Here is a 57,671-nt window from a genome sequence, read left to right as displayed (position 1 = left end):
GCTCGATACGGTATAATTTCCCTTGTTTTTGCGAGGGATAACATGCCCATTTACGAATACAAGTGCACCAGTTGCGGACACAAGAAGGAACTCCTGCAGAAGTTGTCGGATGCGCCGTTGAGGGAATGTCCTGCTTGCGGGAAGTCCACGTTGAGCAAGCTCATCAGTGCAGCGGGCTTTCAATTGAAGGGCAGCGGCTGGTATGCGACCGATTTCAAGGGCGGATCGAAATCCGCCAAGCCAGACAAGGAAAAAGAAGACGGCCAAGCCAAGGGCGAAAGCAAGAGCGAGAGCAAGGCTTCGGACGACAACAAGGCCAAGGGCGACAACAAGCCCAAGGAAGAAGTGAAGTCCGATGTGCCTGCCAGCAGTGCGGGAGCAAGTCCCGCGGGCCAGTAATGCGGTTCGTGGACCGCACAGGACACGAGTGCCGCTTCAACACGCCTCGTGAGGATTCGGGCGGGCCGCGCACCACCCTGCGTCGGGACGGGAAGTTTCAGGGTTTCAATTGAAAAAATATCTCATCACGGGATTGTTGATCTGGGTCCCACTGGTCATCACGGCCTGGGTACTGAGTTTCCTGGTCGGTACGCTGGACCAGACACTGCTGCTGCTGCCCGACGACTGGCAGCCGCGTGCGTGGCTGGGCTTCAACATTCCGGGATTGGGCGTGCTGTTGACGCTGGTCGTGGTACTCCTGACAGGCATGTTTGGCGCCAATATCATCGGCCAGCGCCTAGTGAAGGTCTGGGAAGCTTTGTTGAACCGGATTCCGGTCGTCAAGTCGCTTTATTCCAGCGTCAAGCAGGTTTCCGATACATTGTTCTCCTCTTCCGGCCAGGCCTTCCGCAAGGCGCTGCTGGTGCAATACCCGCGTCAGGGATCGTGGACCATCGCCTTCCTGACCGGGCAGCCGGGCGGGGACGTAGCCAATTATCTGACCGGTGAATATGTCAGCGTCTATGTTCCCACCACGCCGAATCCGACGTCCGGATTTTTTCTGATGATGCCGAAAGCCGACGTGATCGAGCTCGACATGAACGTGGACGAGGCATTGAAGTACATCATCTCGATGGGTGTGGTGCCTCCGGAAAACCGATCCGCCGACGTTCATCGGCCGTAGTCTGCGCGCTGCGCCACGATGGCGCTTCTTCTCAACAATAAACGTCATCCTCGATTTTCAAGTCTATGCGCACCGAATACAGCGGCCTTGTTTCCTCTCGCCACCTCGACCGGACCGTCACCCTTTACGGATGGGTGCATCGTCGCCGCGATCATGGCGGCGTGATTTTCATCGACCTGCGCGATCGCGAAGGCCTGGTCCAGGTGGTGTGCGATCCCGACAACGCCGCCACGTTCACTACCGCAGAAAAGATCCGCAACGAATTCGTCGTGAAAGTCATCGGGCTGGTGCGTGGCCGTCCCGCCGGCACGGTGAACCCGAACCTGGTGTCTGGCGAGATCGAGGTGCTGGCCCGTTCGATCGAAATCCTGAACACGTCGGTCACCCCGCCGTTCCAGATGGACGACGAGAATCTCTCTGAAATGGTGCGACTGGAATACCGCTATCTCGACCTGCGCCGGCCGCAAATGCAGAAGAACCTGCGGCTGCGCTACAAAGTGGCGATGGCGGTGCGGCGTTTTCTCGATGCGCAGGGTTTCATCGACATCGAGACGCCGATGCTCACCAAGTCCACGCCCGAAGGCGCACGCGACTATCTCGTGCCCAGCCGGGTGCATTCCGGTGAGTTCTTCGCGCTGCCGCAGTCGCCGCAGCTGTTCAAGCAGTTGCTGATGGTTGCCGGATTCGACCGCTATTACCAGATCACGAAATGTTTCCGCGACGAAGATCTGCGCGCCGACCGCCAGCCGGAATTCACGCAGATCGACATCGAAACGTCTTTTCTCGGCGTGGCCGAGATCACGGCGCTGATGGAGGCGATGATCCGCGGCCTGTTCAAGGAAGTGCTGCAGATCGATCTGCCGGATCCGTTTCCGCGCATCACGTTTGCCGAAGCGATGCTCAAGTATGGATCGGACAAACCGGACCTGCGCGTGCCGCTGCAGCTCACAGAACTCACCGACGTCATGAAGACGGTGGACTTCAAGGTGTTTTCAGCTGCGGCCAATGCGCCGAACGGTCGGGTGGCCGGCCTGCTGATTCCCGGTGGCGGCACGCTCACTCGCGGCGAGATCGACAGCTATACCGAATTTGTGGGCATTTACGGCGCCAAGGGCCTTGCTTACATCAAGATCAACGAAGCAGCCAGAGGGCGCGAGGGCCTGCAGTCGCCTATCGTCAAGAACCTGTCGGACGAAGCGCTCAAGAAGATCGTCGAGCGTTCGAGCGCCAAGGACGGCGACCTGATTTTCTTCGGCGCGGACAAGGCCAAGGTGGTCAACGATGCGCTGGGCGCGCTGCGCGAGAAGATCGGACACGAGAAAGGCCATGCCGAAAAGGCCTGGCGGCCGCTTTGGGTGGTCGACTTTCCCATGTTCGACTGGAACGAGGAAGAGAAGCGCTGGGACGCGCTGCATCACCCCTTCACCAGTCCGGTAGATGGCCACGAGACCTACCTCGACAGCGATCCCGGCAAGGCGCTGGCCAAGGCCTACGACATGGTGCTCAATGGCTGGGAAATCGGCGGCGGTTCGGTGCGTATTCATCGCCAGGACATCCAGTCCAAGGTGTTCGGTGCGCTGAACATCGGACCGGAAGAGGCAAAACAGAAATTCGGTTTCCTGCTCGACGCGCTCCAGTTCGGAGCGCCGCCGCACGGCGGTCTGGCCTTCGGCCTTGACCGTATCGTAACCATGATGGCCGGTGCCGATTCGATACGCGATGTGATCGCCTTCCCGAAGACCCAGCGCGCGCAGGATCTGATGTGCAAGGCGCCCAGTCCGGTGGACGAGAAGCAGTTGCGCGAACTGCACATCCGTTTGCGCAACGTCGAACAACCGAAGGCCGGCTAGCGGCGCGCAAGCCGTTTGCGGATTGAATTGAAGTACAAGATCCCGATCTCCGTGCTGGTGGTGATTCACACGCCCGACTTGCAGGTGCTGCTGATCGAACGCGCGGATCGCCCCGGATTCTGGCAGTCGGTTACCGGCAGTCAGGACGAAGGCGAGACCTTGCGCCAGACCGCGGTCCGGGAGGTCGTGGAGGAGACAGGGCTCGATGCGCGCGCCGGCATGCTCGCCGACTGGAACATGCAGAACGAGTTCGAGATCTATCCGGAATGGCGCTGGCGCTACGCACCCGGCGTTACGCGCAATACCGAGCACGTGTTCGGATTGTGCGTACCGGAGCCGGTCCCGGTCAGGTTGTCACCGCGCGAGCATCTTGCTTACGTCTGGATGCCGCACGACCGAGCCGCCGAGAAGGTTTTTTCTTGGAGCAACGCCAAAGTGCTGCGCGCGCTGCCGGAATTTGCGCGCACCGCGGCCTGATGCAACATTTGGCGCTCCGGCTTGTCACAGTATGGTAAGGTTTTTGTGCGCTGATTTCAGCCAATGGGGAGCATGACGATATGTCCGCAACTGCGATTGCTTTCGACCGCTACAGTCAGCTACAGGATGACGACTGCGAGGCGCGCATTCTCGCGGCGAAGAAGAAACTCGGTAGCCGCGTGGTCATTCTCGGACACCACTACCAGCGCGCAGACGTCTACAAGCACGCCGATCTGACCGGCGACTCGCTCAGGCTGTCCAAACTCTCGGGGAATACGGACGCAGAGTACGTCGTGTTTTGCGGTGTGCACTTCATGGCCGAAGTCGCCGACATTCTGGGCAAGCCGGGCCAGGCCGTCGTTCTTCCCGACATGGCGGCGGGTTGTTCGATGGCCGACATGGCCAGCCTGCCGAAAGTCGAACGCGCATGGCGTGAGCTGTCCGAAGTGCTCGATCCGGATCAGAAAGTCACGCCGGTGACTTACATCAATTCTGCCGCCGATCTCAAGGCGTTCTGCGGTGAACACGGCGGTATCGTCTGCACATCGTCCAATGCCGGCAAGATCCTCGACTGGTCGTTCGCGCGCCGCGAGAAAGTGCTGTTCTTCCCGGACCAGCATCTGGGCCGCTGGAGCGGGCACCAGATGGGCATTGGCCTGGAGCAGATGCAGGTATGGGATCCCGATGAGCCGATGGGTGGCCTGACGGCGGAGCAGATCAGAGACGCCAAGATACTGTTGTGGAAGGGGCATTGTTCGGTGCACCAGATGTTCCAGCCCCAGCACATTCTGAAGTTCCGCAACCAGCACCCGGACGGAATCGTGATTTCACACCCGGAGTGCAAGTTCGAAGTGTGCAAGCTTTCGGACCACGTCGGGTCGACAGAAACCATCATCAAGACCATAGCCGCAGCGCCGGCGAACACCCGCTGGCTGGTCGGCACCGAGCTGAACCTGGTCAATCGGATCGCCGAGGAATTCAAGCCGCAGGGCAAGCAGATTCAGTTCATGGCGCCGCTTGTGTGCATGTGTTCCACCATGGCCCGCATCGACCCGCAGCACCTCGCTTGGACGCTCGAGAATCTGGCGCAAGGCAAGGTCGTCAACCGGATCAAGGTCCCGCAGCGCGACGCGGATCAGGCGCGCGTTGCGCTGGAACGCATGCTCGCGGTGTCCTGACGGAGACGGCCGGATATTGCCGGCAGCGAGTTGGCCTCAACTGACCGCCGCCGGACGCTGTTTCTCGCACTCTGCCTGTTGCTGCTGGTATTGCCGGCAACGGGGCAAACCGCAGACATCAGCGTTCAGACCACGCGTCACGGCGACAGCTTCGAAGTCGAGGCCGTTGCCGAGATCGAAGCCGATGTGGCCGATGCATGGAAAGTACTCACCGACTACGACCGGCTCGCGGAATTCGTTCCTGGCATGCGGGAAAGCCGGGTGGTATCGCGCGACGGTTCCAACGTCGTGGTCGATCAGCGCGGCGAAGCCAGCCTGCTGTTCTTTACCTTCCCGATGCGCGTCCGACTGGCAATCGAGGAATATCCCCATGACCGGATCGTATCGAACGCGATCTCCGGCAACTTCAAGGAACTGTATGGCGTTTATCATCTGGAAGCCCGGGGCGCCAGGCTGCGATTGCGTTATGAGGGCAAATTCACGCCGGATTTTGGCGTCCCACCCTTGATTGGCACGCTGTTGGTGCGAAGCACGGTGGAACGACGCTTCAGCGCGATGGTTCGCGAAATCGAGAAAACGCGGCGGCACGATCCCGCGCCGGCCGGCAAGTAAGGCGGCGGTTGGGCACTGCTGTAACATGAAATTTCTTCGTGTGGGGATGGCTCTCGGCGAAACAAGAGACAAAAAAATGGAAAAACTCCAGGTCGTTACCTACAACATCCACAAAGGGTTCTCGCAGTTCAAACGGCGCATGTCCGTCCATGACCTGCGGGAGAGGCTGCGCGGCATCGGAGCCGACGTGGTCTTCCTGCAGGAAGTGCAGGGTCTGCACCAGAAGCATTCCGAGCGCCATCACAACTGGCCGGCGGCGCCGCAATATGAATTCCTGGCCGATGCCATCTGGAACGATTTTGCCTACGGAAAGAACGCAATCTACGATGGCGGGCATCATGGTAACGCCATCCTCAGCAAGTATCCGATCGCCCGATGGGACAATGAAGACATATCCATGCACGACAGCGAACGCCGCGGATTGCTGCATTGTGAAATCGCGGTGCCGGGTTGGCCGCATACGCTCCATTGCATCAATGTGCACCTGGGACTGCTTGGCCATTGGCGAAGGAAGCAGATCACACTGATGAAGGATCGCATCGAGAAGCTGGTGCCGGCCAATGCCCCGTTGGTCATCGCCGGTGATTTCAACGATTGGCGCCGGCATGCCAGTGACGCGCTCGTGGAATCGTTGAACGTTTCCGAGGTGTTCGAGACCACCTCTGGTCGTCCCGCCCGCAGTTACCCGGCCATTCTCCCGGTGCTGCATCTCGACCGCATTTATGTTCGAGGATTTTCGATCGAACTGGCTCGCGCCCATCACGGCCGCGCCTGGTCAAGGGTGTCCGACCACATCGCGCTGTCGGCGCGACTCATCAGGAAGGTATGAGGTTTCGCGACGGCAACAGCCTCGATCTGCTGAGCAACGGCGAACAATATTTTCCGGCACTCGAACGCGAAATCGACGCGGCGGCAAGCGAAATCTATCTCGAGACTTACATATTCGAAGCGGATGCGACGGGCGACAGGATTGCGCAGGCGCTCATTCGCGCCGCACTTCGCGGCGTGGCGGTTTGCCTGCTGGTCGACGGGTTCGGTTCCCGCCTGTTTGCGCAAAACCTGCAACCCCGGTTGCTGGAAGCGGGCGTGCAATCGCTGGTGTTTCGTCCCGAGAGTTCGTTGTTCAAATTCAGGCGCACGCGATTGCGGCGTCTGCACCGCAAACTTGTGGTGATCGATGGGAAGGTCGGATTCTGCGGCGGCATCAACGTCATCGACGATGTTCATGCCGGAGGGCCGGTTCATCCGCGTTTCGACTACGCGGTGCGCGTGCAGGGTCCGCTGCTGGCGGACATGCACGCAGCGGTGCGCGCCGTGTGGATGCGTGCGGCCTGGACCAATATGCGCCGGCGCTGGGCTCCGCCGATCGGTCCGCGGCCGGACGCGCCGCCGGCCGGCGACCGGCGGGCGGCCTTTCTGGCGCGCGACAATTTCCGGCATCGCCACGATATCGAACGAGCCTACCTCGCGGCGATCAGAAGTGCGAAATTCGAAGTGGTGATCGCCAATGCCTACTTCCTGCCGGGCAAGCGTTTTCGCCGCGCATTGCTCGCAGCGACACATCGTGGAGTGCGCGTGGTCCTGCTATTGCAGGGACGCGTTGAGTATCTTCTGGTGCACTATGCTACGCGCGCCCTCTATCATCAGTTGCTCGACGCCGGAGTGGAGATTCACGAGTATCAGCGCAGTTTCCTGCATGCGAAGGTCGCGGTCATCGATGGACGCTGGGCGACGGTCGGGTCGTCCAACATCGATCCGGTCAGCCTGTTGCTGGCGCGTGAAGCCAACGTCGTGGTGGAAAACCAAGCCTTCGCGAGCGATCTGCGCGACAGCTTGCAGTCAGCCATCGCGTCCGGTGCGAAGCCGGTTGCGCGAGAGTACGCGGTGAAGATGGGCGTGGTGACGCGTCTGATGACGTGGATCGCTTATGGCCTGTTGCGCATTCTCACCGGCATTTCGAGTTACGGACGGGCACGCGATTTCCTTTGAATGCGACTATCGCGGTTTACAATTTTTAACAATATCGCAGGCGCAGGCGGGCAATAATCTTCGTGCAGACCAAGGATCGGACTTCATGGGTTCGGTCCCCTGCAGTTCCTAGCCATGTTCTTACGCATTTTGCGTACGGGCGCAGCCCATGCGCCCGTTTTCTTTTCCGGCTTCAGGCGGCGAACAGAAAACCGTCTAGGCGGCGCACTGCACCACCGCGTTCCAGATCGCCGACGATCAGATCCGCAAGTGCTGTCCGATCCAGGTTCAGATACTGCCGGTTGAAATCCGCGTAGAGCGGCACCGAATCCAGGTAGTCCGCAAGATCATCGACTGGCAAGCGGCGGCGATCCATCAGCGAAAATACGAACATGACTTTGAGCACGTGGCGAACCATGCGCAATTCGTCCTGTTCGAAAGCCGCCAGACGCTGCGAGCTGCGCGCCAGCGCCGCGCCCACATTGGTGAACGGCTGTCCATGACCCGGGATCACGGTGCGCACCGGCAGGCGTGCGATGTTTTCCAGGGTCGCGCGCGTCGCCGCCAATCGCGCAGTCCGATCGGGTCCGGGCAGTAATATTCCGAAGCCATTCTCCCAAAGCGCATCGCCGGAAATCAGCACACCGGCCTCTTCACAGAAAAACATCAGCGCCGCCATGTCGTGACCGGGCGCGGCGATCGCACGCCAATGCAAGTCTCCCCAGTCGAATTCGTCGCCCGGGGCGACGGTGTCGTCGAAGGAAAAACGTTCGCAACGCTGGTCGGCGTAGGACAGCCACAAGGCATGTTCATCCCAGGCATCGATCAGGGGTGCTTCATCCCGCGGAATGCTGACTCGGCAACGATGCGCACCGCGTACCGCTGCGTTGCCGCCCATGTGGTCGGAATGACAATGGGTATTGACCAGCCAGTCCAGGGGTCTGCCAGCCAGGATCTCGGAAACTTTGGACAGCGTATGCGCCGCATCGCGGCCGTAGCCGCTGTCGATCAGCACCGCGCGCTGGCGGCCGATCAGCACGATGTGATTGGCGTTCAGCCAGTCGCGGACGATGACGCGGATGGAAGACGGCAGCATCGTGAATGCGTTTTCTACTGCTTCGCAGGCGCGGGCGATGATTGCGGTGGGGGTGGCTGCACCGGCACGGGAGATAGCGGGGCCGGTTCCTCGATGATCTTGACGCCGGTGATGTAGTGGCCGGTTTCGCCGAAGCAGCTCGACGGCACGCCGATATGCTCTTCGTAGTCTAGAGAGACGCGGCGCCCTATGGAGCGGTTGATCTGTTCCGCAGTCGCTTCATTGCGCACGCTGAAGAAAAACTTTTCCGCCACCGTTCCTGGCATGGTCACCAGCGCGAGTTCGCCTTCCCAGGTCTTGCAGATCCAGCCTTTCTTCGACAATTTCTGCACGTAGCCTGCGCGCTCGCCGACCGAATAGCTCCAGCTCAGCACCAACCAAGTGTACGCGGCGAACAACAAGACGAAGACGACCAGCAAACCGAACAACCAGCGAGCAACGGCAGCCATGATCGAGTATTCACTCCCGGCATGCGAATTAGAGGCGGATTTGAGCCGGCAGAACCACGCAAGCAGTGCAGCCGCGGTGCCGCGCCACAGGCGAATCAATATACAGTATCAATGGGTAGAGTTTGAACTGTCCATGCCGCATACTGTCATGTCAACAAAAATCCCGGCCGTATTACATTTCCCATATCGAAGCCGCTTCGGTTTCGGCATTTCCCTGACTTGAACAAACCTGCTCCCGCTCCGCGGTCTCCTGAAGCTGCCGTCTGGCGTCGTAACGACTGGCAAACCATACGCACTTTGCTGCCCTTCCTCATGGAATTCAAAGGGCGGGTGGCAGCGGCATTGCTTTGCCTTACGGCCGCGAAGCTGGCCAATGTGGGTGTGCCGCTGGTCATGAAGGAAATCATCGACTCGATGGATGCGAAGCAGGCTGTGCTGGTGCTGCCGTTCGCGTTTCTGGCTATCTACGGCTTGTTGCGGCTTTCCACGACGCTGTTCGCCGAATTGCGCGACATCGTATTCGTGCGCGTGGCGAAGCGCGCCATCCGCCGTGTCGCGCTGCAGGTGTTCCGGCACCTGCACAGCCTGAGCCTGCGTTTCCATCTCGAACGCCAGACCGGCGGGGTGTCTCGCGACATCGAACGCGGCACGCGCGGGATCTCGACGCTGCTGAGCTACATGCTGTTTTCGATCATCCCGGTAATCATCGAATTCAGTCTGGTCGCGTTCGTTCTGCTTGCCAAATTCGACTGGCGCTTCATGGCGATCACCATAGCCGCGGTCGTGATCTACCTGGGCTTCACCATCTCGGTAACCGAGTGGCGCATGGACATCCGCCGGCGCGCCAATGAACTCGATGCCAAGGCCAACACCCGCGCGATCGACAGTCTGCTGAACTACGAGACGGTGAAGTACTTCAACAACGAGGAATTCGAGGCGCGCCGCTACGACGAAAGCCTGCAGAAATACGAATCCGCAGACGTAAAGAACGAGGCCTCGCTCGGCGCGCTCAACATCGGCCAGAGCCTGGTTATCGCCATCGCAGTCACGGCGCTGATGATTTTGGCGGCACAGGGCGTGGTGGGCCAGAAGCTGACGCTCGGCGATCTGGTGCTGGTCAACGGCCTGCTGATCCAGCTGTACATTCCGCTCAATTTTCTGGGCATGGTGTACCGGGAAATCAAGCAGTCGCTGGTCGACATGGACAAGATGTTCCGGCTGCTTTCGGAGAACCGCGAAGTGCAGGATTCCGCGCATGCGACCGATCTCGCGCCTGATCTGCCGACCGTGAGATTCGAGAAGGTGGATTTCAGTTACGAGCCGCGCCGGACGATTCTGCACGGAGTCAGCTTCGAGATTCCCGCCGGGCACACGGTTGCCGTGGTGGGTGCGAGCGGATCGGGCAAATCCACCCTGGCGCGACTGTTGTTTCGTTTCTACGACGTGAGCGGCGGGCGGATTACGATCAACGGCATCGAAATCCGGGACGTGACGCAGAGGAGCCTGCGCGCGGTGATCGGGATCGTTCCGCAGGACACCGTGCTGTTCAACGATACGATCTACTACAATATCGCCTACGGCGATCCGCTGGCGACGCGCGATCAGGTCATGGATGCAGCGCGTTCAGCGCATATTCATGATTTGATCGAATCCCTGCCCGACAATTACGAGACCATGGTGGGCGAGCGCGGCCTGAAGCTCTCGGGCGGTGAAAAGCAGCGTGTCGCCATTGCCCGCGCCCTGCTCAAGAATCCGAAGATCCTGATTTTCGATGAGGCGACCTCTGCCCTCGATTCGAAGTCGGAGAAGGCCATCCAGGCCGAACTGAAGCGCATCTCCGCCAGTCGCACCACGCTGACCATTGCCCATCGCCTGTCGACCATCATCGATGCCGACCAGATCCTCGTCATGGAGTCGGGGCGCATCGTTGAACGCGGAAGTCATCGTGATCTTCTCGGGCAGGCCGGCACCTATGCCCACATGTGGGCCTTGCAGCAGGAGGAAGAAAGGGTTGGAGAATTGGTGGCGCTGACTGTGGGCGTCGCCTGAGGCGCATACCTCAAGATTTGCGTGTACTCGCCGTTGGTTGCATGATATTTCTATAGGAAATATGCAGAGAATGAATGCGCCAGGCATTAAAGTTCAAGGACTTATTGAAAGTCTTCCCTTACTCCTTGATTTTTGAATTTATTTTTGATATGTTGCTTACTGTTTTGACCGTGGACACCGCAGTTTGGCCATGGCCGCAGGAAATCTCGCCGGGGCTGTATCGTACGTCGGGATTTATTATCTGAAAAACATCATAGATTATAAGTTTCGGGGCGGATTTCGAATGAAAGCGATCCTTGGCTTCCTGTGTCTTTACCTCTCTGCCTGCGGCTTGCCGGCCCTTGCGGCTGGCGGCATTGTTCAGACGGGGGTCAAGCAATCCCATTTCTCCGCCAAACCGGTGGCCTTACGGCTCCGATCCGGCGCGGTTCTGGTGCTTGCCCAGGATTCCGGGGAGCCGCTGTTCGCCAAGAATGTCGACCAGATCATGCCAATCGCATCGATTACCAAGCTGATGACGGCGATGGTGGTACTCGATTCCGGCTTGCCGCTGCTGGAATCCATCGACATCGACAAGACCGATGTCGATCGCAAGAAAGGTTCACGTTCCAAGTTGCAGGTCGGAACGACGCTGATGCGCGCCGAGATGCTGAAACTGGCACTGATGGCTTCGGAGAATCGTGCTGCCGCAGCGCTCGCGCGCAGCTTCCCCGGCGGCACCGAGGCATTTGTCATTGCGATGAATCAGAAAGCCGCCCAGCTGGGGATGGTCAACAGCCATTTCGAGGATCCGACCGGACTGACTCCTGATAACGTCTCGACCGCCGAAGATCTCGCCAAAATGGTGGCGGCCGCGCACACCTATCCGCTTATTCGCGAGTATACGACGTCCGATTCGTTCAAGATCGAATCCGAGGACAGACGCCGTCACCGCCTGTTGTCGTATGTCAATTCCAACCGGCTCATCAAGAGCCGCCAGTGGGACATCGGCCTGTCCAAGACCGGTTACATCAGCGAGGCAGGACGTTGTCTGGTGATGCAGGCAATGATCGCCGACAAGCCCGTGATTATCGTATTGCTCGATTCCTGGGGCAAACTTTCCAGAATCGCCGATGCCAATCGCATCAAACGCTGGATCGAGGCAGACGTATTGCGTATTTCCGGCTGACCAGGTCCGCTTCCCCACTTCCTTCAAGCTACCCTTGCGCCCGGCAAATGACCGAGTGCGCGGGATATCTCTTCAGCTATCTGTTTGACCTTGGAACACCAGGCCTTCTCTATCCGATTGGAGGGCGCTGAAAGCGACAATCCCGCGACCAGGCGTCCCTCGTCGTCGTGGATACCGGCGCCGATACACGAGACCCCATTCTCGGCCTCCTCAGTGTCGAGGGCATAGCCCAGCTTGCGAACGCGATCGAGTTCCTTGTTCAGCGCCACCAGGTCGCGGATGGTGTTCTTGGTGAATACCTCGAGTCCGGTGCGCTGCGCATATTCCCGGCACTTTTCCGGGCCGTCTTCCAGCAGGAAGATTTTTCCGGCCGCGGTGATATGCAACGGCGCACGCGCACCGATCAGATGTACCACACGCATTGCGGTGCGATCGGACAGCAATCTCTCGACATAAACCATTTCGTCGCCCTGGCGTACGGAGAGATTGACCGTCTCGTGCAGTTCCTGATGCAGGCGACGCATGAACGGCAGCGCCTCCTGTCGCAGGTTGATGCGCGATTTCACCAGATTGCCAAGCTCGAGCAGGCGTATGCCCAGGCGGTAAGTGCCCGGTTCGATGCGGTCCACCATCCTGAACTCCACCATCATGTTCAGAATCCGATGGGCGGTCGAGGGGTGCAGGCTGGTGGAACTGGCGAGACGCTTGAGATTCACCGGCTCTTCGTTGCGCGCCAGCGCGTCGAGCAGGTCCATCATTCGCTCGATGACCTGAATCGAGGTCTTGCCATTGGCTTCGGCCACGATTGCTTCCACCCTCAGAGATTTGTGCGATGCGGCAATTTTACATATTGAAACGGTTGGCTACAACCGCGGCGGGGCATAAAAATAGCCCATGCTATGATTCGAGCCTTGCTGCGCTGCGCCGCTGTCTGCCCGATGCGCGCCGGCCTCTGCCTGAGGCTGGTCTGAGGGCGAAGCGCGCAGATTGCCTACTAGAGCCGTAAATATGGTCGGAGCGTAAGGGGCTGGCGCGGTAGACGTGCCGGCTGGAGTTCGAGCGCTCACCAAACCCCCTCTGGAGATCCATGAAAGTTGGTCTGTTCGTTACCTGTCTGGTGGACTTGATGCGGCCAAGCATCGGTTTTGCCGCCCTGAAATTGCTCGAATCGGCGGGCAACGAGGTCATCGTGCCGGTGAGCCAGACCTGTTGCGGCCAGCCCGGGTACAACTCCGGAGACCGCAAGGCGGCGCAGGCCCTCGCGAAAAAAATGCTCAAGGAGTTTGCCGGCTGCGACTACATCGTCGTGCCTTCGGGTTCCTGCGGCGGCATGATCCGCGCCCACTACCCCGAGCTGCTATCCGAGTTTCCCGAGTTGACCCAGGAAGTCGAGGCGATTGCGCGCAAGACCTACGAACTCACGGATTTTCTGGTGAACGTTGCACGCATAAACAGCGTACCTGGTCAGTTCAGCGGGTCGGTCACCTATCACGATTCCTGTTCCGGACTGCGTGAGATGAACGTAAAGACGCAGCCGCGGGTCCTGCTTTCGAAGGTGGCGGGACTGAGTGTCAGGGAGATGCAGCAACCGGAACAGTGCTGCGGTTTCGGCGGCACCTTCGCGGTGAAATACGGCGAGATCTCCTCGCGCATTGCCGACCTCAAATGCGAGGACGTGCAGTCCGCGCAGGCCGATGCGCTCGTGCTGGGCGATCTCGGCTGCATGTTGAACATAGAAGGCAGATTGCGTCGCCGCGGCGACAACAACATTCGGGTGCTGCACGTCGCGGAAGTTCTCGCCGGCATGACCGATCCGATCCAGGACTTGGATCGCAGGACTGCGGACTGAGCCGGGGAGAAGAGATGGAGGTTTCATCGAATCAGTTCAAACAGGCAGCCAGCCGGAAGCTCGCCGATCCGAAGGTACAGAAGGCGTTGCGCATCGCCAAAGGCAAGCTCGTGGTCGCGCGCTCCCGCTCCATCCTCGAGCTGGACAATTTCGAAGAGATCCGCGAGGCGGCCGCACGCATCCGGGACTTCGGCCTTCAGCACATGGATCTGCTGCTGGAAGAGTGGGAGAAAAAAGCCAAAGCTGCCGGCACCATCGTGCACTGGGCGGAAACGCCGCAGCAGGTCAATGAGCTGGTGATCGAGATTGCACGCAAGCATGAGGTGCGCAAGATCATCAAGTCGAAGTCGATGTTGGGCGAGGAGACCAACCTCAACCATGCGCTGGAGGCGGCCGGACTCGATGTGCGCGAGACAGACCTCGGCGAGTACATCATCCAGCAGTTCGGCGAGACGCCGTCGCATATCATTGCCCCGGCCGTGCACAAGTCGAAGGACGACATCGCCGACCTGTTCGCGGAAAAGCACGGTCGTCCGCGACTCAACGACATCGCAGCATTGACCCATGAGGCGCGGGAGGTGCTGCGCCCGCACTTCCTCAACGCGGACATGGGGATCAGCGGCGCCAATTTCCTGGTCGCCGAGACCGGCTCGACGATGATCGTCACCAACGAGGGCAACGGCCGCATGACCACCACCATGCCGCGCGTGCATGTGGCAATCACCGGCATCGAGAAAATCGTACCGACGCTGGAAGACATTTCGTTGCTGCTGCGTGTGCTGACCCGGTCCGCGACCGGGCAATCCATCAGCAACTACCTTTCCTTCACCACCGGACCGAAGCGGCCCGGCGACACGGACGGCCCCGGCGAATTCCATGTGATCATCGTGGATGCCGGACGCACAAAGGTGCTTGCATCTGAGATTCGCGAGGCGCTGCGCTGCATCCGCTGCGGCGCCTGCATGAATCACTGCCCGGTCTACCAGAACATCGGCGGGCATGCGTATGGCTGGGTGTATCCCGGACCGATCGGCTCGATCCTGACGCCGGCCTATGTCGGCATCGAGAACGCGATCGACCTGCCGAACGCGTCGACGCTGTGCAATCAGTGTGGTGTCGTCTGTCCGGTAAAGATTCCATTGCCCGACCTGATGCGCAAGTTGCGCGAACAACAGGTGCAGAAAAACCTGCGACCTTGGTCGGAGCGCGTCGGGCTCAGACTGTGGGCGTGGACGGCTGCACGTCCGGCTATATATGGCGTACTGACGCGCATCGCTGCCCGCATCGGCAAATGGCTGGGCGGGCGCGATCGACTGCTGCACAAACTGCCGGCGGCAGGCTCGGAATGGACGTCGGGCCGTGACTTTCCCGCGCCGCGGGGCAAGACATTTCGCGAACTGTATGCGCGGAATAGAAATCGGAGAACGCGATGAGCGCGCGCGACAACATTCTCAGGCGCATTCGCGAAGCAAATGGCCGCGAAGCCGGGACCGGCACAAAGGAAAGAAACGCGATCCTGGCGCACCTCGACGCTCGCGGGCGCGGACCGTTGCCGACGATGGACTGGGAGCCGGTCCCGCGATTCAAAGAGCGCTGCATCGCGATGATGTCTACCGTCGACGAGGTGGGATCGCTTGCTGAAGTACCGCGAGCGGTAGCGTCCTATCTGACAGAGGAAAACCTGCCGACCAGCGGCGCGTGCTGGCCGGAATTCGCAGAACTCGATTGGGCCGGTGCGGGATTGATGATCGAGGCGCGCCCCAGTCATGGAGACGATAAACTCGGCATAACCGGAGCGTTTTGCGCGCCGGCCGAGAACGGCACGTTGATGCTGCTTTCCGGCGAGAACACGCATGCGACCACCAGCCTGTTGCCGGAAATTCATGTGGCCATTGTTGCGGCCTCCCGCATCGTACGGACAATGGAAGACGGCTGGGACCTGCTGCGTCGCGAACGGGTCGGCCTGCCGCGCCAGGTGAACTTCGTATCCGGCCCATCGCGCACTGCCGATATCGAGATGACGCTTGTGCTCGGTGCGCATGGGCCTTTCAGGGTCCATGTCATCGTCGTGGGTGGTTAGGCCGTAATAAAAACGGTGAATCCGCCGGCTACCCGGCATCCGGCCGGATCGATTTTTTGCCGCTTCAGCGCTGAATTCCGGCCCCTGTTCTCGGGTCAAAGCCCGGCATGGATGACATGGGTTTCCTGCCTTCCTTTCCGCTCGCCGCCAGCAACATGATGCTGGTCGGCGCGGTGCTGTTATGCGGACTCGGAGTCGGGCAGATATTCGTGCGTGTGCTCAAACTGCCCCGGATCACCGGGTTCGTCGCGACAGGATTGGTGCTCGGACCCGGCGTGCTCGGCCTGCTCGATCAGACCATGCTCGGCGAGTTATCGATCTTCGTCGATATTTCCCTCGGCTTGATTCTGTTCGAGCTGGGGCGCCGGCTGGATTTCCGCTGGTTCACCCACGACCGCTGGCTGCTGGCGAGCAGCGTGGCCGAAAGTCTGCTGTCGTTCCTGTTTGTCTACGGAACACTGCGCTTCTTCGACATTGCGCCGGTGTATTCGGCGACCGCAGCGGCCATCGCCATGGCAACCTCTCCGGCGGTTTTGATCATGATCGTGCACGACCAGCGGGCCACGGGCCCGCTGACCGAGCGGTTGTTGGCACTCACCGCGCTGAACAACGTATTTGCTTTCTTGTTGATCGCGCTGCTGTTCGGTTTTGTGCATCTGGAATATCGCGCCGACTGGCTGCGGGTGGTGTCGCATCCGCTGTACCTGATCGTCGGCTCTTCAGCGCTGGGGTATGTGGCGTTCATCGTCGCGCGCACGCTCGCGCGCTGGCTGGGCAAGCGCGAGGACAGCCAGTTCGGCATGCTGCTCGGACTGATCGTCGGCACCGTCGGTTGCGCGATCTCCTTCAAGCTGTCAGTGCTGCTGGCCTTGCTCGCCTTTGGCGTATTCGCCAAAAATCTGGACCGGGACCACGACCTGATGGCGGTCGAGTTCGGTCCCGGGGGCCAGTTTTTCCTGGTCATGCTGTTCGTGATCACTGGAGCCGGACTACGGCTTTCTGAACTCGCAGTGGCCGGTGCCATCGGTGCTGCATTCATTCTCGCGCGACTCGCCGGCAAGCTGATCGGACTTGGATTGTTCGCGCCGTTGTCCGGCATCACGCAAAAGAAAGCCCTGCTGCTCGGAATCGGCATGGTGCCGATGTCGGCCATTGCCGTCGTGATGGTGCAGGGCGCCTCGGCGCTGTATCCGGAATTCGGCGCGAAGCTGTCCTCGATTGTGCTGTCGGCCGTGGTTATTCTCGAACTGGTCGGGCCGCTGGCTACGCAATGGGCGCTTCGCCGGGCGGGTGAAACCGAACCGGCAACTGGAGCTGGCGCATGACGCTCGAATTCAGCCGGTCGGCGCCCTTCACAATGGGCGTCGAGCTCGAGCTGATGATCCTCAGCACCCACGACTGGAACCTCATTCGTGGCGCGGAGGACCTGCTCGCGCTGATCGAGAAGGAAAAGCATGCCGGCGACATCAAGCCGGAAATCACCGAAAGCATGATCGAGATCAGTACCTCGGTGCATACCGACTACCTCACCATGCTCTCCGAACTCACGGCGATACGCGACACCGTGGTCGGCAATGCACGCCGGTTGAACCTGGCGATCGCAGGCGGCGGCGCGCACCCGTTCCAGAAATGGAGCGAGCAGCGCATTTTCCCGAAGGAGCGCTTCTTCCACCTGCACGAGATATACGGTTACCTCGCCAAGCAGTTCACCGTTTTCGGACAGCACATTCACGTCGGCGTGAGTTCCGGCGATGACGCCATCTATCTGCTGCACATGATGTCGCGCTACATTCCCCACTTCATCGCGCTGTCAGCCTCATCTCCTTTCTCGCAGGGGATGGACACTGTTTTTGACTCATCGCGGCTGAACAACATCAACGCCTTTCCGCTTTCGGGCACCATGCCTTTCGTTGCCGACTGGAGCGAATTCAACGGCTATTTCGACACCATGCGCGATCTCAAGGTGGTCGAGAGCATGAAGGATTTCTACTGGGACATCCGGCCCAAGCCGGAATTCGGCACCATCGAGATCCGTGTCTGCGATACGCCGCTGACCGTCGAGAAGGCCGCGGCGCTGGCGGCCTACGCGCAGGCTCTCGCGCGCCATCTGCTGCTGGACCGGCCCAGCGCGCCGTCGCTGGATGTCTATCGCGTCTACAGCTTCAACCGCTTTACCGCCTGCCGCTATGGACTGGAAGCCGGTTTCATCGACGCCGGATCGCGTACCCGCCGGACGCTCAAGGAAGACATCGCGGAAACGCTGGTGCGGCTGGCTCCCCACGCCGATGTCCTGGGTTCCACGGCAGCACTTGAGGAAATCCGGCGCTGCATCGAATCCGGCGAGAACGACGCATCCTGGTTGCGGGCCGAACTAAAGGCTACTCAGACGCTGAACGATGTGGTCCGGCGGCAGAGTCAGTTGTGGGCTGGCGCAACGGGGAGTGCAGCTCAGGCCGCCGCGGATTAAATCCTGGCGGAGTAAATTCTGTTCGATGCATTTGCCGATGCAGCGCGAGCAGCTATCATTGCGCACAACCTATGCTTGGCATTCCCTTCGAATTCATTCTGTTCGCTCTGACGCTGGCCGGCATTGCGCTGTTTCATCGCCATACGCTGAGAGTCGCCGTGATCGGGTTGTCCGCGATCGTCGTCTACAAGCTGATGATCACCGGCTTCAAGACCGGCCCGGGCATCGACGGACTGCTCACGCATCTCGGCCACGAATGGGTGGTTCTCGCCAACCTGTTTGGGCTGCTGGTGGGGTTCGCGCTGCTGGCGCAGCACTTCCGCGACAGTCGCGCGCCCGATGCGTTACCCCGATTCCTGCCCGACGACTGGAAGGGCGGATTCGTGCTTCTGCTCATGGTCTTCGCGCTGTCGAGCTTTCTGGACAATATCGCGGCCGCGGTGATCGGCGGCACCATTGCCTCCACCGTATTTCGCGGCGGGGTGCATCTTGGATACCTCGCCGCCATCGTGGCGGCGTCCAATGCCGGTGGCTCGGGCAGCGTGGTCGGCGATACCACGACGACGATGATGTGGATCGCCGGCGTAAGTCCCATTTCGGTATTGCATGCGTATGTGGCGGCAGCGGTCGCCATGCTGTTTTGCGGCGTGGTGGCGGCGCGCCAACAGCAGCGTCATGCGCCCATTACGCCCGACCCTCCTGCCGATGTGCGAGTGGACTGGGTCCGGCTGGGCGTCGTTGGGGTCATCCTGCTGGCGGCAATTGCGGCCAACGTCGCGACCAATGTCGGGTTTCCGGAGCTTGCCGATCGGTTCCCGTTCATAGGTGCCGCGGTTTGGATGGCGTTGCTGGCGGCCGCGCCGTTGCGGCGACCGGCCTGGCAACAGGTGCCGGGGGCGCTCAGGGGCAGCGTGTTCCTGCTGTCGCTGGTGCTCGCCGCTTCGCTGATGCCGGTGGAAAATTTGCCGGCGGCTTCCTGGAAGACGGCGTTCGGACTCGGTTTTGTTTCTGCGGTATTCGACAACATACCGCTCACCGCACTGGCGCTTCAGCAGGGCGGTTATGATTGGGGCATGCTGGCCTATGCGGTCGGCTTCGGCGGGTCGATGATCTGGTTCGGCTCTTCCGCCGGCGTGGCGTTGTCGAGCCTGTTTCCCGAATCGAGGTCGGTCGGCGCCTGGATATGGCACGGCTGGCACGTTGCCGTCGCCTATGTGCTGGGGTTTTTCGCTCTGTTGTGGCTGCTGGGCTGGCAACCCGAAGGAGCACGCGCCACGCGGGCGGCAGCCTCGCCCGGGGCGCAATCCCGGGTGGCAACCAGCGGGATCGTGCCTTGTGAGCGCGTGACGGGATGGCCGACGTTCTTGCCGATCCGCACGGCTTCGGGATAACCTCCGCTGGCGTTGCCGGCACACCAAAAAATTCAAAGAGAAAGGCAAGATGAAACAGAAGATCCTGGTCACCCGTGAAGTATTCGACGAAACCATCGATTTCCTTAAAAGCCATTTCGAGGTCGAGTCCAATCAGGCCGACCGCCTCTACGCGCGCGAGGAGCTGATCGCCAAACTGCAGGGCAAGGACGGCGTGCAGACCTCTTCCAGCGACCGCATCGACGCCGAGCTGCTGGACAAATGCCCCACCATCAGGGCGGTCTGCAATACCGCGGTGGGGTACAACAACATCGACGTCGAGGCGTGTACCCGTCACGGCGTCATGGTGACCAACACGCCGGGTGTTCTGACGGACAGCGTGGCCGATTATTCGATGGGGCTGATCATCGCCACCTGCCGGCGCATGACCGAGGGCGAAGCCTACCTGCGCAAGGGCAAATGGAAAGGCACGTTCCTGAAGCAGATGCTCGGCCAGGATGTGCATGGCGCGACGCTTGGCATCTTCGGCTTCGGACGCATCGGGCAGGCGATCGCACGACGCGCACGCGGCTTCGACATGAAGATTATGTATCACAGCCGCAACCGTGCCGCGACCGACGCGGAAAGGGAATCCGGCGCCGTCCACGCCGGCAAGGAGGAGTTGCTGCGCAAGGCCGATGTGGTGCTGCTGATCCTGCCCTTCACGCCGGAAACGCAGCACTTCATCGGCGCAAGAGAACTTGCGCTGATGAAACCGACCGCCGTGCTGATCAACATGGCGCGCGGCGGCATCGTCGATGACGCGGCGCTAATCGAGACGCTGAGGAAGAACAGGATCTGGGCGGCGGGGCTGGACGTCTACGAAAACGAACCCAGCCTGAATCCGGGGTTTCTCGAACTCGCCAATGTCGTGCTGTCGCCGCACATCGCCAGTGCTTCGGAACCGACGCGCAAGGCGATGGCCATGACAGCCGCGAAGAACCTCGCCGCTGCGTTGTCCGGCCAGATTCCGTCGAATCTTCTGAATCCGGACTACAGGACTTTCCTGAAAGCGTAATCAACCTTTTCAACGCAGCGTTGCGCTGCGTTCGGGAACCCGACAAATGACAGAACTCTACAAACTTGGATTGCGCGATGCCGCGCTGCGCATCCGTTCCGGCAAGTTGACCAGTGCCGACTACACGCGGGATTTGATTGCGCGCATCGATGCACTGGAAAAAGACGTTCAGGCATGGCAATGGCTCGATCGCGCGCGTGCACTGGAGTTGGCGGGCCGGGCGGACAAGGCCGACAGTGCGATGCGGGTCGCGCATCCGTTGCACGGCATGCCGATAGGGGTCAAGGATCTGTTCTATACGGCGGGCATTCCCACGGAGATGGGTTGTCGTGCGTACGCCGGCTATGTGCCGGACGTCACGGCCGATGTGGTTGCCCGGCTGGAGTCCGCGGGCGGAATCATGTTCGGCAAGACCGTGACCACCGAAGCCGCGTTCATGGTGCCGGCGAAAACCCGAAATCCCTGGAATATCGCCCACACGCCGGGCGGTTCCTCCAGTGGATCAGCGGCGGCCGTCGCGGCGGGGTTCGTCGCGGGTGCGCTCGGTACGCAAACCAACGGTTCGGTCATCCGGCCGGCCGCGTTCTGCGGCATCGTCGGTTACAAGCCCAGCTTCGGTCAGATGTCGGCGCGCGGCGCGATGCCGTTCTCCCCGACCTTGGATCAGCCCGGCGTGTTCGCGCGCTCAGTGGCGGATGCGGCCTTCCTGGTGTCCAGCCTGACAGCACAACGCACGGTGATCACACCGGAAGTCAGGCCTTTGCGCAATGCGCCGAAGCTGGCCGCGGTGCGTTCCCCGGTGTGGTATCTGGCGCAGCCCGACCAGCGCATGCAGTTCGAAGCGGACATCGGTCGCCTGCGCGACGCGGGAGCGTCGGTAGACGTGCTGGAGATCGCCGGCGAATTCGATGGCGCGCACAAGATCCATCGCACCATCATGCTGTACGAAGTTGCGCGGCTGGCGAAGAAAGCGCGGGAAATCTGGCGCGGTGGATTTTCCGATTACCTGAACAAGGCGCTCGATGAAGGCGAGAACATCCGCGAGGCGGATTACCGCGAAGCGTTGAAAGTGCGCACGCAGTTGCAGCAAAGCCTGGCGGAATTCTTCGACCGCGGTTATTCGGCGATCATGACCCCGCCTGCCGCGGGGGAGGCGCCCGCCACACGCGAGAACACCGGCGATCCGCGCTTCTGCAGCATCTGGACACTGGTTGGCCTTCCGGCCATCGTGATTCCGACGGGCAAGGGACCGAAGGTCATGCCGCTCGGACTGCAACTCATCGGCGCGGCGGAAGAAGAGAACTACCTTCTGGCAACTGCAGCGTGGTGCGAACGCTATTCGCCGTTCAAGGGATTGGTCTGAGGGGGCGCCCGGTCCGACTCCGTGGCGATCCTCAATGTAATCGATGACATGAAGGGTCGGACCTGAGGCGCGCGAAATGCCCACAATCAGCGTTTTCTTTGGTATCGTCATTACCATGTACTGGCGTGAACACGAGCCGGCGCATTTTCACGCTCGTTATGGAGAGTTCGAGGCGATCATCGCGATCGAGACGAAGTGCTGAGAGGAAATTTGCCACGGCGTGCGCTGGCGCTTGCGCTGGAGTGGGCAACCGAGCACCGTGGAGAACTTAGGGAAGACTGGCGCTTGTGCCGAGCGAACCAAATGCCCAAGCCGATCCAACCTTTGGAGTGATGGCTATGGTTCCTTGGAATGTAACGAGATTGAGGGTGCTTCCCGGCCGTAGGCTGGAGGTGGCTTTTGCCGACGGACTTTGCGGCATCGTGGATCTTTCGAGGGACCGGCTCGACGGCGTTCTGGCGCCGCTTGCCGACGATTCCGTTTTCGCGCTGGCACGGATAGAAAATGGCGCGGTAACGTGGCCGAACGGGATCGGGTTCGCTCCGGATGCCATGTATGACGAAGTCCTTGCCATGCAGTGTGCCCCTGCCTGAGACGCCAGAGCAACTCGAATTACGGTTGGTCGATCTGCGGCCGAAGTTGCGCTGAATTCCAGACGGATAACCCTCCTGCCCTTCGGATGGGTATTTTTTTAGTGGTCGCGCGCCGCTTCTTCCGTCCGGGTGAGCAGCACGACGCCGCGTGAAACGCGCTGGCCGAGCAGCGGTCCGGACTCGAGTCCCTCGGTGTAGGAAACGATGGTGTATCCGGAGTAGCCGTTTTCTTCCGCGAGTGTTTCCGCTGCGCGGTGGAATACCTGTCGTGCTTCGCCATCGCCTCCGACCGCGAATCGCTTCTGACGAAGGTCGATGCGATAACGATCTTGTGCAAGTTTCCTGCGTGCGATGCCCCACGTCGGCGCCAGCGGATCGACGACATACCAGACGACAGCGCCGGCTATCGCGGCGCCCGCCAGCGCCTGATGGGAAACATGCAGGCCCGGGCTGACCAGGACCGATTTGTCTGCGATCAAGGGGTGCGTCGAGCTGCAGCCCGATGCGAGTGCGATCAGGATGAAGCTGGCGGCGGCGCTTTTCAAGATATTCATGGCTGGTCCCGGGCTAGGGTTACGACTGCCAATAACGGCGTAGGCGCGCACGGCTTGAGCTTGCGCGGATGGCGCCTTCAAGAACGCTCGGAGTGGCGCAGAGAGTCGTTTACAATTCCACTCTCCCTCCTGCCAGACAACGATCTTCCAGAACCTCGCGGACAACTGGATCTCCCGAAACACCCGATCACGCGGACCGAGATTTCGAGCGGTACACGCCACGTGAGCGAGCCGTCCCCTCCCTCATCTGGGCGCCGGTGCCGGGGTCGGTCTCCGGCTCTGCGAAATCTGCGGCGCGACCCGCGCCTCGTCGATATCGATTAGCGTTTGTACGAGTTTGCGCCGCTCAAGTTCATAGTCGAATTCAAGTCAGAATCGGCGCGCCGCTTGGGCAGATGAAGTCACATACCTGATGTCTCGTGCATGACAGTCCGGCCGCGATTCAGCCAGCTTCCGCATTGCATACTCAATTGCTGTTGTCTTAGTATGGAAGCGTGTTTCAGCACAAGGGGAGGGGGCGCATTGTGACCGACACACCGGTTTTTGGAAGGGCGTTTCCTGCAAAGCCTGGCTTTCAGTCGATGGAGGCATGGCTCGTTGCGCTGCTGATTGCGACAGTGTTCGCTATCGACGGCTTCACGCCCCTCGGCTTTGGAATCCCTTTTTTTTATGTCCTGATCCTGTGGGCTGCCTTGGTGTGGGCTACTCCCCGCCAGGCGCTCGCCATGGCTGCAACGGGTGCCGCGCTTACTGTCGTCGGACTGTTTCTGTCTCCGGAGGGCCATCTGCGGACGGATTTGACGAACCGCACCATCACTCTGTTTACCCTCTGGTTTCTGGCGTATTTCGGTACGGCCTATCGGAAGACCATCGATACCCTGCACCGGCGGGAGCGCGAACTGACGGACTTTGTCGAAAACGCGCCGGTGGGCATCCACTGGGTCGCTCCAGACGGGACGATCCTGGGGGTGAATCAGGAAGAGCTCGACATGCTGGGCTACGCCAGGGAAGGGTACGTGGGCCGCAACGTCATCGACTTCCACGTCGACCGGGAAGTGGCCGAGGACATCCTCGCGAAGCTCAATGCAAATGTGCCGCTCAAGGATTGTGCGGCACGCCTGCGGCACAAGGACGGATCGACACGGCACGTGCTTATTTCGTGCAATGGCTACCAGGAGGACGGGCGCTTCATCCACAGTCGGTGCTTCACGCAGGACATCACGGACCGCGTACGTGCCGAGCTCGCGGAGAGCGAGAGCGCGCAGCTCGCCGCAGCGAACGCACGGCTCGTCGAAGAAACCGCCGAGCGCGGGAAAGCGGAGCAAACCTTGCGTGAGCGCGCGGAATTGTTGCGGGTTACGTTCGACTCGGCGCCTGCCGGCATTTACATGGCCGATCCCGAGGGGCGGTACGTGAAAGCGAACCTCGCTTACCAGCGCATGGTCGGTCACTCGGAAGGGGAATTGCGAGGTAAAAACATTTTCAGCCTGACCCACCCTGACGATCTGCCTCAAAACCACGTTTTACGCGAGGAACTCATCGCTGGCAAAAGAGAGTTTTTCCAGGTGGAAAAACGCTATTGCACCAGGAGTGGCGGACTGATCTGGGTACGCAACACGGTGTCGCTGATCAAGGACGCCACCGGCGAGCCGCGTTTTACGGTCACCGTGTCTCAGGACATCACCGAGCGCAAGCTCGCGGAGCAGGCGTTGCAGAAGAGCGAGCGGCGGCTGCGCCAGGCACTCGATGAGCGGGAGCACCTGTCCCGGGATTTGCACGACCATATCATTCAGGCGATTTACGCTATCGGTATGCAACTGGAGGTTTGCCAGCGACTGCTGCATGATAGTCCGAAGGACACCGAAACGCGTTTGGCGCAAGCTATCGGCGGCCTGAACGGCGTGATCCGGGAAGTGCGCCACTATATTTCGGGTTCCGAACCGCAGGTTCTGAGTAAACCAGAGTTGGGTGTCGAACTCGCCAAGCTGGTGGAAACAATCAGCGCGATGAGCACGCTGCGTTTCCGGCTGAAGTTGGATCCTTTGGCCGCCGCGTGGCTGACCCCGCAACAGGCGGAGCACGTCCTGCACATCGCGCGGGAGGCCTTGAGCAACGCCGTGCGGCATTCACAGGCCAAGCATGCGGAGTTGTCACTCCACGGCACGGATGCCGGCGTCCGTCTCGAAATCAGGGACGACGGGGTGGGATTCGATCCCGGTGCGGCAGGGCGAGACGCCGGCGGATTGCGCAATATGCAAAGCCGCGCGCGACAGATTGGGGAACAACTCGAGACCGTGTCCTCGCCCGGCCAAGGTACGACGATTATCCTGCATATCCCGAAAGAGAACGCTATCCATGACCTCCGTTAAGGATCGTCCGATGCGGGTGCTGCTGGTCGATGACCACGAGATCGTGCGCGCCGGGCTGCGTTCGGTGCTCACCGGTGCCGACATCGAAATCGCCGGAGAGGCCCCGACCGTGTCGGAGGCGATCACTGCGGCGACGCGCCTGAAACCCGACCTGGTGCTGATGGACGTCCGGTTGCCCGACGGCAGCGGTGTCGACGCGTGTCGCGAGATGCGCGCCACGTGTCCGGAGACGAAGGTCCTGTTCCTGACCGCATTCGAGGACGATGATGCCATGCTCGCCACGGTCTTCGCCAATGCCGATGGCTACCTGTCGAAAGAAATCGGCAGTGAGAACCTGATCCAGGCCGTAAAGATGACGGGGCAGGGCTTGTCGGTCCTGGATCCGGTCAGCAGACGGCATATCCTGGAGCGACTGCGCACACAGATGACATCCACAGCCGACGTCGGCGAAAGCGGGCTCTCGGCGCAGGAGCGCTGCGTGCTCGCATTGGTGGCAGAGGGCAGGACCAACAAGGAGATTGCTTCGGCGATGGGGCTTTCGCCCAAGACCATCAAGAATTACCTCAGTCACATTTTCCAGAAGCTGAAAATCACACGCCGTTCCGAGGCAGCGGTCCGCTTCGTGCGCGCTACGTTCCCCTCCTAGGGCCGTCTGGCTCTATGGTCCCGAGGCCCTACGGCGCCGGGCCATCAGGCATCTACCGTTCCTCTCCGCAATCGCAAAGACTGGCAAGGCAGGTGAAGGAAGCCGCAGCTTCGGTCTGAGCAATCAGACAAAACCAGGAGAGGTCATGAAAACAGCATTTCGATCCGTTCTGCTCAGCATTCTGTTGTTCGCCATCGCCACTGTGCACGCGGCGACCAGCACCACCACCTTCCAGGTTACCGTGACGGTGTCCGCGGGCTGCACGATCTCGGCCGCCAACCACGACTTCGGCATCTATACGACTTCGTCGCCCACGGACAACACCAACGGCACTAACGTCGTGACCGCCACCTGCACGTTGGCTGTGCCCTATTCCATCGGGCTCGATGCCGGCATAGGCGCGGGCGGAACCGTCGCGAGCCGCAAGATGACGCGCGTGGGCGGAACCGAAACGCTGGATTATTCACTCTATCAAGCTGCGGACCGACTGGTGGTGTTGGGCAATACGCTGGCCATAGACGTGATCACGGGCGTAGGCACGGGGCTCGCGATCCCGCACACGGTGTTCGGCAAGATTCCCGCCGGGCAGAACGTGCCGGCCGGCAACTACGTCGACACCATCACCGCTACGATCAATTTCTGATGTCGCGTCCGTCGAGCCTGGTGGCGCGTGCCACCGGCTGGATCGGTTGCGCCTGCGTGTTGTGGAGCGTTTGCGCGGCCGGGGCCTCGCTTGAGGTCAATCCGGTCCGCCTCACGCTTTCCGCCGCGCAACCCGTCGCCGCGCTCACCGTGCGCAATGCGGGGACGCAGCCCGTCGGCCTCCATCTGCAGGTCATGGCGTGGACGCAGGTCAACGCCACCGACCATTACGCGGCCACCCGCGAGTTGCTCGTGACGCCGCCCATTTTCACGCTCGCACCGGGAGCGACGCAGACGGTGCGCGTAGGGCTGCGGCGAGCGATCGACGCAGAACGCGAACTCGCCTACCGGCTTTACCTCCAGGAAATCCCTGATTCGGTGGCGCCGCACGGCACGGGCGTGCGCATCGCGCTACGCGTCGGCGTTCCGGTATTTGTACTGCCCCGAGCGCCGGTCGCGCCTCTTCTAAGCTGGCGGGCGATACAAGACGCCGGCGCGATCCTGCTGCACGCGCAAAACACGGGCAACGCGCACGCAAGAATTATCGAGCTGAAGATCATCGCCGGATCACAGGCCGTGGCGGAAGCGGCGGGCGCCTACGTGCTTCCCGGCCATTCGTGGCGGTGGCGGCTCGTCGGTTCACGCATGCCGGCCGCGGGCGCGCCACTGCGTGTGAGAGCGAAAACGGATACGGGCGACGTGCATGCCGATGTTGCGCTCGACTGACAGGGTCGTCATCCTGATCGTTGTCGCGTGGTTCGGAAGCGTCGCGGAATCCCATGCCGCGGAGCCGGTCGCGGCGGTGCGGGCGGAGGCCTTCGAAGAACTGTGGCTTGCGGTCAGCATCAACCGCCAGGATCCGGCGGTGACGCTGCTGCTGCAGCGCGCGGACGGCAGCTTGCTCGCGAAGGGCAGCGATTTCGAGGGCTGGCGACTCAAACTGCCGCCGGTCGCTCCCCTGTGGCATCGCGGCGAGCCTTACTACGCATTCGACGCCCTGCCCGGTGTCGTCCATGCGTTGGATGCAAGTTCACAAACACTCACGATCCAAGCGCCCGCCGAGCTCTTTCTGCCGACGAGCCGTTTTTCCGGCCCGAATCTGTCTGCACCCACTTTGTCGCCGCCGGGCGCATTTTTCAATTACGACTTCGTTGCCCAGCGGATTGCGGAACAGGCGTATCTCGACGGGCTCGTCGAACTGGGTGCATTCAACGGCGCTGGCGTAGGCACGGCCACCGCGCTGGCACGCGATCTCAACGAGCGTGCGCGCATGATTCGCCTCGAAACCACCTGGACCCGCGATGAACCCGGCGCTCTCGCCAGTCTGCGCGCGGGCGACGCAATTTCGCGCTCCGGTGCGTGGAGCCTCCCGGTGCGCTTTGGCGGCGTGCAATGGGCCACCAATTTCGCCGTGCGGCCGGGCTTCGTCGCTTTTCCCCTTCCCGCCATGTCGGGGGAGTCGGCGCTGCCCTCCACTGTCGATCTCTTCATCAACGATGCCCTGCGCGCGCATGAAACGCTGCCGCCCGGGCCGTTCACGCTGCCAAATCTCCCGGTCATTACCGGAGAAGGCGAATTGCGGGTGGTGGTGCGCGATCTCCTGGGGCGCGAACAGGTGCTCAGCGAGCGTTACTACGCGAGTCCCCGGTTGCTGCGGCCCGGGCTCACGGATTTCGCGTATCAGGCGGGCTTCCTGCGGAACAACTTCGGCGTCGAGAGCAACGACTACGGGCAGGCGCTCGCTGCTGCGGCCTACCGCGCTGGTCTGACTGAGCGCCTTACGGGTGAGCTCAGCACCGAGCTGCTGCGAAGCCAGCAAACGGGAGGAGCGAGCGGCACCTTCCTGTGGGGCAGCCTCGGCGTGTTCACTCTGTCGACTGCGGGCAGCCACAGCGATCGCGGCAACGGTGTGCTGTCGGCGGCCGAGTTCGAACGCCAGTCGCGAAGCTTCAGCCTGAACCTGCGCACGCAGGCAGCGAGCGCGGACTTCGCCCAGCTCGGCATGCCGCCGGGGCTGCGGGCGCCCATACGGCAAAGCGAAGCGCGCGTGGGCTTTCCCGTGCCGGGCAACGGCACCGTGGGCCTGGGCTATGTCGATCAGCATCACCGCGACCGTCCGGACGTGCATCTTGCCACCCTGAGTTACCAGGTGAGAGCAGGGCCCGGGTCGCTGCTCGTGTCCGCGTTCCGCATCGAGAGCTTTGACGGTGTGCGCCGTACCGAGCACGCGCTAGCGGTGACCTTCACCATGCCCCTCGACGCGCGCACGAGCGCGAGCGCAGGGGCCGTGCGTCAAGCGGGCCATGGCTACGGCACAGTGCAGGTGCAGCGCAACCTCCCGGCCGGCGAAGGCATGGGCTACCGGATACTCGCACGATCGGGAACCGACGAACTGGTGCAAGGCGGCGTCAGTGCGCAAAACGCCATCGGGACCTACACCGCCGACGCGGCGAGCAGCCGGGGCGATATGGCGTATCGCGTGGGCGCGGCGGGCGGCCTCGCGTTGCTCGACGACCGCGCGTTTCTCACGCGGCCTCTCAGCGACAGCTTTGCCCTGGTGCGCGTGGGTGAATACGCTGGCGTTCAGGTGTATGCAGACAACCAGCCCGTGGCCCGCACGGATGCGCAAGGCAGCGTCCTGGTGCCGCGGCTGCGGGCATACGATCGAAACCTCCTGCGCGTCGAGCAGGCCGATCTGCCGCTGGATACGGAGATCGGGGCAATAGAACGCGAAGCCGTGCCCTATTTCCGCAGTGGCCTGGTGGTGTCCTTCCCGGTGCGGCCGGCACACGGCGCGCTGCTTCGCCTCGTCCTGGAAGACGGCAAGACGCCACCGCCCGGCGCGCAGGTGCAGCTCGAAGATCGGACGGACCGCTTCCCCGTGGGTCTGGATGGCGAGGTCTATCTCACCGGGCTCGCTGCTAGCAACCGCGCCCACGCCGAATGGAACGGCCAGCGCTGCACTTTTGAAGTGCGTACCCCACAAGACGGAGAGCCTGTTCCCCATTTGGGGACCGTGCTCTGCAGGGAGGAGCGTCCATGAATACGCACATGGTCTTGCTCTCGACGCTGCTGCTCCTCCTGGCGAACGCTGCGGAATCCGCATGCAGCGTGGATCCCACGCCGGTTGCATTCGGCGTTTACTCGCCCTTCAGCGTCGCGCCGACGGACACGGCCGGCACGCTGCGCGTGACCTGCAGCACGGTAACGGTGGGCTACACAGTTTTGCTGAGCGCGGGCAGCGCGGGATCGTACTCCCCCCGGAGGCTGAGCGGCGGCGGGTACACGCTTTCCTACAATTTGTACATCGATCCGCTGCGAACCACGGTGTGGGGCGACGGCAGCGGGGGAACGGCAAACGTAACTGGCGCGTTTGCGCTTCCGGGCGCCATCGATCACACCGTCTACGGGCGGCTGCCCGCTCAGCAGAACGTGGGCGCGGGCACTTACACCGACACCATTACCGTCACCATCAACTTTTGACGAGTCGCAGCAGGTGCCGCCATGACTTACACCGTTCCCGTGGTCCCGGCTGACGAGAGCGAACGGCTTGCCGAACTCGCCGCGCTCGATGTTCTCGAAACGGCCCCGGAGGAAGCATTCGACAGTCTGGTGCGCCTTGCCGCTTTCGTCTGCGGCACGCCGATTTCCCTGGTATCGCTGGTCGATACCGAACGCCAGTGGTTCAAGGCCCGCGTCGGCCTGGACGTGATCGAAACGCCGCGCGACATTTCGTTTTGCGCGCACGCGATCGTCAATCCGGATCAGCTCTTCGTCGTAACGGATGCTTCGAAAGACAAGCGCTTTCGCGCCAACCCCCTGGTGACCGGTGATCCCAAGATCAGATTTTACGCGGGCATGCCGCTCAAGACCGGCGAAGGAAGCGCCGTGGGCACCTTATGCGTGATCGACCGCGTGCCGCGCGATCTTACGGCGGCGCAATACGAAGCGCTTGTCACCCTGTCCAGCGCGGTGGTGGCGCAGCTCAATCTGCGGCGGCGCCTGTCGCGGCACGAGCAGTACTACTCCATGCTCGCCCATGTCAGTGCGATGATCGCGCGCGTCACCGATATCGAAAGCCTGTGCAGCGAAGCCTGCCACGCCGTAATCGAGCTGGGCGGCCTCAGAATGGCGTGGATCGGGCGCCTCGATCTCCCGTCTGGGGACCTACGGCCGATCGCGTGGGCGGCCTCGGAGGGCGAGCTCGCCGAGTCGGTGGTCCACAGTATTGCAAGCGAACCTCTCGAAAGGGCGCTCGCCTCCGAAGTGATCGTCAGCAGGCGCTTGAGGGTTTGCAACGACCTTGCGATCGATCCGCGAACTGGCTCCTACGGCGTACACCACCGGCATGGCCTTCTCGCGTCCGTGGTATTGCCGCTTGCGGTGGGCGATGTACTCTGGGGAACCATGAACCTCTACGCAACTCGAAAAAATTTCTTCGATGCATTTTATCTGCACAGGGCACGCGAACTTGCCGCGGATATCTCCTTTGGCATCGACCGTCTGCAGAAGACCAGGGACATTCACTATCTCTCTTTCTACGACACGGTCACCGGCCTGCCCAACAAGGCCGGTTTCGAAGACAAATTCGGGACGCTCGCACCACAAATCCGTTGCGGTTGCCTGCTGGCGGTCGGGATGGAGCAACTGGACCGGGTAGGCGCAGCCTACGGTGCCGGAGCGATCGATTCGGTCCTGAAGCAGGCGGCACAACGCCTGCAGGCGCATGCTCCAGATCGGGCCATCGCGGCGTCGGTGCGCAGAAGGCTCTTTGCTCTGTTCGTGCCCGATGAGGATCCTGCGAATTTCTCACGCTTTGCCACACAGCATCTCGCCGAGGCGCTTTCGGCCCCTTACTCCATGGGCGACGAGCAAGTTGGATGCGCGATCTATCTTGGTGCGGCGTTCTTTCCGGACGACGGGGAAACGATCGGCGCGCTGCTTACGGCGGCCGAGCAGGCGGCACAAAGTGCGCGGGGTCTCCAACAGACATTCCGCTTCTACAACAAGAAGATGGACGAGGCAACCGCCGCTCAGTTGCGGCTTGAAGGAGAACTCCGCAAAGCCATCTCTCGAAGAGAGTTCATCAATTACTATCAGCCGAAGATCGATCTGGCCACCGGCAGGATCGTCGGTGCTGAGGCACTCATGCGATGGGTGCACCCGCAACGCGGCCTGGTGTCTCCCGCGGAGTTTATTCCCGTGCTCGAATCGTCGGGTTTGATCCTGCATGCCGGACGCCAGGCACTCGGCCGCACCATCATCGACTTCTGCACGTGGCGCGACGCCGGACTCGGCGCACCCAGGATCGCGGTGAACGTCACCGCGTTTCAACTGAGGGACAGGAATTTCATAGCCGATATCCAGCACGAGCTCGCGGTCGGAAAGTGTGAACCAGTTGCATTGTCGATCGAGCTTACGGAAAGCGGCCTCGTGACGGCGGAGCACCAAGTGAGGGACGTGCTCCAGACACTGAGAACGCTCGGCATCGTGATTGCGATCGACGACTTCGGCACCGGTTATTCCTCGCTTGCATACCTTGTCACACTGCCCATAGACGAGCTCAAGATCGACCGCGCATTCATCATGAGAATGACTACCGAACCCGCGTACATGGGGCTCGTCAATACCATCATCTCCCTCGCCCACAACCTCAACCTGAAGGTCGTGGCAGAAGGCGTCGAGAACGACGAACAGGCTAACTTGTTGCGCCTTCTACGATGCGACCAGGCGCAGGGTTACCTCTACAGCAAGCCGGTTCCGGCAGAGGATTTCGCCAAGATGCTCGATTCTTCACATCCGATTTACAACCTGGTCTAAATCTGTCGCAAGCGCGGCACCGTCAACCAGACACCAACACATCGGGTTTGGTGGGGTCGGACACGACAAGCCGCCTGTGGGCGGCTTTGTTCATGGCCCCGGTGCGCAAGTCGATTAAAATTACGGCCTCTATCGCCGTCTGCACCGCCGCCGAATTTTCCGATGAGTTCCGTTCCCGCTGTCCCGAAATCCGTTCCTGCGACCGCCACGTGGCGCGAGCTGCGCGAAGCCATCGATCGCGGCATGCTGCGCACCCGCGGCTCTCTGCGCGCGCGTCTAAAGAAAATCGAGAAGTCGGCCCGCGGCGGCAGGGATGTGTCCGCCGAACTCGGCAAGCTCGCTGCCGATGCGCAGCGCTCGGTTGAACAGGCACGGCAGCGGCAGGCACGGTTGCCGAAGGTCGCGTATCCCGAGGAATTGCCGATCAGCGCCAAGCGCGGCGAGATCGCCGATGCGATTCATGCCCACCAAGTCGTGATCGTGTGCGGCGAGACCGGCTCGGGTAAAACCACGCAGTTGCCGAAAATCTGCCTGGACCTGGGTCGCGGCGTGCAAGGCATGATCGGCCATACCCAGCCGCGCCGGATTGCGGCGCGCTCGGTGGCGGCCCGGGTCGCCGCGGAACTGCATACGCCACTCGGTGAAGCAGTGGGATTCCAGGTCCGTTTTACCGACAAGACCAGCGCCGACAACTACCTCAAGGTCATGACCGACGGCATCCTGCTGGCGCAGACCCAGGCGGACCGCTCGCTGTCGCAGTACGACACGCTGATCATCGACGAGGCGCACGAGCGCAGCCTGAACATCGATTTTCTGCTGGGCTACATCAAGCAACTGCTGCCGCGGCGTCCGGAACTCAAGTTGATCATCACCTCGGCCACCATCGACGCCGACCGTTTCTCCGCGCATTTCGACAACGCGCCCGTGGTCGAAGTGTCCGGCCGGCTGTATCCGGTGGATGTCTGGTACCGGCCGTTCGATGAAGACGACGAGGATGAGCACGAGATCGATTTGCCCGAGGCAATCGTCAACGCCATAGACGAGGTGACCGCGCACACGACCAGCGGCGATGTGCTGGTGTTTCTGCCGGGCGAGCGAGAGATCCGCGATGCGGCGGAGGCGTTGCGCAAGCATCATCCGCAAGGCATGGAAATCCTGCCGTTGTTCGCCAGGTTGTCGGCGCAGGACCAGGAACGCATTTTCTCCTCCGGCGGCGCTGCGCGGCGCATCGTGCTGGCCACCAACGTGGCGGAAACGTCGCTCACCGTGCCCGGCATCCGCTTCGTGGTGGATTCGGGTCTGGCGCGCATCAACCGCTACAGCTACCGCAACAAGGTCGAGCTGCTGCAGGTCGAGAAGATATCACGGGCATCGGCGAACCAGCGCGCCGGGCGCTGCGGCCGCGTCATGAACGGCATCTGCGTACGGCTGTACGGCGAAGAGGATTTCAAGGCGCGCACCGAATTCACCGATCCGGAGATCCTGCGTTCGTCGCTCGCCTCGGTCATCCTGCGCATGGGTGCGCTCAAGCTCGGCGACATCGAGGATTTTCCCTTCGTCGACGCCCCGGCCTCGCGCATGATCGCCGACGGCTACCAGTTGCTCGCCGAACTGGGCGCCGTCGATGAAGCGCGCGCGCTGACGCCCGTCGGACAGCAGCTCGCGAAACTGCCGATCGACCCGCGCGTCGCACGCATGCTGGTCGCCGCGAAGCAGGAGGGATGCCTCGCCGAGGTTCTGATCGTCGCGGCAGCGCTGTCCGTGCAGGACCCGCGCGAACGGCCGATGGACAAGCAGGAGGCCGTGATCCAGGCGCACGCCGAGTTCGTCGACGACCGCTCGGATTTCCTGTCCTATCCGCGCATCTGGAAATGGTTCGAAGAAGCGCTGGTGCACAAGAAATCGAATCGCAAGCTGGTGCAGGACTGCCATGATCGCTTCCTTTCCTACCTGCGGCTGCGCGAATGGCGCGAGCTGCATAGCCAGTTGCATACGGTGATAGCCGAGATGGGATGGCGGCTGAACGAGAAGGAGGCGGGCTACGAGGAAATCCATCGCGCGCTGCTGGCGGGCCTGCTGGGCAACATCGGTTTCAAGTCGGACGAGGCGGGCATCTATCTCGGCGCGCGCCAGATCAAGTTCGTATTGAGCCCGGCCTCCGGTCTCAAGAAGAAGGGGCCGAAGTGGGTGATGGCGGCGGAGCTGACCGAAACCACGCGGCTCTATGCGCGCGGCGTGGCTGCGATCGAGCCGGAATGGATCGAACGGCTGGGCCAGCACCTGGCCAAACGCAGTTACCGCGAGCCGCACTGGTCGAAGGACAGCGGATCGGTGGTCGCCTACGAGCAGGTCAGCGTATACGGTCTGGTAGTGGTGCCGAAGCGGCGCATGCAATACGGTCCCATCGAGCCGAAAGAAGCGCGCGAATTGTTCATCCGCGGTGCGCTGGTGGCGGGCCACTATCACGGCCAACCGGAGTTCCTCGAGTACAACCGCCATCTGATCGAGGATGTGCAGCAACTCGAGCACAAATCGCGCCGCCACGACGTGCTGGTCGACGACGAGGCGATTTTCGCGTTCTACGCCGAGCGCATTCCCGAGGGGATCTCCAGTGCGGTGGATTTCGAAAAATGGCGCCGGCAGGCCGAGCGTGAGAATCCGAAATTGCTATTCCTCAGCCGCGAATACCTGATGCGCCACGCCGCGGAACAGATCACGGAGGATCTGTTCCCCGACGCGCTCACCGTCGGCATGCAGACCTTCGACCTGTCCTACCGCTTCGACCCGGGTCATGCGCTCGACGGCGTGACCATGATCGTGCCGCTGCACCTGCTCAACCAGTTGGACGAGCGCCGCTGCGAATGGCTGGTTGCCGGGCTGCTGAGGGACAAGATCACGTATTTGCTCAAAGGGCTGCCCAAGGGCCTGCGCAAGCATTTCGTGCCGGTGCCGCAGGTGGTGACCGCTTGTCTGGAAATCCTTGATCCAGATAGCGGACCGCTGACCGACGCGCTGTCGCAAGCTTTGTTCAAGAAGACCGGGGTTGAAGTCCCGCCCGATGCCTGGGACGTCGCCGATCTGCCGCCGCACCTGCTAATAAATTTCCGCGTGGTTGACGAGAAGGAACACGAGATCGCGACCGGGAGGGACCTGCCCGCGCTGCGCAACCAGCTCGGCGTGAAGGCGCGCCGGACATTCAGCGAAACCGCCAGCACCGCCTTTGAGCGAAAAGGTTCGACGAGTTGGGATTTCGACGAATTGCCCGAACAAGTGGAGGTTGACCGTGGCAGGGGAAAGCTGGTCGGTTATCCGGCAATCGTCGACGAGGGCAAGTCGGTCGGCCTTACCTTGCTGGATACCGAGGCGGAGGCGGAGGCGGCGACGCGGCGGGGGCTGCGCCGGCTGTTCCAGCTTGCGTTGCAGGAACAGATGAAGTTTCTCGCGCGCAACCTTCCCGGCTTCAACGAAATGCAGTTGCGCTACGCGCTGCTGGACGAACAGGGCAGCGGCAAGCAGGACAAGTCCGCGATGGCCGACCGGTTGCGGGATGAGTTGGTCACCGCAATTTCCGATCGTGCCTTCTTCGTCGAGCAGGAGCCGATACGCAACCGCAAGCAGTTCGAAACCAGGGCAGCGAAAGGCAAAACGCGGTTGATGGACGTTGCGCAGGAAATCTGCCGCATCGCGGGGGAAATCCTCGCCGAGCATCAGTCGCTGCGCACGAAGCTCGGCCAGCCCCAATACGCGGCTTGGCCGCGTGCGCTGGCCGATATCCGCGCGCAGCTCAAGGAATTGCTGTCCCCAGGATTTCTGGCCGTCGTGCCGTTCGATCGCCTCAAGCACTATCCGCGCTACATCAGGGCGATCGCAATGCGGCTCGACAAGATCGCGTCCAATCCGGAGCGCGACACCAACTGGCAGCAGCAACTGGCGCGCTACTGGCAGACCTACCAGACCAGTCTGGTCGCCGACCGCGCCCGCGGCGTACGCAGCCCCAAACTGGAAGAACTACGCTGGATGCTCGAGGAGTTGCGGGTCTCGCTGTGGGCGCAACAGTTGAAGACGCCTTACCCGGTGTCCTTCAAGCGGGTCGAGAAATACTGGAGCGAGCTTTAGTCCGGGCTGATCATTACGCAATTAGCAAAGCCCTTACTTCCGTCGGTTTGGCTTTTTCCATCTCGGAATAATAGAGGATGCCCGCGGCGAGCAAAACGAACCGGACCAGATAAGCCAAAAAGAGAACATGATGAATGCGCGCGAGCGACGAATTCATGCTGAAACAATTCTAAAGTATTTCTAATCGACGAGAGCCGCGATCGGAAAAATTTAGCGGGCGAAGGCTCTGGGAACCATTCAAACGATAATTGAAAAAGGCGATAACGAACCAACTACCCCGGTATTACGACAGTTAGCTACTTCTGATTGGAGCCGAAGTGACCTTCCGAATTGAACACACCGTTCGGACCTGTATTCCGTTCTTTCTCCTTTTGACGTTGTTTGATCTCCGCTAATTTCCGCCAGTGACCTTCACCAAACCGGTCGAGCGCTCGCGTCACATACTCGCGGCCGTCCACAGTGCTCACATCAAGATGTATTGCATCCAGCGCTCCCTTAGTTTCGTCGCCTAGGTCATCACCGCAATAAAGGAAATACGCAACTTCGTGCTGCTGATCATACGTCAGTTTCTTGGAAAATCGCTCATACGTATCGGAGTCTGTCGCGATGTCTATTTCCATAATTCTTTTCTTTGCATCGGAATCAATTTGCCTAAATCGCTTGAACGTCTCGTCGTACTGGGCCTTAGGAATAAACTTATACCACTTGTCGTTATATATGCACCCTACCCAGTGCCAATTATCCGTGCTTGAGGCGTAGAGCTCGCCTTCCTCCGCGAACTCTCGCACATCTTCTGCCGGCACAGCATTTTCAAATACAAATTGCCCGTCACGATTCATAGGGTCAAGCGCGTTAACACGGACTATCAATTTCGGCTTAAACATCCTTGCCAGAATGTACATCCAATTCATTCTTCGAATACGAGGCTCAGCCATCGCAACTATTCCTTGATTAGTGTGCTGGGTAAAATCATTGTCGAACGACTCTCTACGCTGCGAATGCCTTAGTCAAGCTTCATCTTTTAGTTGGCACATAACGGCACGCAATGACACGTAATGACACACATCCTCCTTACGTCAAAGATCGTAGAAAGATTGTAGGGTCAGATGGACCAATCCGAGATCCACCGCTTCGCACGGTTGAGCACGACCCCAGGCCACAGGCCATTGGAGATTCACCTTTTATTTCGACGGAATCTTTACGCGGGACGCGCCGCGAGACGAACACCCAAAGCGCGCGCCACCTTGAGCACGGTATCAAAGCGAGGCTTTGCGCCAGGAGCGAGAGCCTTGTACAAGCTCTCGCGCCCAAGCCCTGAGTCTTTGGCGACCTGTGCCATTCCCCGGGCGCGAGCGACGTCTCCAAGGGCCAACAGCAGGAGATCTGGGTCGTCTGTTTCCAGAATCGCGGTCATGTATTCCGCGACGGCTGCATCATCGGTCAGATATCGTGCTGCATCGAAGGGCAGCAATTTGCCGGGCTTCTTGGTTTTGCTCATGGCTCCAACTCCAATTGACTCAAGATTCGTTGCGCCCGCTTGATATCGCGCGCCTGAGACGATTTCTCACCGCCAGCGAGCATGACGATGAGAATGCTGCCCCGCCGCGTGAAGTACAGGCGATAGCCTGGACCGAAGTCAACCCTCATCTCGGAGACTTCGCCACCGACTGACTTCCAATCGCCCAAATTGCCAGCCTCCGCGAGGCGGAGCCGAGCAGCGATACGCACCTGTCCCCGTCGATCCTTCAGAGCGTCAAGCCAATCCTGAAACTCCTGCGTCAGCCGGACAGAGAACATGGTTCATTGTATCCATATAGATACAGATGTCAACCAGCGTCGGAGAGCGGACCTCGATACATCAGGGTCAGACGCGCCAATAAACGCAACCCGCCTGCCTTCGCGGCCTTCTTGTCGAGGGTAACCGTTTCAGAGCATCCGGCTTCGAGGTTCGTCTGGCCTAGCAGGCAGTCGGCGAAGTCGGCGCCCCCCCGATCGGCACATCCGCAATGCGGTCCAGTCCAGACTGCGTCACTTTAAGCAGGTAACGCCAGCGTGAGGAAAACTTGATCAGGTATGGGATCCGCTCACGTGTGTCTCCCTCCGGGATTCAGACCGTCGGTCCGATGTTCTGATTCAAGCGGAAAAAATTGGTTGGATCATAAGCGTTCTTCAGAGCCACCAGGCGATCGTAGTGATTCAGATAGGCAGAGCGCGTGCGCTCTTGATCTTCCTCGCCGAGGAAATTCGAATAGGCGCCCGAGGTCGACCACGGTTCGATCGCGGCCCACAGCGCGCAGGCCCAGGCGATGTTCCGTTGTATGTCTGCCGGATCAGTCCAGGTCGCGGCAGCGTTCAAGCAATAGGCCGCGTTCCCCAGTTGGGCCGCGCCGCCCAACTGATACACCGTCAGAGCCGACAGGGGCGATACCATCCGGCTGGCCCCATCGACGATGACATCGATGGCAGCGTCGCTGAGCTCGGCCAAGTAGGCGGTCTTCCAGTAGTTGTGGCGTCCCGGCGGTTGCGCGGCGTCGAACATGGTTTGGTGAGTGACATAAGGCTTCAGAGCGATGCCGTCAACAACGGGTGATCCGAAGGCGCGTAAAGGCTGCACTACCCGCTCACCTGCCTCGATCACTCCGGCATAGCAGACCGAGATTCCGATGACCGGCATGCCGCGCAGAAAAGGCGGCAACGTGGGCAGATGCGGCAGCCGGCGCAAGATAACAATTGTGGTGAGCTCATCGGGTAGGGTGGCGGCGTAGTCGCGGTAAAAACGCAGAACTTCGGTTGCCTTTTCCTGCGGATACAGGATCCAACCGGCGAGTACGATCGGCCCCACCGGGTGCAGACGGAAATGCAGTTCGGTGACGATCCCGAAATTGCCCCCGCCGCGCTGCAAACCCCAGAGCAGTTCCGCGTTTTGCTCCGTGCTCGCGTGCACGCGTTCTCCATCGGAGGTAATCAGATTCGCCGCCAGCAGATTGTCCGCAGTCAAGCCGTGCTTGCGCATCAGCCAACCGATGCCGCCACTCAGGGTCAGTCCGGCGACCCCCGTATCGGACACAATTCCTCCAGTCACTGCCAGGGCGTGCGCCTGCGTCGCGCGGTCCAGGCCACCCCAATTCATACCCGGAGCGACCACTGCGACCCGCTTCTGCGGATCGACTTGAACATCGCGCATGCGCGATAGATCGATAACCAGACCACCGTCGCAAGTCCCGTGACCCGCCACGCTGTGCCCGCCGCCGCGGACCGCGACCAGCAGTTGGTGCTCTCGCGCGAATTCCACCGCCGCCCTGACATCGTCGACGCCCGCACAGCGGGCGATCAGCGCCGGCGTCTTATCAATCATGCCGTTCCACACCCGGCGAGCCTGGTCGAACTCCGCGTCGCCGGGCAGTATGACGGCGCCTTGGAAACGCTTCGCGAATTGGCTGGAGGCAGTGCCGGGGAGGGGTTTCTCAGGCATTATCGGCGGTCAAGGGAAAGCTTTTGCCGCCGATTCTAGCCGGTTCGGCCATTCGATCTTCGCGCCAACGCTCTTCTTCCAAACACTAAACCGCGCGGCCGGCAGGCACCACGATTCTCCATGATGTCCTGCCAAAGCCACGAGTTTCGCCCGGGAATCTTACTTTCCGGCCACGATGTCCTGCTTTGTACTTTCCACGATGGCGAATAACTCCTTCTGCTCTTTCGCGGGCACACCGTAGTTGTTAAGCACCCGCCGGAAGTCCGCCGCCATGGCCTGCCACTCTTTCTCGCTGATATTGAGGTGGCTGTGAGACTCTTTCATTGCGCGGCCGGTGTATTGGCATGGCCCTCCTGTGTGCTGGCAGACCAGGGTGGTCACATGAAACTTCAGCCCTGCCGCGGGAACCCGGTCTCTCGCGGCCTTGATGGCTGGATTTGAATTGAGGACATCGTTGACCAGCAGCAGATCGATGAAGCTGTCCACCACCACGGAGATGGGATAAACCCCTCCCAAACGATCATAGAGCGATTTGGCTGGCTGCGGGTCTGCGGCATTGAGAACGCTTGCCACCACCAGGCTCATCGCGAGGCCTGCCATAGTGGCTGACTTCATAAAAGAACGCACTTTTGACGTGGCAGTTGCTCCTTGGATCACCTTAAACATGTCTTATCCTCCAATAGTCGAAATTGAGTCAAAAGATCCGTTGCGTGGTGACTCGCTACGCCGGTTACCTTGCTACGCCTTGGTTGCCAAAAGCGAAACGCTCTTTACGCCGTACTTCCTGGCCGCGCCCTGGGCGTTATCGGAGATGAAGCGGTATTGCGGATTGTCCTGAATAGCGTCCACCCGCAGCCCGGCCTGCTCGATCGCCGCCACATAGTTGTCCACTTGCATGGCGCCACCGATGCAGGCTGCCCACAAGGTGGCATTGCAGGTAATGCCGTCGGGAAGCTGGGCTTCGGTGACGATGTCGGCAATCGCCAACCGCCCGCCGGCCCGCAACAGACGCGCCGCTTCCTTGAACACCCGGTGCTTGTCCGGCGCCAGGTTGATCACCCCGTTGCTGATGAGCGCGTCGAAGGCGCCGTCGTCGTGGGGCACGCTTTCGATGTACCCCTTCAAGTAGGAAATGTTTTCGAAACCGGCGGCAGCGCGCAAGCGCTCGGCTTTCGCGAGCTGCTGGTCAGTCATGTCCACGCCGACCACCTTGCCGGTCTTGCCGACGTGCAGGGCGGCCACGAACGAGTCCATGCCCGATCCGCTTCCCAGATCGACTACCGTTTCCCCTTCCTGTAGCTTGGCAAGGTCGAAGTAATAGCCAACGCCCGCGAACGAGTCGATGGCGGCCGCCGGAATACGGTCCAGATCGGAGCCGCGATATCCGAGGCGTTCCGCCAACACGCGGCCCAGCTCGAAGTGAAACTCGCCGTGCGGGTTCTGCGCAACCGCCTGATACATGTCCTTGACCTTTTGCTCCAGCTCAAGGGTATTGAGTTGCAGCGGGTTTGCCGTCGCCGTAGTCATGATGCACCTCCTTTTTGGCTGATGACGATCGCTGAGTCGCTTCTCAGCGTGGGCATCACGATAGCGATGGGTTCTTCCGGTTCTCTTCCGGAAATCTTCCGCCTGCGACTTGGCGCGATCTCGCGCGGATCGGCCTGGCCGATGAGGCCGCCGCGGGCGAACCAACGCGGCACGCAAGCGCGCACTTGCTGCTGCGCCGCCGCGAGACCTGAAGCGCCCAACGCCGCCGCTTCCGCGAAGTGCAATTGTCAGTCTTCGCCCCCGACAAACACCCTATCGATGATGCGGCAATGAATATTGACGCGGTTCTGCGGCTAAGCTTTGTCGGTGATCACGAACCACTTTAATCGGGACCCGCAGCGGAATGGTACGCGGGGCAAGGCAGGTTCTGTCGGTGCAGGCTTGATACCGCAGTGTGCCGTTCAGGACCACCAAGCCAGGCCGTTGCGCCTGGGCCACACGGACTGAAGACTCGATAAAGAAGGAGTCGTCGTAGACGACCAAATCTTCCGAGCCATCCGCTATGCGAAACGGCTTGCTTGGCGGATACACTGGCCGGTCCGGGCGCACACCGCCACTTGGCCCAAGCTCAACCGTGATAGGAATCAGGTTTGCATTTCTCACCGGATTGGCCTGCACGTGGTAACCCGGATTAACTCTGACCTGGATGCGCAACGAGCGGCTGTGGCCCGCCTCTATTTCAACCGAGGCAGGAAGCGTCACGGTGACCACGCTCGTTACCTGCGCAAAGCCCAGCGCCGGACAGGAAAGGATCGTGGCGAGGAGGAGGTAAGCAGGCCCGCTACGCTGCGCTTGGATTTCAGCGTTCACTTGCTCTTCAGCAACTCATCCAACCGTGCTTGCAGTTTGATAAGCTTGGCGTCGAAATTACCAGTGTCCAGCAGGGAAAAGAACTGAATCTTTCCGTCGGGATCAATGATCAAGTTGGATGCGATCATGACTTCATCGCGCTGCAGATCGGGCAACACGTGGGGCGGTGGGGCGAAATCTTTGGCGACCGAGCCGTTGGAGTCGAGCAATACGGGGAAGGTAAATCCGAACTTTTTTGCCATCTTCGCGACTTTGCTCTTGCCTTCCTTGACGTCAATGATGGCCACGGCCACCCCCTTGTCGCGGTACTTCTGATGCAGTCCCTCCAGGTGGGTCGCTTCCGCCGCACAAAACGGGCACCAGGTGGCGGCGAAATGCAGCACGACGAATTTGCCGCGAAGGTCGCTAAGGGCGACCGTCTTATTGTCCATTCCTTCAAGGCGGAACTCGGGTGCGGCCGTCCCCAGCTGGAGTTCAGCCGCGCCCGCGATCTGGAGGAGCGCTATGGACATGAGTGTGGCAATTGCCAGCGAGGACAACGTACGCAGGAAGATAAGCATAAACAGGGCTCCAGTTCGGCAGAAAATGATCGCTGAGTCACTTCATCAGCTTGGACATCACGGTAGCAATCGGCTCTTCCGGAAATCTTCCACTTGCAACTCGGTAGCCGAGAAGGAGGGTCAGCGCGTGCCAGCCATACGGTCGAACAGGTAGGTCATCGGTGACGTGGAACCCCTCAGGACAGCGTTCTGCATGAGATCGAGCGCCTGCTGGCGCGATGCCTGAAAGCGGGCAGTGTTGCCACGCGCCAATTCCGCGCCACAGCGGACGATGGCTGCGAAGGTCTCACCTACAGGATTGCCGGTTTTGGCGGCGAGTTGCTCGAGACATTCCGCGCACTGCGCGACACGCTCGATATCGTCTTTTTCGAGGTAATAGAGCGCCAGCCAGGGATAGAGATCCAGACTGCATGCCGTACACGGGCCGTTCGCTCCGAGCAGCGCTTCGCTTCGTGCTACCAAATCGGAGACCTGCTCGGTATCTTGCGCCTGCAGACGATTCCAGATTCCAACCCCATATAACCGCTGCAGACAATGGTCGCGTATGGACGCGAGCTGCGCCTGCTCGATGCCTTTCTTCACCGACTGCCAGCCCAAATCGATGGCGTTTCCCATCGTATATAGCACCGCGCGGCGTGCCAGCGCGTAGGCCATCCCGGCCGGCGAACCTACCTTGTCGTGCAGCGCAAGGCTTGCATCGAGCTGGGAGAGCGCACTGCTCGTTTCGCCCTGCCATAAATGAATCGTGCCCAGCGCATACTGGCAAATGGCAACGCAACGCAGATCGCCTAACCGATCAGCCTCCGTCGCGACCTCACGCATGAACGAACTCGCCTGATCCAGCATGTGGTCATCGTGCACATGGTATTCCCACAAACAAAGATGAGCATCGGTAGCCACCACCAGGTCGGGGGACCAACGGCCGTGCTGCAGGCGCCGTTTCTCGTATTGCAGTCCTTCCTGCCAGCGCCCCAACGGCAGATAGGTCATCGCCAGGATCTCGCAGGCCTGTGCGGATTCCAACGGCGCGTGTACCGATTCCGCGAGTTCAAGCGCGCGGTGCGCATAGGCGGCCGCCTCATCGAGCCGGTTGAAGTGCCACAGGTGAAGCGCACGCAGGATGTGCAGCCGCGCATGGACGCGCGGCTCGGGACCGGCATGCTGCCAGGCTTGTGCGAGATGCTGCCCGGCTTTCGGCATATCGGTGGTAAAGATGGCGACAAGCGCGATCTTGCTATGTAACTCCGTCAGGTCGGAAGAATTGACGGGCAAATCCTCGAACAAAGACAGCGCCCGTTCATAGGCCGTGAAGCTCTCCTTCAGATAACCGGCGGCACGACTGGTGTCCCCGGTCGCCCTGTAAAGACTTCCGCAGATGCGCTTGACCAGGGAGTCCTTGGCCGGCTCCAGTAGCGCCAAGGCCTCTCGGTAGCTTCGCAAGGCATCGTCGTGCGCGTACATCGATGCCGCCCGCTGGCCGGCGAGCATCAGGAAGTGCGCGGCCTGTCTGGCATCACCGGCCCTCTGGTAATGAAAGGCGATCCGCTCGACCGGCAGCTCATCTTCGCGCTCGCCCAACTGGACGAGGCTGCGCGCCACTTGCGCGTGCAGCGCACGACGCCTCGCTTCGGAGGCGGATTCATAGACGCAGCTTCGATACAGCGCGTGACGAAAATGGTAGTGGATGCCTCGTTCGTCTAGCAATTGCGCATCGGAGAGCTGATCGAGCAAGTCGAGTAAGGTTGCTCCAGCACCGTCTGCCCCCCTACCGCCGGCCGGCCACAGTGCTTCAAGCAACGGATAGGCTACGTCCTCGCCAACGACGGCTGCGATCGTCAGTAGCTCACGCGCGGACGAAGAGAGTTTTTCAAGCCGTTCCAGCACGCTGTTACTCAGCGTGGTCGGAATCGTTCCAGTCGATCGCGGCGGTTGCGCAGCGGGTGACGCGGAATGAATGCGAAACTCGTGCAGCTCCAGCGCGTACATCGGATTGCCTTCCGAAAGCCGGAAGATTTCGTCGCTGCGCTCGCGTGACAGCGGTCGTTGGGGATTCTGCTGCTCGAGCAATTCATGATGATCGGCGGGGCTTAAGGGGCCGAGCGTCAATATGGGTGCCATCGCCGTTTCGCCTAAACTTCGGATGAGCTTGCGCAGCGGGTCGCTCGCCGCACTGCGTTCATCGCGCAGGGTGATGACCAGAAGCAGCGGCAGATCCTGCAACCGCCGCCCAAGAAAGTGAAGCAACTCTAGCGAACCCTGATCCGCCGCGTGGCAGTTCTCTACAACCACGACCAGAGGGCTTGACAGCGCCCGATGCCGTAAAAACGCGACGATGCCCGCGAACAAATAGTTCTGCGCCGCGCGCGGGTCAGAATTGGGAACAGGTTGCCCGTTCAGCGCTTGGCCAGGCAGTACCGAGGCCATTTCCGCGGGTATCAGTTCTTGGCCCGCGGGACTATCGTGTAGCGCCGCCTGGATGATTTCGATGAATGGGCTGTAGGCGATCGCCCCTTCCATTTCATAAGACGAACCGGCGAGAGCGCGAATTCCACGCTGCTCTGCGCGAGCAATCAGCTCGCGAACCAGGCAGGTTTTACCGATACCGGGTGGTCCCTCGATGAACAGCGCGTTGCCTCGCTTGGCAAGCAGCTGATCCAGGCAATCGGTGATGACTTGGCACTCGGCCTCGCGATTCACCAAGGGCGCCATTTGGATCGGTACGCGCAATATTGTCCGCTCCCGGGCGACCTCACTGCCTGATCCCTGCCGGTCGATCCTGCCGTACAACGCACGGGTCTCCGGTGACGGCGCCACACCCAGCTCGTCCGCCAGAACATCGAGGCAAATACCGTACTGCTTCAGCGCTCGGTCACGTTGTCCTTGTTGTGCAAAGATCGCCATCAACCCCCGATGCGCGAGCTCCAGCGTGGCATCCTTGTCCAGCGCTGTCCGGTAGGTTTGCGCAGCGGCAGCCAGATCCTCGCGCTCTTGATAACCTTGGGCAAGAGCCAACAACACATCGATAGAGAGCTGCCGGAGATGATCGCGCGGGGCTGCGGCCCACGTCGCATACAAATCCATCGGCAGCAAATCACCTGTGTACAGCGCGGCAGCCCGCTCCAACCCGTTGATCCGTCTTGAGGCCAATGCGTTACGCGCCGCCCGCTGAAACGCATCAACGTCCGTGACCACTCCCCCAGGTGGCGCGAGTTTCACAACGTTCTTGGCCGTGACGATCCACTCGCTGGTATCGGATGCTTGCTCGCCGGCGGCAAAGGCTTTGCGCAATTGGTGGAGTGCCTTATACAACTGTGCGGCGGAATTGGAGCTATCCAAATCCGGCCATAGCAGCTCCATTGCCTGATCGCGCCCCAGCTGATGATCGGGTTCGAGCGCCAATAACTTCAGTAGGGCCGGCGCCTTGCGGCCCGGAATGTCGCCGCTATCGATCCTCGTTTCGGAAATGCGGACTCGGAATCGGCCAAGAAGGAAAATCTCAAGTGATTTCGCGCTCATCAACCGGGGCGAAAATAACATGGTGGAAGAACTGCCAATAGGGAATCATAATCGATCGTAGTACAGTTCGGCAGCCGTGCATCGGCGAGGTGCGGCGAGGGGATCTAACCTTTGCTGGTGAGCTTGGCGGAGGTAATGTCGAGTCCTTACAACGAGGAACAATTCCTACTATCGCGTAAGGACGCGTTTCGCGCAATCCGGGCGCCAAGCCTGCAAGGATGCTGTTGGCCCTGCCCTTCCACGCTTGCGAACGCTGGCAAGATTTTTCTCTGCTCAGCGGGTAAGATCGAACGCCTAAGGGATGGGATCGTAAGAAGCCGCAGAGAAATCAATCAGAGAAACCAATTGGAGAAATCCTTCCAGAAAGAGATCGGGCTGCTGAGCCTGGGCAACGGGCAAACCTTCCACGGCGAAGGCATTCTCGCCATCACCAAGGCGTTGCTGCAGTCCGGTGTCGCCTATGTCGGCGGCTATAAGGGCGCGCCGGTTTCCCATCTCATCGATGTCATGGTGCAGGCGGAAGATTACCTGGACCAGCTCGGCGTGCACGTCGAGGCGTGTTCGAACGAGGCCTCCGCCGCGGCGATGCTGGGTGCGTCGATTCACTATCCCCTGCGCGGCGCGGTGACCTGGAAATCCATCGTCGGTACCAACGTCGCCGCCGATGCGTTGTCGAATCTCTCCTCGCCCGGTGTTACCGGCGGGGCGCTGATCGTGGTCGGTGAAGACTACGGCGAAGGTGCCAGCGTGATCCAGGAGCGCACGCATGCCTATGCGCTCAAATCCACGATGCTGATGCTGGATCCCCGGCCGGAACTCTCGAACATGGTGCGCATGGTGGAAGAGGGCTTCCGGCTTTCCGAGGCCTCGAACATGCCGGCCCTGCTGGAGCTGCGCATCCGCGCCTGTCACGTGCGCGGCAGCTTCGTGTGCAAGGACAACGTCGCACCGGCCATCTCGACCCGCCACCTCATGGAGGAGCCGGCGAAGTTCGACTATTCGCGCCTGGCGCACCCGCCGGTGACTTTCCGCCACGAGAAGCTCAAGGTGGAAGCGCGCATCCCGGCGGCGCGGCGCTACATCGCCGAGCAAGGCCTGAACGAATTGTTTCCGGGCAGGCGCGACGACTTGGGCTTTATCGTGCAAGGCGGGCTATACAATTCGCTCATTCGCACGCTGCAGCAGTTCGGCCTGGCCGACGCGTTCGGCGAATCCGAGATTCCGATCTTTGCGCTGAACGTCACCTTCCCGCTGGTGCCGGAGGAGATTGCGAAGTTCTGTCTGGGCAAGCGCGCGGTGTTGATCGTGGAAGAAGGCACGCCTGAGTATATCGAGCAGGAAATTCTCGTCACGCTGCGCCGGCTCGACATCAACACACCGATCCACGGCAAGGACATGTTGATGGCCGCGGGTGAATACACCGTGGAAGTCATGGCCGGCGGCTTGGAGAAATTCGTCGATCGCTATCTCCCCGGCAGTGCGGCCGAACCCGGCAAGGGCTGGCTGCGCAGCAACACAAAACGCCGTCAGGATATTGCGCGGCAGCTCTCGGCGCCGCTGCCGGCGCGCCCGCCGCAGTTCTGCGTCGGTTGCCCGGAGCGGCCGGTGTTCGCCGCGCTCAAACTGTCCCAGCGCGATGTCGGTCCCACCCACATTGCCGGCGACATCGGCTGCCATTCGTTCGCGACCTTCGAGCCATTTTCGTTCGGGCACTCGATCCTCGGTTACGGCATGAGCCTGGCCAGCCGGGCCGGCGTATCGCCCATGATGAAGCGGCGCGTGCTGTCGGTCATGGGTGATGGCGGTTTCTGGCACAACGGCTTGCTCACCGGCGTGCAGTCGGCGCTGTTCAACAGCGACGATGCGGTTCTGGTCATCTTCAAGAACGGCTATACCGCTGCCACCGGTACGCAGGAGCTGATCTCGACGCCGGACGAGGATGACAAGGTCGCTGCGAAGGACAAGCAGCAGAGCCTGGTCCATCGCAATCTCACCATCGAGAAGACGCTGTCGGGCATGGGCGTGCGGTGGATGCGCACCGTGCATACCTATCACGTCGAAAAAATGCGCAAGACCTTCGACGAAGCCTTTACCGCCGAGTTCAACGGACTCAAGGTTATCGTCGCCGAGGGCGAATGTCAGCTCGAGCGGCAGCGGCGCATCAAGCCGTGGATTGCCGGATTGCTGAAGGCGGGCAAGCGCGTGGTTCGCGTGAAATACGGCGTCGACGAGGACGTTTGCACGGGCGATCACGCCTGCATCCGGTTGTCGGGCTGCCCGACGCTGACACTGAAAGACAGTCCGGATCCGCTCAGGGTCGATCCCGTCGCCACCGTCATCGACGGTTGCGTCGGCTGCGGGTTGTGTGGAGAGAATGCGCACGCGGCCACTTTGTGCCCGTCGTTCTACCGTGCCGAAGTGATCCGCAATCCGAAGTTGCACGAGCGCCTGCTCGACGGATTGCGCGGTTTGGTGTTGCGTTGGCTGCAAACGGCATGAACCTCGCCGATCGTCGTCCGCTCACATTGCTGATCTGCGCCCTCGGCGGCGAGGGTGGCGGGGTGTTGGCCGAATGGCTGGTGGAAACCGCAACTCGCAGCGGCTACAGCGCGCAGAGCACTTCGATCCCGGGTGTCGCGCAGCGCACCGGTTCGACGACGTACTACTTCGAAGTCTTTCCCGTGCCGGTTGCGGAGCTGGGTGGTCGCAAGCCGGTGTTCAGCCTTTATCCGGTGCCTGGTGCCCTGGATGTGCTGGTTTCCTCCGAACTGCTGGAAACGGTGCGCCACATCGGCAACGGCATGACATCGGCGGATCGCACGCTCGTGGTGACCTCCAGTTCCCGCACGCTGACCACCGCCGAGAAATTGCAGCTTGCGGATGGACGCGCGTCCTCCGAGGAATTGCTGAAGGTCGTGCGGCAGTACAGCCAGAGCGCCCGCATCTTCGACATGTCCGCGGTGGCCCAGGAAGCAGGGACCGTGTTGAGCGCGGTGTTGTTCGGCGCGATCGCGGGTAGTGGCGTGCTGCCGTTTTCGCGCGAGGCTTACGAACAAACCATCCGGCAATCCGGAAGAGGGGTCGAACCGAGCTTGCGCGGATTCGCCCGAGCGTTCGAGATCGTGGCCCGGGGGCTGGCGGCGCAGACGCCGGCCTCTGCCGTGGCGCCGACCTTTGCCGCCGCATTGCCGGCCGATCTCGCCCGCGTTTTCCCGCCGCCGACACATGCCATGCTGGGTGCCGGTCATGCGCGCACGCTGGAGTATCAGGATGGCGACTACGCCGAACTCTACGCGCAGCGCATGAAGCGGGTCCTCGAAGCCGAACGGGCAGGGGATCCTTCGGGCGAAGGGGGTTACGTGACTACCAGCGAGACGGCGCGTTATCTCGCGCTATGGATGGCCTTCGACGACATCGTACGCGTAGCCGACCTGAAATGCCGCGCGAGCCGCTTCGCGCGCGTCAGGCAGGAAGTCAAGGCGCCGGCTGAAGATCTGATGCGCATCTACGATTACTTCAAGCCCGGCGTGCCGGAACTCGCTGCGCTGCTGCCGCGGACCTTGGCCCGCGCACTGATCGGCTGGGACAGGCGCCGCCAGCAGAACGGCAAAACGGCTCTTGCGCTTCCGCTCAAGATCGGCGTCCATACCATCTCGGGTTTTCTCGCGCTGCGCTTCCTCGCGAGTCTGAAAGGGCTGCGCAAGCGCGGTAGCCGGTTTGCGCAGGAGCAGGCCATGATCGAACGCTGGCTGGCGGCGGTGGAGCAGGGCGCGCGTAATCAGTGGCAACTGGGCCATGAGATCGCGTTGTGCGGTCGCCTCGTCAAAGGCTACGGTAGCACCAACGATCGCGGCAAGGACAACCTGCTGCACGTGCTGGACCATCTCGCGGTCGGTGGGCAATGGGACGGGCCGCAAGCACGTGCCGAAGCGATCCGCGCGGCGCGTGTGGCTGCACTGGCCGACGATGCCGGCAAGGAACTGGACAAGACATTGGTCAAGCACGGCGCCGCGCCGCTGCCGGTGAAGGCGCAGCCGATTATGTGGGTGAAACAGCGGCGCAGCACGACGGCTTGAACGCAGTCATGCGAACCCGTCGCCGCACTTTCACCGCAAGCCGATCGGCTTGCGGACCGGGGACTCGCGAATCGGCGCGTTGACAACTATCGCTGCTGGTCTAAACTGGCCTTACAAGAACGGTAATGAGTCATCGTCAGGACTGTTTCGCGAGGGGGAGAGAAAATGAAAACAGTTCAGCAACTCCTGGAATCGAAGCGCCACATCCTGATTTCGGTCGCCCCAAGTGCCACTGTGCTGGAGGCGCTCAAGGTGATGGCGGAAAAAGAGATCGGCGCGGTCGTAGTGCTCGAAGACGGGCATCTGGTCGGTATTTTTTCCGAGCGCGACTATGCCCGCAAGGTCGTCCTGCAGGGCAAGGCTTCGAAAGATACGCCGGTGCGCGAGACCATGACAGAAAAGGTCGTGTGCGTGCGACCGGAACAAACGGTAGAAGATTGCATGGGTCTGATGACGGACAAGCGTATCCGCCACCTGCCGGTGCTGGAACACAAAAAGGTGATTGGTCTGATTTCGATCGGCGATGTGGTGAAGGAAATGCTGTCCGAGAAGGAATTCGTCATCAAGCAACTGGAAAGTTATATTCACCATTGAAAGCGCACACCCCGGACTTCAGCATCTGTCCTGTCGCGCTGTTTCCCTCCCGCGGCATTTTTGCTTCAACCGGTTTCATGAATCTCCGAATCGTCATTCTCGTGGCGGCCGTCTGCGTATTGTCCGGCTGCAAGACCCAGAGCACGATGACTGCCGGGGCAACCGGTTGCGGTACCATGAGCGTGGACATCGTCAAGAGCCGCTATTCGCGCGAAGGGTCCACCACGGTCTGGTGCGCCAAATGCAAAAACAAGCTGTATCACTGTGTATCCAATCCCGAGCATAGCCGGGTGGAATGCAAAGAGGCTGCGGCAGACACTTGCGAATGACCGATTTGCGGCGCGAAACTTCGCTGTTGGGCGCATTCGTTTAGAATCGCCGCCGTTGCGCCGGCTTCGATGGTGACTGGCGCGGTACTTGCATTCACCCAACGAGCATGATTCACGCGCACCGTCTCCCTGCCTATATTCTCTGTGCATATGTCCTGACTCTCGCAGCGGGATCCGGCTTTTCGGGCTCCGCCTTTTCGCAGGTCGAAACCGCTTCCGGCGCGGATGCGGCGCCCAAGAGCAGTCAACCTGTCGACTTCAGGACAACCCGCGTCGAAATCCGCGACGAATATCAGGACCTGCAAGGCGGTGGCACCGTCTACATGATCGTGCCGCGGGTGGATTTCTCGGCGAATCCCGATCTTTCTTTCCGGTTCGAAACACCGATAGTTTTCGCCGATCCCGGCATGCCGAACAACGGCAGCGAGTCCGGCATTGGTGACCTCCTGTTCCGGGGCAGTTATCGCGTCGCGCGCGGTGCGGGCTATGCGATCGTGGCCGGCGGTGAAATCATCCTGAATACGGCGACGAAGGATGCGCTGGGGACGGGGAAAAACGTGATCGCGCCGCTGATCTTCGCTTCCATCGATCTGCCGCAATACAACTCCGTGGTGTTCCCGTTTCTTCAGCACTACGTCACGCTTGGTGGTGGCGATGCGCGCCGCGACGTTCACTACACCAGTATCAAGTCCGCTTTCCTGACTCGCTGGCCGAATCTGATCTATACCATCGTCGAGCCGCAGGTCATCGTAGACCACGAACGCGCGGACAAGGTCGGATTGACGCTGGAAGGAGAAGTGGGCCGTTTCCTGAACCGCGACACTGCCATCTGGGCGCGTCCCGGCATCGGTTTGTCCGGGGATAACCTGCCGCCGGTCTACGACTGGAAATTCGAGGTCGGTGTCCGCTTCTTCCTGAAGTAACAATTCCCCCGATTCAAAGACAAACGGGCCGCGTATCGCGGCCCGTTTGTCTTTAAGGCAGGGAGGCGATCAATCCTTGATCGCTTCCACCTCGATGCTGATCTTCACTTCGTCGCCGACAGCCGGTACGTAGGTGCTCAGACCAAAATCGCTGCGCTTGATGGTTGCCGTCGCGTTTGCACCACACATCTGTTTCTTGTTCATCGGATGTGGGCCGCAATTGAAAGTGGTTACTGCGAGGCTCACCGGTTTTGTTACGCCCAGCAGGGTCAGTTCGCCGTCGGCACCGGTCAGTTTGTCCCCGTTGAAATTCAACTTGGTTGCCTTGTAGGCCAGCATCGGAAATTTGCCGACGTTGAAAAATTCCTCGCTCTTGAGGTGTGTATCGCGCTTGGCGTGGCCGGTGTCGATCGAGGTGGCATCGATCGTGATGTCGATGCTGCCGCTCTTGGCCGCGGTATCGAGCACGACCTTGCCGTTGGTCGCTCCAAAGCGGCCGTGCATCGTCGAAAAGCCGAGGTGGTTGATCTCGAAATTGGGATAGGTGTGAGCCGGGTCCAAGGTGTAGGAATCGGCGGCGGTCGCCGGCAGCGCGAAGGCGGCGCTGATCAGGAATGCTGCGAGTTGGGTTTTCAAATTCATCTCCTCTGCTGGTTGAACAATGCTGCTGGTTGAACAAAGCCGCTGGTTGAACGATGCGCGCCCCGATCGCCGGCACGCGATGGCGTAGGAACACTATTTATTGCCTGTGGTGACGATGCGGAATTTCATCTGCACCTCGTCGGCTACCGTCTCGGTATCCGACCAGACGCCGTCCCCGATCTTGAACTGCAATCGCTTGAGGGTGAAAGCGCCATCGTAAGTCACGACATCGCCGTTACGCTTGACGCTGAACGGTGCAATCACGTCCTGGCCGATGCCCTTGATGGAAAGCTTTCCCCGGGCCTCGTAGCGATCCGGGCCTGTCTGTGCGACCGCGCTGGAAATAAACCTGGCGGTCGGAAAAGCGCTGGTGTTGAACCATGCCTTCTTGCCGACCTCATCATTGGCTTCGGCGCTGCCGGTATCGATGCTGGCGAGCTCGACCTCGATCTCGGCTTTGGAAGACGCGACCTTCCTGGGATCGAAAACGATCTGCGCGGTGAATTTCTTGAAGCGGCCCTGCACCGGTACATTCATCTGCTTCGAGACGAAAGTGATCTCACTGTTGGCGTAATCGACATTGCTGGCGGACGCCGGCGCGCTGATTGCCACCAGAGCGAGGAACGGCAAGAGGGCATGCAATCTCATTTGAGGGCACTCCGTTGTTTGAGGAAAGGCAACATGCGCCTCAGGACGTCGTCGCGATCCACGAGGTGGTGTTTCAGTGCCGCGGCAACGTGCAGTGCAACGACCAGCAGCATCAGCCAGTTCAGCGCCTCGTGCAGTTGCTTCAGTTGGTCCGCCATGTCCTTGTTCTTGGCGAGCAGGTCGGGGATCGGCAGCAGCCCGAGGTAAACGACCTGGAAGCCCGAGGCCGAACTCATCAGCCAGCCCGATACGGGAATGGCCAGCGTCAGTGCATAAAGAAAAAAATGGGCGATGCTGGCGGCGCTGTTCTGCCAGCCCGGCATCGATGCCGGCGGTGGAGGCGGGCGATGCGATACGCGCCAGGCGAGGCGGATCAGCACGAGCAGGAAAATCGTGACGCCGATCCACTTGTGATAGGAATACAGCCTCAGCTTGGCCGGAGAAAGCTGCAGTCCGGTCATGTACTGGGCGAGCAGGAACGTGCACAGGATCGCCGCCGCGATCAGCCAGTGCAACATGATCGCAACGCCGGTGTAGCGTTGCAAGGATGGTTTCATGTCAGGCGGCCTTGCGTTCCGCGCGCGCCTCGCGCAAAGCGTCGCGAAGCTTGTGCAGCAGTTCCGCCGCCTGATCCAGCTCGCGCGGGGACAACACTGTGAACGCGGGCTTGAGGTGGCCGATGTGCGCCGGGAACGTGCGCTCGAAAGTGCGTACCCCCTGAGGCGTGAGCACTACGAATACCTGCCTGCGATCGGCGTCGGAAGCGGTGCGCCGGATCAGGCCGCGGGCTTCCATGCGATCCAGCACGCCGGTCAGCGTGCCTTTGGTGATCAGTGTTTTTTCGCCGAGTTCCTTGCAGGTCATGCCCGGCGTGTTTCCGAGCGTGGCAACGATATCGAATTGCGCGCACGTCAATCCGAGCTTGCGCACATGCGCCCCGGAATAGGCCTCGAAAGCCTGGTAGCACTCGGCCAATGACCGCAAAGTTCTAATGAACTGCTCTTTAGGCATAAAGCCGCTGTCCGGGCATTTAGTTCTAATTCGAACCATTTTTGCCGTTACCCGGGGCGAATGTCAATGATTCATTGAAGCCGGCCCGCTTGACGGCCGTTCCCCGCTGCCTGCAAACTCGCCGCCCTTACCCTAGCCGGAGCCGCAACCGCAACGTGTTCGGAGCGCTCATCATTGGCGATGAAATCCTGTCGGGCAAACGACAGGACAAGCACTTTCCCAAGATCGTCGAGCTGTTGAAGGCGCGCGGCCTCGGGCTGTCGTGGAGCATGAACCTGCCCGACGATCCGGAGATCATCACGCAGGTCTTGACCAGCACGCTGGCACGCACGGATATCGTATTCAGTTTCGGCGGAATCGGCGCGACACCTGACGACCACACACGCCAATGCGCGGCGAAGGCGGCGGGCGTCGCATTGCAACTGCATCCCGATGCGAAGCGCGAGATCGAAGCGCGCTTCGGGGCCGAGGCCTACCCCAAGCGAATTCAGATGGGCGTGTTTCCCGCCGGCAGCCGCATCATTCCCAATCCTTACAACCGCGTGCCCGGATTCAGTTTTGCCCGGCATTACTTTCTGCCCGGGTTTCCGGAGATGGCGTGGCCGATGATGGAATGGGTGCTCGATACTGAATACTCGCATCTGCACAGGGCGGAACCGCCGGTGGACGTAGCGATTGTCGTCAAAGATGCGGGCGAGAGCCAACTCATCGATCTGATGAACGACTGCATTGCCCGTTACCCTGCGCTGAAATTGTTCAGCCTGCCGAGCTTTACGCCTGCAGGACGGCGCATCGAACTCGGCGTCAAAGGTGAAGCAAAGTTGGCCGCGGAGGCACTCGAATTCCTCAAGCATGGTGTCAGCGCACTGGGCTTTGCCTGGGATCCAAGAAAGTAGGGTTCGAGCGGTATCTGTTGGTCACCCCTTGCCAGTCACCGATTTCGGTTTTTCTTTAACCCCGTTTTTTCCAACCCTGCGTTTACAGTGGTGTTCACATCGAAAGGGGCACACCATGAAACGCTTCCTGCAGTTCCTCTGCCTGTTCCTGCTTGCCGGCCCGGTGCTGGCGGCCGGCCGCCTGGCCGACGTCGAAATCTACGATCGTGCGGCCGGACGCACGCTGCCGATATATGAAAGCGGTGGCCATTGGTTCGTAGCCGGCCGGCCTGGCAACGAGTACCAGGTCACCATCCGCAACCGCGATCGCGGTGATCTGCTCGCGGTGGTGTCCGTCGACGGCGTGAATGTCGTAACGGGCGAAACCGCGGCGTCTGCGCAAAGCGGCTATGTGATCGAGCGCGGGAGGCCGTTGTCCATCGCAGGCTGGCGCAAGAGCCTGGAGAAAATCGCCGCGTTCTATTTCACCGATCTAGGCGATTCCTACGCCGCCCGTACGGGCCGCCCGGACAACGTGGGCGTGATCGGCGTTGCGTTGTTCCGGCGCAAGCCGGAGCCGCTGGCAGAGCTGGAGCAACCGAAGGCGCGCGCCGAAGCCGGTGCTTCCAACGACAGTGCGCCACGCTCGGCCACTCCACCGGCGGCAGAGAAAAAAATCGGTACCGGCCACGGCCGCAGCCAGGATGCTCCCGCGCGTTACGTCGAATTCGAGCGCGAATCGGAGCTGCCGGCGGAGGTCATCGCCATCCACTATGACACCTACGCCAATCTGGTCGCCCGCGGCGTGATACGCGAGGAGCGCAAGCTGCCTTCGCCTTTCCCGGGCGGATTCGTTCCGGACCCGCCGGAGCGGGGATAGTCGCGGGCCGGGCAACCCAGGCCACGCAACGGTGTCATGAACAATGCTTCCGGCTAGACTGGCGCTCGTGACCGCCGAACCCGTCTCCGACGAGCAGTTGATGCTGCGCTACCGCGACGGCGATGCCGCGGCGTTCGATGAGTTATATGGGCGCCATCGCGGCGGGGTGTTCCGCTATGTGCTGCGCCAGGTTGGGTTGCGCTCCGCCGCCGAGGAAGTGTTCCAGGAAATCTGGATGAACATCATTTCCTCGCGAGTGCGCTATCGCGTCGAGGCGCGGTTTTCGACTTTTCTTTATCACGTCGCCCATAATTGCGTGATCGACCATTTTCGCCGCAAGACGCCGCTGCATCTGATCTCGCTCGATGACGATCCGGACGAAGTCAACCACGTGGCGGGTCCCGCCCGGGATCAACCCGAGCGCGTCGTGGCGCTGCGTCAATCGGCTGCGAGACTTCTGAATGCGCTGGCGCTACTGCCGCCTGAACAGCGCGAAGTTTTTCTATTGCACGAAGAAGGCGGCCTGACGCTGGAGGAAATTGCCACTGTGACCGGTGCCGGAAGGGAAACCGTCAAAAGCCGCTTGCGCTATGCGCTCGCCAAGTTGCGCGAGGGAATCGAGCATGAAGCCGACGTCGCCTGAAGACCGCGAGCTGGAAAAGATGAGTTCGGAAGTCTCCGAGCGCTACCGCGCTGGCGCGGAGGATGAACCGTCGGCGCGGCTGGATGCTGCTGTCCTGGCGGACGCCCGTCGCGAAGTGGAGTCATCACGGCAACGGCGCAACTGGCAGATGCCGGCATCGATTGCCGCCATGCTCGTCATCGGCGTTTCCCTTGTACTGCTTGTGCGCGATAACGAACCGCCGCTGACGTCCCTCGACCGGCCCACAG

54 protein-coding genes and 2 pseudogenes (1 of these 56 cut by a window edge) are annotated in these 57,671 nt (G+C 61.0%); 38 read left to right on the top strand and 18 right to left on the bottom strand.

The genetic code is table 11. The annotated features are described in order from the left end of the window. Positions 1–42 precede the first annotated feature (42 nt). The 8 genes from HY067_02875 (at position 43) to clsB (ending at position 7,229) form a co-directional block, all read left to right on the top strand. Positions 43–399, top strand: a complete 357-nt coding sequence (locus HY067_02875) for a zinc ribbon domain-containing protein (GenBank protein ID MBI3526891.1) — start codon at positions 43–45, stop codon at positions 397–399. 109 nt (positions 400–508) lie between these two features. Next, positions 509–1,123: a DUF502 domain-containing protein gene (locus HY067_02870; GenBank protein MBI3526890.1), complete on the top strand. Its 615-nt coding sequence runs from the start codon at positions 509–511 to the stop codon at positions 1,121–1,123. Between the two features lie 65 nt (positions 1,124–1,188). Continuing rightward, positions 1,189–2,973: an aspartate--tRNA ligase gene (gene aspS / locus HY067_02865; GenBank protein ID MBI3526889.1), complete on the top strand. Its 1,785-nt coding sequence runs from the start codon at positions 1,189–1,191 to the stop codon at positions 2,971–2,973. 21 nt (positions 2,974–2,994) lie between these two features. Then, entirely contained in the window at positions 2,995–3,450 is a 456-nt protein-coding gene (gene nudB / locus HY067_02860) for a dihydroneopterin triphosphate diphosphatase (GenBank protein MBI3526888.1), read from the top strand. A gap of 80 nt (positions 3,451–3,530) precedes the next feature. Beyond that, positions 3,531–4,628: a quinolinate synthase NadA gene (nadA, locus tag HY067_02855; GenBank protein ID MBI3526887.1), complete on the top strand. Its 1,098-nt coding sequence runs from the start codon at positions 3,531–3,533 to the stop codon at positions 4,626–4,628. A 30-nt stretch (positions 4,629–4,658) separates the two neighbouring features. Further along, positions 4,659–5,240, top strand: coding sequence for an SRPBCC family protein (locus HY067_02850; GenBank protein MBI3526886.1), 582 nt, complete (start codon positions 4,659–4,661; stop codon positions 5,238–5,240). 76 nt (positions 5,241–5,316) lie between these two features. Continuing rightward, positions 5,317–6,069, top strand: coding sequence for an endonuclease/exonuclease/phosphatase family protein (locus tag HY067_02845; GenBank protein MBI3526885.1), 753 nt, complete (start codon positions 5,317–5,319; stop codon positions 6,067–6,069). After that, on the top strand, positions 6,066–7,229 hold the full coding sequence (gene clsB, locus HY067_02840) for a cardiolipin synthase ClsB (protein ID MBI3526884.1): 1,164 nt from the start codon (positions 6,066–6,068) through the stop codon (positions 7,227–7,229). The genes HY067_02845 and clsB overlap by 4 nt, the downstream gene beginning before the upstream one ends. 172 nt (positions 7,230–7,401) lie before the next feature. Here the strand turns inward: clsB and HY067_02835 are convergent, their stop codons facing one another. Together HY067_02835 and HY067_02830 are read right to left on the bottom strand one after the other, a co-directional pair. Then, complete coding sequence (locus HY067_02835; GenBank protein ID MBI3526883.1) at positions 7,402–8,304, bottom strand: MBL fold metallo-hydrolase; 903 nt, start codon at positions 8,302–8,304, stop codon at positions 7,402–7,404. 14 nt (positions 8,305–8,318) lie between these two features. After that, entirely contained in the window at positions 8,319–8,756 is a 438-nt protein-coding gene (locus HY067_02830; GenBank protein MBI3526882.1) for a hypothetical protein, read from the bottom strand. 309 nt (positions 8,757–9,065) lie between these two features. Between HY067_02830 and HY067_02825 the strand changes: the two genes are divergently transcribed. The 3 genes from HY067_02825 (at position 9,066) to HY067_02815 (ending at position 11,970) form a co-directional block, all read left to right on the top strand. Then, the gene (locus tag HY067_02825; GenBank protein ID MBI3526881.1) at positions 9,066–10,802 is read left to right on the top strand and encodes an ABC transporter ATP-binding protein/permease; all 1,737 of its coding nucleotides are present in this window, start codon (positions 9,066–9,068) and stop codon (positions 10,800–10,802) included. Between the two features lie 74 nt (positions 10,803–10,876). Further along, positions 10,877–11,047, top strand: coding sequence for a hypothetical protein (locus HY067_02820; protein MBI3526880.1), 171 nt, complete (start codon positions 10,877–10,879; stop codon positions 11,045–11,047). Then, positions 10,993–11,970 carry a serine hydrolase gene (locus tag HY067_02815; GenBank protein MBI3526879.1) on the top strand — a complete coding sequence of 326 codons (978 nt, stop codon included), beginning with the start codon at positions 10,993–10,995 and terminating at the stop codon, positions 11,968–11,970. Before HY067_02820 ends, HY067_02815 begins: the two co-directional genes overlap by 55 nt. Before the next feature lie 23 nt (positions 11,971–11,993). On the opposite strand, the gene HY067_02810 is transcribed toward HY067_02815, so the two are convergent. Next, a complete protein-coding gene (locus tag HY067_02810) occupies positions 11,994–12,728 on the bottom strand; it encodes an IclR family transcriptional regulator (protein MBI3526878.1) in 735 nt (244 codons plus the stop codon). A gap of 329 nt (positions 12,729–13,057) precedes the next feature. Here HY067_02810 and HY067_02805 point away from each other — a divergent pair, with 329 nt between their 5' ends. The 10 genes and pseudogenes from HY067_02805 (at position 13,058) to HY067_02760 (ending at position 22,749) form a co-directional block, all read left to right on the top strand. Then, a complete protein-coding gene (locus HY067_02805; GenBank protein ID MBI3526877.1) occupies positions 13,058–13,819 on the top strand; it encodes a (Fe-S)-binding protein in 762 nt (253 codons plus the stop codon). Between the two features lie 14 nt (positions 13,820–13,833). Further along, positions 13,834–15,252: an iron-sulfur cluster-binding protein gene (locus tag HY067_02800; GenBank protein ID MBI3526876.1), complete on the top strand. Its 1,419-nt coding sequence runs from the start codon at positions 13,834–13,836 to the stop codon at positions 15,250–15,252. Continuing rightward, the gene (locus tag HY067_02795; GenBank protein ID MBI3526875.1) at positions 15,249–15,899 is read left to right on the top strand and encodes a lactate utilization protein C; all 651 of its coding nucleotides are present in this window, start codon (positions 15,249–15,251) and stop codon (positions 15,897–15,899) included. The genes HY067_02800 and HY067_02795 overlap by 4 nt, the downstream gene beginning before the upstream one ends. 107 nt (positions 15,900–16,006) lie before the next feature. Beyond that, positions 16,007–17,224 (top strand): cation:proton antiporter, encoded by a 1,218-nt coding sequence (locus HY067_02790; GenBank protein ID MBI3526874.1) that lies wholly within the window; start codon positions 16,007–16,009, stop codon positions 17,222–17,224. Next, on the top strand, positions 17,221–18,366 hold the full coding sequence (locus HY067_02785) for a glutamate--cysteine ligase (GenBank protein ID MBI3526873.1): 1,146 nt from the start codon (positions 17,221–17,223) through the stop codon (positions 18,364–18,366). The genes HY067_02790 and HY067_02785 overlap by 4 nt, the downstream gene beginning before the upstream one ends. Positions 18,367–18,437: 71 nt before the next feature. Continuing rightward, a pseudogene (locus tag HY067_02780) lies at positions 18,438–19,628 on the top strand (citrate transporter). 178 nt (positions 19,629–19,806) lie between these two features. Beyond that, positions 19,807–20,793 carry a D-glycerate dehydrogenase gene (locus HY067_02775; protein ID MBI3526872.1) on the top strand — a complete coding sequence of 329 codons (987 nt, stop codon included), beginning with the start codon at positions 19,807–19,809 and terminating at the stop codon, positions 20,791–20,793. Positions 20,794–20,839: 46 nt separating this feature from the next. Continuing rightward, positions 20,840–22,156, top strand: a complete 1,317-nt coding sequence (locus HY067_02770) for an amidase (GenBank protein ID MBI3526871.1) — start codon at positions 20,840–20,842, stop codon at positions 22,154–22,156. Between the two features lie 76 nt (positions 22,157–22,232). Then, positions 22,233–22,489, top strand: a pseudogene (locus HY067_02765) (DUF4160 domain-containing protein). Positions 22,490–22,494: 5 nt separating this feature from the next. Then, positions 22,495–22,749: a DUF2442 domain-containing protein gene (locus HY067_02760; GenBank protein MBI3526870.1), complete on the top strand. Its 255-nt coding sequence runs from the start codon at positions 22,495–22,497 to the stop codon at positions 22,747–22,749. A 98-nt stretch (positions 22,750–22,847) separates the two neighbouring features. On the opposite strand, the gene HY067_02755 is transcribed toward HY067_02760, so the two are convergent. Next, on the bottom strand, positions 22,848–23,303 hold the full coding sequence (locus tag HY067_02755) for a hypothetical protein (GenBank protein ID MBI3526869.1): 456 nt from the start codon (positions 23,301–23,303) through the stop codon (positions 22,848–22,850). A gap of 524 nt (positions 23,304–23,827) precedes the next feature. On the opposite strand from HY067_02755, the gene HY067_02750 reads away from it, so the two are divergent. The 8 genes from HY067_02750 to hrpA all read left to right on the top strand — a co-directional run bounded on the left by HY067_02750 (position 23,828) and on the right by hrpA (position 36,896). Continuing rightward, positions 23,828–25,672: a PAS domain S-box protein gene (locus tag HY067_02750; GenBank protein ID MBI3526868.1), complete on the top strand. Its 1,845-nt coding sequence runs from the start codon at positions 23,828–23,830 to the stop codon at positions 25,670–25,672. 10 nt (positions 25,673–25,682) lie between these two features. Next, on the top strand, positions 25,683–26,318 hold the full coding sequence (locus HY067_02745; GenBank protein ID MBI3526867.1) for a response regulator transcription factor: 636 nt from the start codon (positions 25,683–25,685) through the stop codon (positions 26,316–26,318). Positions 26,319–26,463: 145 nt separating this feature from the next. Then, a complete protein-coding gene (locus tag HY067_02740) occupies positions 26,464–26,961 on the top strand; it encodes a spore coat protein U domain-containing protein (GenBank protein ID MBI3526866.1) in 498 nt (165 codons plus the stop codon). After that, the gene (locus tag HY067_02735; GenBank protein ID MBI3526865.1) at positions 26,961–27,686 is read left to right on the top strand and encodes a molecular chaperone; all 726 of its coding nucleotides are present in this window, start codon (positions 26,961–26,963) and stop codon (positions 27,684–27,686) included. The genes HY067_02740 and HY067_02735 overlap by 1 nt, the downstream gene beginning before the upstream one ends. Beyond that, positions 27,664–30,003: a fimbrial biogenesis outer membrane usher protein gene (locus tag HY067_02730; GenBank protein ID MBI3526864.1), complete on the top strand. Its 2,340-nt coding sequence runs from the start codon at positions 27,664–27,666 to the stop codon at positions 30,001–30,003. Before HY067_02735 ends, HY067_02730 begins: the two co-directional genes overlap by 23 nt. After that, on the top strand, positions 30,000–30,443 hold the full coding sequence (locus tag HY067_02725; GenBank protein MBI3526863.1) for a spore coat protein U domain-containing protein: 444 nt from the start codon (positions 30,000–30,002) through the stop codon (positions 30,441–30,443). Before HY067_02730 ends, HY067_02725 begins: the two co-directional genes overlap by 4 nt. A gap of 21 nt (positions 30,444–30,464) precedes the next feature. Then, a complete protein-coding gene (locus HY067_02720; GenBank protein MBI3526862.1) occupies positions 30,465–32,780 on the top strand; it encodes an EAL domain-containing protein in 2,316 nt (771 codons plus the stop codon). 162 nt (positions 32,781–32,942) lie between these two features. Then, on the top strand, positions 32,943–36,896 hold the full coding sequence (gene hrpA / locus HY067_02715; protein MBI3526861.1) for an ATP-dependent RNA helicase HrpA: 3,954 nt from the start codon (positions 32,943–32,945) through the stop codon (positions 36,894–36,896). Between the two features lie 296 nt (positions 36,897–37,192). On the opposite strand, the gene HY067_02710 is transcribed toward hrpA, so the two are convergent. From HY067_02710 to HY067_02665, 10 genes are all read right to left on the bottom strand, one after another. After that, the gene (locus HY067_02710; GenBank protein ID MBI3526860.1) at positions 37,193–37,831 is read right to left on the bottom strand and encodes a hypothetical protein; all 639 of its coding nucleotides are present in this window, start codon (positions 37,829–37,831) and stop codon (positions 37,193–37,195) included. 263 nt (positions 37,832–38,094) lie between these two features. After that, positions 38,095–38,394, bottom strand: a complete 300-nt coding sequence (locus tag HY067_02705) for a putative addiction module antidote protein (GenBank protein ID MBI3526859.1) — start codon at positions 38,392–38,394, stop codon at positions 38,095–38,097. Beyond that, on the bottom strand, positions 38,391–38,693 hold the full coding sequence (locus tag HY067_02700; protein MBI3526858.1) for a type II toxin-antitoxin system RelE/ParE family toxin: 303 nt from the start codon (positions 38,691–38,693) through the stop codon (positions 38,391–38,393). Before HY067_02700 ends, HY067_02705 begins: the two co-directional genes overlap by 4 nt. Positions 38,694–39,003: 310 nt before the next feature. After that, on the bottom strand, positions 39,004–40,368 hold the full coding sequence (locus HY067_02695) for an FAD-binding oxidoreductase (protein ID MBI3526857.1): 1,365 nt from the start codon (positions 40,366–40,368) through the stop codon (positions 39,004–39,006). Between the two features lie 159 nt (positions 40,369–40,527). After that, on the bottom strand, positions 40,528–40,983 hold the full coding sequence (locus HY067_02690) for a group 1 truncated hemoglobin (GenBank protein MBI3526856.1): 456 nt from the start codon (positions 40,981–40,983) through the stop codon (positions 40,528–40,530). 123 nt (positions 40,984–41,106) lie between these two features. Beyond that, complete coding sequence (locus HY067_02685; GenBank protein MBI3526855.1) at positions 41,107–41,895, bottom strand: methyltransferase domain-containing protein; 789 nt, start codon at positions 41,893–41,895, stop codon at positions 41,107–41,109. Beyond that, the gene (locus HY067_02680; protein MBI3526854.1) at positions 41,892–42,140 is read right to left on the bottom strand and encodes a hypothetical protein; all 249 of its coding nucleotides are present in this window, start codon (positions 42,138–42,140) and stop codon (positions 41,892–41,894) included. Before HY067_02680 ends, HY067_02685 begins: the two co-directional genes overlap by 4 nt. Before the next feature lie 28 nt (positions 42,141–42,168). Beyond that, positions 42,169–42,726, bottom strand: a complete 558-nt coding sequence (locus HY067_02675) for a hypothetical protein (GenBank protein MBI3526853.1) — start codon at positions 42,724–42,726, stop codon at positions 42,169–42,171. Then, entirely contained in the window at positions 42,723–43,286 is a 564-nt protein-coding gene (locus HY067_02670) for a TlpA family protein disulfide reductase (GenBank protein MBI3526852.1), read from the bottom strand. Before HY067_02670 ends, HY067_02675 begins: the two co-directional genes overlap by 4 nt. 120 nt (positions 43,287–43,406) lie before the next feature. Further along, positions 43,407–46,805: an AAA family ATPase gene (locus HY067_02665; protein ID MBI3526851.1), complete on the bottom strand. Its 3,399-nt coding sequence runs from the start codon at positions 46,803–46,805 to the stop codon at positions 43,407–43,409. Positions 46,806–47,147: 342 nt separating this feature from the next. Between HY067_02665 and HY067_02660 the strand changes: the two genes are divergently transcribed. From HY067_02660 to HY067_02640, 5 genes are all read left to right on the top strand, one after another. Further along, positions 47,148–49,301: an indolepyruvate ferredoxin oxidoreductase subunit alpha gene (locus HY067_02660; protein MBI3526850.1), complete on the top strand. Its 2,154-nt coding sequence runs from the start codon at positions 47,148–47,150 to the stop codon at positions 49,299–49,301. Beyond that, complete coding sequence (locus tag HY067_02655) at positions 49,298–50,878, top strand: indolepyruvate oxidoreductase subunit beta family protein (protein ID MBI3526849.1); 1,581 nt, start codon at positions 49,298–49,300, stop codon at positions 50,876–50,878. The genes HY067_02660 and HY067_02655 overlap by 4 nt, the downstream gene beginning before the upstream one ends. 165 nt (positions 50,879–51,043) lie before the next feature. Continuing rightward, positions 51,044–51,472 carry a CBS domain-containing protein gene (locus HY067_02650; GenBank protein ID MBI3526848.1) on the top strand — a complete coding sequence of 143 codons (429 nt, stop codon included), beginning with the start codon at positions 51,044–51,046 and terminating at the stop codon, positions 51,470–51,472. A 77-nt stretch (positions 51,473–51,549) separates the two neighbouring features. Continuing rightward, positions 51,550–51,801, top strand: a complete 252-nt coding sequence (locus tag HY067_02645) for a hypothetical protein (protein ID MBI3526847.1) — start codon at positions 51,550–51,552, stop codon at positions 51,799–51,801. Positions 51,802–51,908: 107 nt separating this feature from the next. After that, positions 51,909–52,724, top strand: coding sequence for a hypothetical protein (locus tag HY067_02640; protein MBI3526846.1), 816 nt, complete (start codon positions 51,909–51,911; stop codon positions 52,722–52,724). 69 nt (positions 52,725–52,793) lie between these two features. Here HY067_02640 and HY067_02635 read toward each other — a convergent pair whose 3' ends face one another. From HY067_02635 to HY067_02620, 4 genes are all read right to left on the bottom strand, one after another. Further along, complete coding sequence (locus HY067_02635; protein ID MBI3526845.1) at positions 52,794–53,366, bottom strand: polyisoprenoid-binding protein; 573 nt, start codon at positions 53,364–53,366, stop codon at positions 52,794–52,796. Positions 53,367–53,459: 93 nt separating this feature from the next. Then, positions 53,460–54,014 carry a YceI family protein gene (locus HY067_02630; protein MBI3526844.1) on the bottom strand — a complete coding sequence of 185 codons (555 nt, stop codon included), beginning with the start codon at positions 54,012–54,014 and terminating at the stop codon, positions 53,460–53,462. Further along, positions 54,011–54,571, bottom strand: coding sequence for a cytochrome b (locus HY067_02625; protein ID MBI3526843.1), 561 nt, complete (start codon positions 54,569–54,571; stop codon positions 54,011–54,013). The genes HY067_02630 and HY067_02625 overlap by 4 nt, the downstream gene beginning before the upstream one ends. A gap of 1 nt (position 54,572) precedes the next feature. Continuing rightward, positions 54,573–55,025 (bottom strand): MarR family transcriptional regulator, encoded by a 453-nt coding sequence (locus HY067_02620; protein MBI3526842.1) that lies wholly within the window; start codon positions 55,023–55,025, stop codon positions 54,573–54,575. A gap of 155 nt (positions 55,026–55,180) precedes the next feature. Here HY067_02620 and HY067_02615 point away from each other — a divergent pair, with 155 nt between their 5' ends. From HY067_02615 to HY067_02600, 4 genes are all read left to right on the top strand, one after another. Next, positions 55,181–55,921, top strand: a complete 741-nt coding sequence (locus HY067_02615) for a competence/damage-inducible protein A (protein ID MBI3526841.1) — start codon at positions 55,181–55,183, stop codon at positions 55,919–55,921. A gap of 115 nt (positions 55,922–56,036) precedes the next feature. After that, the gene (locus HY067_02610; GenBank protein MBI3526840.1) at positions 56,037–56,780 is read left to right on the top strand and encodes a hypothetical protein; all 744 of its coding nucleotides are present in this window, start codon (positions 56,037–56,039) and stop codon (positions 56,778–56,780) included. Positions 56,781–56,823: 43 nt separating this feature from the next. Next, positions 56,824–57,423 (top strand): RNA polymerase sigma factor, encoded by a 600-nt coding sequence (locus tag HY067_02605; protein ID MBI3526839.1) that lies wholly within the window; start codon positions 56,824–56,826, stop codon positions 57,421–57,423. Further along, positions 57,404–57,671 carry the 5' portion of a hypothetical protein gene (locus HY067_02600; GenBank protein ID MBI3526838.1) on the top strand. The gene runs 530 nt beyond the window's last position, so the window shows 268 of its 798 coding nt (coding positions 1–268); it begins with the start codon at positions 57,404–57,406; its stop codon lies off the right edge, out of view. The genes HY067_02605 and HY067_02600 overlap by 20 nt, the downstream gene beginning before the upstream one ends.

Source organism: Betaproteobacteria bacterium (genome assembly GCA_016194905.1).
Classification (GTDB): domain Bacteria; phylum Pseudomonadota; class Gammaproteobacteria; order Burkholderiales; family JACQAP01; genus JACQAP01.
The sequence above is the reverse complement of the archived record's forward strand: the minus strand, read 5'-3'. Positions and strand labels throughout refer to the sequence as shown.

What these genes read in the sequence shown, in the direction of transcription:
- HY067_02845 (MBI3526885.1), top strand. Translation starts at nt 5,317, where the DNA reads ATGGAAAAACTCCAGGTCGTTACCTACAACATCCACAAAGGGTTCTCG.
- HY067_02815 (MBI3526879.1), top strand. Translation starts at nt 10,993, where the DNA reads ATGGCCGCAGGAAATCTCGCCGGGGCTGTATCGTACGTCGGGATTTAT.
- HY067_02695 (MBI3526857.1), bottom strand. Translation starts at nt 40,368, where the DNA reads ATGCCTGAGAAACCCCTCCCCGGCACTGCCTCCAGCCAATTCGCGAAG.
- HY067_02745 (MBI3526867.1), top strand. Translation starts at nt 25,683, where the DNA reads ATGCGGGTGCTGCTGGTCGATGACCACGAGATCGTGCGCGCCGGGCTG.
- hrpA (MBI3526861.1), top strand. Translation starts at nt 32,943, where the DNA reads ATGAGTTCCGTTCCCGCTGTCCCGAAATCCGTTCCTGCGACCGCCACG.
- HY067_02800 (MBI3526876.1), top strand. Translation starts at nt 13,834, where the DNA reads ATGGAGGTTTCATCGAATCAGTTCAAACAGGCAGCCAGCCGGAAGCTC.
- HY067_02640 (MBI3526846.1), top strand. Translation starts at nt 51,909, where the DNA reads ATGATTCACGCGCACCGTCTCCCTGCCTATATTCTCTGTGCATATGTC.
- HY067_02755 (MBI3526869.1), bottom strand. Translation starts at nt 23,303, where the DNA reads ATGAATATCTTGAAAAGCGCCGCCGCCAGCTTCATCCTGATCGCACTC.
- HY067_02690 (MBI3526856.1), bottom strand. Translation starts at nt 40,983, where the DNA reads ATGAAGTCAGCCACTATGGCAGGCCTCGCGATGAGCCTGGTGGTGGCA.
- HY067_02610 (MBI3526840.1), top strand. Translation starts at nt 56,037, where the DNA reads ATGAAACGCTTCCTGCAGTTCCTCTGCCTGTTCCTGCTTGCCGGCCCG.
- HY067_02625 (MBI3526843.1), bottom strand. Translation starts at nt 54,571, where the DNA reads ATGAAACCATCCTTGCAACGCTACACCGGCGTTGCGATCATGTTGCAC.
- HY067_02710 (MBI3526860.1), bottom strand. Translation starts at nt 37,831, where the DNA reads ATGGCTGAGCCTCGTATTCGAAGAATGAATTGGATGTACATTCTGGCA.
- HY067_02700 (MBI3526858.1), bottom strand. Translation starts at nt 38,693, where the DNA reads ATGTTCTCTGTCCGGCTGACGCAGGAGTTTCAGGATTGGCTTGACGCT.
- HY067_02805 (MBI3526877.1), top strand. Translation starts at nt 13,058, where the DNA reads ATGAAAGTTGGTCTGTTCGTTACCTGTCTGGTGGACTTGATGCGGCCA.
- HY067_02810 (MBI3526878.1), bottom strand. Translation starts at nt 12,728, where the DNA reads ATGATGGACCTGCTCGACGCGCTGGCGCGCAACGAAGAGCCGGTGAAT.
- HY067_02760 (MBI3526870.1), top strand. Translation starts at nt 22,495, where the DNA reads ATGGTTCCTTGGAATGTAACGAGATTGAGGGTGCTTCCCGGCCGTAGG.
- HY067_02685 (MBI3526855.1), bottom strand. Translation starts at nt 41,895, where the DNA reads ATGACTACGGCGACGGCAAACCCGCTGCAACTCAATACCCTTGAGCTG.
- HY067_02725 (MBI3526863.1), top strand. Translation starts at nt 30,000, where the DNA reads ATGAATACGCACATGGTCTTGCTCTCGACGCTGCTGCTCCTCCTGGCG.
- HY067_02650 (MBI3526848.1), top strand. Translation starts at nt 51,044, where the DNA reads ATGAAAACAGTTCAGCAACTCCTGGAATCGAAGCGCCACATCCTGATT.
- HY067_02790 (MBI3526874.1), top strand. Translation starts at nt 16,007, where the DNA reads ATGGATGACATGGGTTTCCTGCCTTCCTTTCCGCTCGCCGCCAGCAAC.
- HY067_02740 (MBI3526866.1), top strand. Translation starts at nt 26,464, where the DNA reads ATGAAAACAGCATTTCGATCCGTTCTGCTCAGCATTCTGTTGTTCGCC.
- nadA (MBI3526887.1), top strand. Translation starts at nt 3,531, where the DNA reads ATGTCCGCAACTGCGATTGCTTTCGACCGCTACAGTCAGCTACAGGAT.
- HY067_02875 (MBI3526891.1), top strand. Translation starts at nt 43, where the DNA reads ATGCCCATTTACGAATACAAGTGCACCAGTTGCGGACACAAGAAGGAA.
- HY067_02720 (MBI3526862.1), top strand. Translation starts at nt 30,465, where the DNA reads ATGACTTACACCGTTCCCGTGGTCCCGGCTGACGAGAGCGAACGGCTT.
- HY067_02620 (MBI3526842.1), bottom strand. Translation starts at nt 55,025, where the DNA reads ATGCCTAAAGAGCAGTTCATTAGAACTTTGCGGTCATTGGCCGAGTGC.
- HY067_02670 (MBI3526852.1), bottom strand. Translation starts at nt 43,286, where the DNA reads ATGCTTATCTTCCTGCGTACGTTGTCCTCGCTGGCAATTGCCACACTC.
- HY067_02645 (MBI3526847.1), top strand. Translation starts at nt 51,550, where the DNA reads ATGAATCTCCGAATCGTCATTCTCGTGGCGGCCGTCTGCGTATTGTCC.
- HY067_02705 (MBI3526859.1), bottom strand. Translation starts at nt 38,394, where the DNA reads ATGAGCAAAACCAAGAAGCCCGGCAAATTGCTGCCCTTCGATGCAGCA.
- HY067_02630 (MBI3526844.1), bottom strand. Translation starts at nt 54,014, where the DNA reads ATGAGATTGCATGCCCTCTTGCCGTTCCTCGCTCTGGTGGCAATCAGC.
- HY067_02820 (MBI3526880.1), top strand. Translation starts at nt 10,877, where the DNA reads ATGCGCCAGGCATTAAAGTTCAAGGACTTATTGAAAGTCTTCCCTTAC.
- HY067_02735 (MBI3526865.1), top strand. Translation starts at nt 26,961, where the DNA reads ATGTCGCGTCCGTCGAGCCTGGTGGCGCGTGCCACCGGCTGGATCGGT.
- aspS (MBI3526889.1), top strand. Translation starts at nt 1,189, where the DNA reads ATGCGCACCGAATACAGCGGCCTTGTTTCCTCTCGCCACCTCGACCGG.
- HY067_02655 (MBI3526849.1), top strand. Translation starts at nt 49,298, where the DNA reads ATGAACCTCGCCGATCGTCGTCCGCTCACATTGCTGATCTGCGCCCTC.
- HY067_02825 (MBI3526881.1), top strand. Translation starts at nt 9,066, where the DNA reads ATGGAATTCAAAGGGCGGGTGGCAGCGGCATTGCTTTGCCTTACGGCC.
- HY067_02795 (MBI3526875.1), top strand. Translation starts at nt 15,249, where the DNA reads ATGAGCGCGCGCGACAACATTCTCAGGCGCATTCGCGAAGCAAATGGC.
- HY067_02775 (MBI3526872.1), top strand. Translation starts at nt 19,807, where the DNA reads ATGAAACAGAAGATCCTGGTCACCCGTGAAGTATTCGACGAAACCATC.
- HY067_02635 (MBI3526845.1), bottom strand. Translation starts at nt 53,366, where the DNA reads ATGAATTTGAAAACCCAACTCGCAGCATTCCTGATCAGCGCCGCCTTC.
- clsB (MBI3526884.1), top strand. Translation starts at nt 6,066, where the DNA reads ATGAGGTTTCGCGACGGCAACAGCCTCGATCTGCTGAGCAACGGCGAA.
- HY067_02730 (MBI3526864.1), top strand. Translation starts at nt 27,664, where the DNA reads ATGCCGATGTTGCGCTCGACTGACAGGGTCGTCATCCTGATCGTTGTC.
- HY067_02835 (MBI3526883.1), bottom strand. Translation starts at nt 8,304, where the DNA reads ATGCTGCCGTCTTCCATCCGCGTCATCGTCCGCGACTGGCTGAACGCC.
- HY067_02605 (MBI3526839.1), top strand. Translation starts at nt 56,824, where the DNA reads ATGCTTCCGGCTAGACTGGCGCTCGTGACCGCCGAACCCGTCTCCGAC.
- HY067_02770 (MBI3526871.1), top strand. Translation starts at nt 20,840, where the DNA reads ATGACAGAACTCTACAAACTTGGATTGCGCGATGCCGCGCTGCGCATC.
- HY067_02785 (MBI3526873.1), top strand. Translation starts at nt 17,221, where the DNA reads ATGACGCTCGAATTCAGCCGGTCGGCGCCCTTCACAATGGGCGTCGAG.